48 protein-coding genes (2 of these 48 running past the window's edge) are annotated in these 57,671 nt (G+C 73.0%); 26 read left to right on the top strand and 22 right to left on the bottom strand.

The features are described from left to right. The 9 genes from AB0M93_RS31720 to AB0M93_RS31680 all read left to right on the top strand — a co-directional run. Nucleotides 1–827, top strand: partial view of a substrate-binding domain-containing protein gene (locus AB0M93_RS31720; protein WP_364280057.1) — the 3' portion only. 232 nt of this gene lie to the left of the window's left edge; the window shows 827 of its 1,059 coding nt (coding positions 233–1,059); its start codon lies beyond the left edge, outside the window; it ends in the stop codon at nucleotides 825–827. Then, nucleotides 824–1,933, top strand: a complete 1,110-nt coding sequence (locus AB0M93_RS31715) for a glycosyl hydrolase 53 family protein (protein WP_364280054.1) — start codon at nucleotides 824–826, stop codon at nucleotides 1,931–1,933. Before AB0M93_RS31720 ends, AB0M93_RS31715 begins: the two co-directional genes overlap by 4 nt. Nucleotides 1,934–2,105: 172 nt before the next feature. After that, on the top strand, nucleotides 2,106–4,379 hold the full coding sequence (locus tag AB0M93_RS31710) for a cellulase family glycosylhydrolase (protein WP_364280051.1): 2,274 nt from the start codon (nucleotides 2,106–2,108) through the stop codon (nucleotides 4,377–4,379). A 42-nt stretch (nucleotides 4,380–4,421) separates the two neighbouring features. After that, a complete protein-coding gene (locus AB0M93_RS31705) occupies nucleotides 4,422–5,477 on the top strand; it encodes a rhamnogalacturonan acetylesterase (RefSeq protein WP_364280049.1) in 1,056 nt (351 codons plus the stop codon). An 18-nt stretch (nucleotides 5,478–5,495) separates the two neighbouring features. After that, on the top strand, nucleotides 5,496–7,322 hold the full coding sequence (locus tag AB0M93_RS31700) for a rhamnogalacturonan lyase (RefSeq protein WP_364280046.1): 1,827 nt from the start codon (nucleotides 5,496–5,498) through the stop codon (nucleotides 7,320–7,322). Between the two features lie 11 nt (nucleotides 7,323–7,333). Then, the gene (locus AB0M93_RS31695; protein ID WP_364280043.1) at nucleotides 7,334–9,505 is read left to right on the top strand and encodes a glycoside hydrolase family 2 TIM barrel-domain containing protein; all 2,172 of its coding nucleotides are present in this window, start codon (nucleotides 7,334–7,336) and stop codon (nucleotides 9,503–9,505) included. A gap of 12 nt (nucleotides 9,506–9,517) precedes the next feature. Then, complete coding sequence (locus AB0M93_RS31690; RefSeq protein ID WP_364280040.1) at nucleotides 9,518–10,831, top strand: right-handed parallel beta-helix repeat-containing protein; 1,314 nt, start codon at nucleotides 9,518–9,520, stop codon at nucleotides 10,829–10,831. Between the two features lie 31 nt (nucleotides 10,832–10,862). Then, entirely contained in the window at nucleotides 10,863–11,711 is an 849-nt protein-coding gene (locus AB0M93_RS31685) for an MEDS domain-containing protein (RefSeq protein ID WP_364280038.1), read from the top strand. Beyond that, nucleotides 11,708–12,661, top strand: coding sequence for an anti-sigma factor RsbA family regulatory protein (locus AB0M93_RS31680; protein WP_364280035.1), 954 nt, complete (start codon nucleotides 11,708–11,710; stop codon nucleotides 12,659–12,661). Before AB0M93_RS31685 ends, AB0M93_RS31680 begins: the two co-directional genes overlap by 4 nt. Here the strand turns inward: AB0M93_RS31680 and AB0M93_RS31675 are convergent. Next, nucleotides 12,643–13,584, bottom strand: a complete 942-nt coding sequence (locus AB0M93_RS31675; protein WP_364280032.1) for a lysyl oxidase family protein — start codon at nucleotides 13,582–13,584, stop codon at nucleotides 12,643–12,645. The genes AB0M93_RS31680 and AB0M93_RS31675 overlap by 19 nt on opposite strands. A 162-nt stretch (nucleotides 13,585–13,746) precedes the next feature. On the opposite strand from AB0M93_RS31675, the gene wecB reads away from it, so the two are divergent. Then, nucleotides 13,747–14,913 carry a UDP-N-acetylglucosamine 2-epimerase (non-hydrolyzing) gene (gene wecB, locus AB0M93_RS31670; protein ID WP_364280029.1) on the top strand — a complete coding sequence of 389 codons (1,167 nt, stop codon included), beginning with the start codon at nucleotides 13,747–13,749 and terminating at the stop codon, nucleotides 14,911–14,913. On the opposite strand, the gene AB0M93_RS31665 is transcribed toward wecB, so the two are convergent. Next, complete coding sequence (locus AB0M93_RS31665; protein WP_364280026.1) at nucleotides 14,883–16,205, bottom strand: NAD(P)/FAD-dependent oxidoreductase; 1,323 nt, start codon at nucleotides 16,203–16,205, stop codon at nucleotides 14,883–14,885. The two genes, wecB and AB0M93_RS31665, sit on opposite strands and share 31 nt — an antisense overlap. Nucleotides 16,206–16,209: 4 nt before the next feature. Beyond that, entirely contained in the window at nucleotides 16,210–17,064 is an 855-nt protein-coding gene (locus tag AB0M93_RS31660) for a glycosyltransferase (protein WP_364280023.1), read from the bottom strand. Nucleotides 17,065–17,339: 275 nt separating this feature from the next. On the opposite strand from AB0M93_RS31660, the gene AB0M93_RS31655 reads away from it, so the two are divergent. Together AB0M93_RS31655 and AB0M93_RS31650 are read left to right on the top strand one after the other, a co-directional pair. Next, nucleotides 17,340–18,770 (top strand): exopolysaccharide biosynthesis polyprenyl glycosylphosphotransferase, encoded by a 1,431-nt coding sequence (locus AB0M93_RS31655; RefSeq protein ID WP_364280020.1) that lies wholly within the window; start codon nucleotides 17,340–17,342, stop codon nucleotides 18,768–18,770. Continuing rightward, nucleotides 18,752–20,179: a putative glycoside hydrolase family 15 protein gene (locus tag AB0M93_RS31650; RefSeq protein ID WP_364280017.1), complete on the top strand. Its 1,428-nt coding sequence runs from the start codon at nucleotides 18,752–18,754 to the stop codon at nucleotides 20,177–20,179. The genes AB0M93_RS31655 and AB0M93_RS31650 overlap by 19 nt, the downstream gene beginning before the upstream one ends. Nucleotides 20,180–20,201: 22 nt before the next feature. Here AB0M93_RS31650 and AB0M93_RS31645 read toward each other — a convergent pair whose 3' ends face one another. The 9 genes from AB0M93_RS31645 to AB0M93_RS31605 all read right to left on the bottom strand — a co-directional run bounded on the left by AB0M93_RS31645 (nucleotide 20,202) and on the right by AB0M93_RS31605 (nucleotide 30,317). Then, a complete protein-coding gene (locus AB0M93_RS31645; RefSeq protein ID WP_364280014.1) occupies nucleotides 20,202–21,332 on the bottom strand; it encodes a glycosyltransferase family 4 protein in 1,131 nt (376 codons plus the stop codon). Between the two features lie 245 nt (nucleotides 21,333–21,577). Beyond that, on the bottom strand, nucleotides 21,578–22,687 hold the full coding sequence (locus AB0M93_RS31640) for a glycosyltransferase (RefSeq protein ID WP_364280011.1): 1,110 nt from the start codon (nucleotides 22,685–22,687) through the stop codon (nucleotides 21,578–21,580). Beyond that, complete coding sequence (locus AB0M93_RS31635) at nucleotides 22,684–24,108, bottom strand: oligosaccharide flippase family protein (protein ID WP_364280008.1); 1,425 nt, start codon at nucleotides 24,106–24,108, stop codon at nucleotides 22,684–22,686. The genes AB0M93_RS31640 and AB0M93_RS31635 overlap by 4 nt, the downstream gene beginning before the upstream one ends. Further along, entirely contained in the window at nucleotides 24,105–25,403 is a 1,299-nt protein-coding gene (locus AB0M93_RS31630; RefSeq protein ID WP_364280005.1) for a glycosyltransferase 87 family protein, read from the bottom strand. Before AB0M93_RS31630 ends, AB0M93_RS31635 begins: the two co-directional genes overlap by 4 nt. Next, on the bottom strand, nucleotides 25,400–26,263 hold the full coding sequence (locus AB0M93_RS31625) for a hypothetical protein (protein ID WP_364280002.1): 864 nt from the start codon (nucleotides 26,261–26,263) through the stop codon (nucleotides 25,400–25,402). Before AB0M93_RS31625 ends, AB0M93_RS31630 begins: the two co-directional genes overlap by 4 nt. Next, entirely contained in the window at nucleotides 26,260–27,318 is a 1,059-nt protein-coding gene (locus AB0M93_RS31620) for a glycosyltransferase (RefSeq protein ID WP_364279999.1), read from the bottom strand. The genes AB0M93_RS31625 and AB0M93_RS31620 overlap by 4 nt, the downstream gene beginning before the upstream one ends. Then, a complete protein-coding gene (locus AB0M93_RS31615) occupies nucleotides 27,293–28,522 on the bottom strand; it encodes an O-antigen ligase family protein (protein WP_364279996.1) in 1,230 nt (409 codons plus the stop codon). Before AB0M93_RS31615 ends, AB0M93_RS31620 begins: the two co-directional genes overlap by 26 nt. Further along, on the bottom strand, nucleotides 28,519–29,484 hold the full coding sequence (locus AB0M93_RS31610) for a polysaccharide deacetylase family protein (protein ID WP_364279993.1): 966 nt from the start codon (nucleotides 29,482–29,484) through the stop codon (nucleotides 28,519–28,521). Before AB0M93_RS31610 ends, AB0M93_RS31615 begins: the two co-directional genes overlap by 4 nt. After that, nucleotides 29,481–30,317, bottom strand: a complete 837-nt coding sequence (locus AB0M93_RS31605) for a hypothetical protein (RefSeq protein ID WP_364279990.1) — start codon at nucleotides 30,315–30,317, stop codon at nucleotides 29,481–29,483. Before AB0M93_RS31605 ends, AB0M93_RS31610 begins: the two co-directional genes overlap by 4 nt. A 402-nt stretch (nucleotides 30,318–30,719) precedes the next feature. Between AB0M93_RS31605 and AB0M93_RS31600 the strand changes: the two genes are divergently transcribed. The 4 genes from AB0M93_RS31600 (at nucleotide 30,720) to AB0M93_RS31585 (ending at nucleotide 32,416) form a co-directional block, all read left to right on the top strand. Continuing rightward, the gene (locus AB0M93_RS31600; RefSeq protein ID WP_364279987.1) at nucleotides 30,720–31,094 is read left to right on the top strand and encodes a hypothetical protein; all 375 of its coding nucleotides are present in this window, start codon (nucleotides 30,720–30,722) and stop codon (nucleotides 31,092–31,094) included. 107 nt (nucleotides 31,095–31,201) lie between these two features. After that, the gene (locus AB0M93_RS31595; RefSeq protein WP_364279984.1) at nucleotides 31,202–31,405 is read left to right on the top strand and encodes a hypothetical protein; all 204 of its coding nucleotides are present in this window, start codon (nucleotides 31,202–31,204) and stop codon (nucleotides 31,403–31,405) included. Nucleotides 31,406–31,525: 120 nt separating this feature from the next. Next, nucleotides 31,526–31,660 (top strand): hypothetical protein, encoded by a 135-nt coding sequence (locus AB0M93_RS31590; RefSeq protein ID WP_364279981.1) that lies wholly within the window; start codon nucleotides 31,526–31,528, stop codon nucleotides 31,658–31,660. Nucleotides 31,661–32,062: 402 nt separating this feature from the next. Further along, complete coding sequence (locus tag AB0M93_RS31585; protein WP_364279978.1) at nucleotides 32,063–32,416, top strand: hypothetical protein; 354 nt, start codon at nucleotides 32,063–32,065, stop codon at nucleotides 32,414–32,416. A 246-nt stretch (nucleotides 32,417–32,662) separates the two neighbouring features. Here the strand turns inward: AB0M93_RS31585 and AB0M93_RS31580 are convergent, their stop codons facing one another. Continuing rightward, nucleotides 32,663–32,848: a hypothetical protein gene (locus AB0M93_RS31580; RefSeq protein WP_364279975.1), complete on the bottom strand. Its 186-nt coding sequence runs from the start codon at nucleotides 32,846–32,848 to the stop codon at nucleotides 32,663–32,665. Between the two features lie 134 nt (nucleotides 32,849–32,982). On the opposite strand from AB0M93_RS31580, the gene AB0M93_RS31575 reads away from it, so the two are divergent. Then, a complete protein-coding gene (locus AB0M93_RS31575) occupies nucleotides 32,983–33,549 on the top strand; it encodes a TetR/AcrR family transcriptional regulator (protein WP_364279972.1) in 567 nt (188 codons plus the stop codon). Here AB0M93_RS31575 and AB0M93_RS31570 read toward each other — a convergent pair. After that, the gene (locus AB0M93_RS31570) at nucleotides 33,546–33,980 is read right to left on the bottom strand and encodes a hypothetical protein (protein WP_364279969.1); all 435 of its coding nucleotides are present in this window, start codon (nucleotides 33,978–33,980) and stop codon (nucleotides 33,546–33,548) included. The genes AB0M93_RS31575 and AB0M93_RS31570 overlap by 4 nt on opposite strands. 237 nt (nucleotides 33,981–34,217) lie before the next feature. On the opposite strand from AB0M93_RS31570, the gene AB0M93_RS31565 reads away from it, so the two are divergent. Further along, nucleotides 34,218–35,609 (top strand): endo-1,4-beta-xylanase, encoded by a 1,392-nt coding sequence (locus AB0M93_RS31565; RefSeq protein WP_364279966.1) that lies wholly within the window; start codon nucleotides 34,218–34,220, stop codon nucleotides 35,607–35,609. Between the two features lie 60 nt (nucleotides 35,610–35,669). Here AB0M93_RS31565 and AB0M93_RS31560 read toward each other — a convergent pair whose 3' ends face one another. Beyond that, complete coding sequence (locus tag AB0M93_RS31560; RefSeq protein ID WP_364279963.1) at nucleotides 35,670–37,304, bottom strand: ricin-type beta-trefoil lectin domain protein; 1,635 nt, start codon at nucleotides 37,302–37,304, stop codon at nucleotides 35,670–35,672. Between the two features lie 179 nt (nucleotides 37,305–37,483). On the opposite strand from AB0M93_RS31560, the gene AB0M93_RS31555 reads away from it, so the two are divergent. Beyond that, nucleotides 37,484–40,360, top strand: a complete 2,877-nt coding sequence (locus AB0M93_RS31555) for a glycoside hydrolase family 9 protein (protein WP_364279960.1) — start codon at nucleotides 37,484–37,486, stop codon at nucleotides 40,358–40,360. A 132-nt stretch (nucleotides 40,361–40,492) separates the two neighbouring features. Here the strand turns inward: AB0M93_RS31555 and AB0M93_RS31550 are convergent, their stop codons facing one another. The 7 genes from AB0M93_RS31550 to AB0M93_RS31520 form a co-directional block, all read right to left on the bottom strand. Beyond that, entirely contained in the window at nucleotides 40,493–41,701 is a 1,209-nt protein-coding gene (locus AB0M93_RS31550) for a glycoside hydrolase family 5 protein (RefSeq protein ID WP_364279957.1), read from the bottom strand. Nucleotides 41,702–41,846: 145 nt separating this feature from the next. After that, a complete protein-coding gene (locus AB0M93_RS31545) occupies nucleotides 41,847–42,584 on the bottom strand; it encodes a protein phosphatase 2C domain-containing protein (RefSeq protein ID WP_364279954.1) in 738 nt (245 codons plus the stop codon). Further along, complete coding sequence (locus AB0M93_RS31540) at nucleotides 42,581–43,162, bottom strand: FHA domain-containing protein (protein WP_364279951.1); 582 nt, start codon at nucleotides 43,160–43,162, stop codon at nucleotides 42,581–42,583. The genes AB0M93_RS31545 and AB0M93_RS31540 overlap by 4 nt, the downstream gene beginning before the upstream one ends. Further along, nucleotides 43,150–43,800, bottom strand: a complete 651-nt coding sequence (locus AB0M93_RS31535) for a 4Fe-4S single cluster domain-containing protein (protein WP_364279948.1) — start codon at nucleotides 43,798–43,800, stop codon at nucleotides 43,150–43,152. Before AB0M93_RS31535 ends, AB0M93_RS31540 begins: the two co-directional genes overlap by 13 nt. After that, on the bottom strand, nucleotides 43,797–45,641 hold the full coding sequence (locus tag AB0M93_RS31530; protein WP_364279945.1) for an AAA family ATPase: 1,845 nt from the start codon (nucleotides 45,639–45,641) through the stop codon (nucleotides 43,797–43,799). The genes AB0M93_RS31535 and AB0M93_RS31530 overlap by 4 nt, the downstream gene beginning before the upstream one ends. Beyond that, nucleotides 45,638–46,912, bottom strand: coding sequence for a hypothetical protein (locus AB0M93_RS31525; protein WP_364279942.1), 1,275 nt, complete (start codon nucleotides 46,910–46,912; stop codon nucleotides 45,638–45,640). Before AB0M93_RS31525 ends, AB0M93_RS31530 begins: the two co-directional genes overlap by 4 nt. A 25-nt stretch (nucleotides 46,913–46,937) precedes the next feature. Next, nucleotides 46,938–49,238, bottom strand: a complete 2,301-nt coding sequence (locus AB0M93_RS31520) for a protein kinase (protein ID WP_364279939.1) — start codon at nucleotides 49,236–49,238, stop codon at nucleotides 46,938–46,940. A gap of 281 nt (nucleotides 49,239–49,519) precedes the next feature. Between AB0M93_RS31520 and AB0M93_RS31515 the strand changes: the two genes are divergently transcribed. The 7 genes in view from AB0M93_RS31515 to AB0M93_RS31485 are tightly spaced (at most 32 nt apart) and all read left to right on the top strand, a layout consistent with a single transcriptional unit that may run on beyond the window. Next, on the top strand, nucleotides 49,520–50,920 hold the full coding sequence (locus AB0M93_RS31515) for a hypothetical protein (RefSeq protein ID WP_364279936.1): 1,401 nt from the start codon (nucleotides 49,520–49,522) through the stop codon (nucleotides 50,918–50,920). After that, nucleotides 50,917–52,356 (top strand): hypothetical protein, encoded by a 1,440-nt coding sequence (locus tag AB0M93_RS31510; protein WP_364279933.1) that lies wholly within the window; start codon nucleotides 50,917–50,919, stop codon nucleotides 52,354–52,356. The genes AB0M93_RS31515 and AB0M93_RS31510 overlap by 4 nt, the downstream gene beginning before the upstream one ends. Beyond that, nucleotides 52,353–53,900 (top strand): DUF4407 domain-containing protein, encoded by a 1,548-nt coding sequence (locus tag AB0M93_RS31505; RefSeq protein ID WP_364279930.1) that lies wholly within the window; start codon nucleotides 52,353–52,355, stop codon nucleotides 53,898–53,900. The genes AB0M93_RS31510 and AB0M93_RS31505 overlap by 4 nt, the downstream gene beginning before the upstream one ends. Before the next feature lie 19 nt (nucleotides 53,901–53,919). Then, nucleotides 53,920–54,636 carry a VWA domain-containing protein gene (locus AB0M93_RS31500; protein WP_364279927.1) on the top strand — a complete coding sequence of 239 codons (717 nt, stop codon included), beginning with the start codon at nucleotides 53,920–53,922 and terminating at the stop codon, nucleotides 54,634–54,636. Next, nucleotides 54,636–55,628, top strand: a complete 993-nt coding sequence (locus tag AB0M93_RS31495; RefSeq protein ID WP_364279924.1) for a protein phosphatase 2C domain-containing protein — start codon at nucleotides 54,636–54,638, stop codon at nucleotides 55,626–55,628. Before AB0M93_RS31500 ends, AB0M93_RS31495 begins: the two co-directional genes overlap by 1 nt. Before the next feature lie 2 nt (nucleotides 55,629–55,630). Next, the gene (locus tag AB0M93_RS31490; RefSeq protein WP_364279922.1) at nucleotides 55,631–56,578 is read left to right on the top strand and encodes a hypothetical protein; all 948 of its coding nucleotides are present in this window, start codon (nucleotides 55,631–55,633) and stop codon (nucleotides 56,576–56,578) included. Nucleotides 56,579–56,610: 32 nt separating this feature from the next. Next, nucleotides 56,611–57,671: the start of a CHAT domain-containing protein gene (locus AB0M93_RS31485; protein ID WP_364279919.1), read on the top strand. It continues 1,627 nt past the right edge of the window; only the first 1,061 of its 2,688 coding nucleotides appear in the window; it begins with the start codon at nucleotides 56,611–56,613; the stop codon falls past the right edge of the window.

The raw sequence follows: 57,671 nt of genomic DNA, 5'->3' as shown, positions 1-57,671 counted from the left end.
CCGACGTCGCCCGCGGCGTCGAAGAGGCGGCGAGCGAAGCCGGGCACGCGGTGATCCTCTGCAACAGCGGCGAGTCGGCGGGCAAGGAACGCGGGCACGTCGAGCTGCTGGCCTCCCAGCGGGTGCACGGGGTGCTCATCACGCCGGTGCAGTCCGGTCAGGCGTCGCTGCGGTGGCTGCGGGACCGGGGGATTTCGGTGGTCCTGCTGGACCACCCGACGGCCGAGGCGGACCTGTGCTCGGTCGCCGTCGACGACCGCCACGGCGGCGAACTCGCGGTCACCCACCTGCTGGCCGAGGGCTGCGAGCGGATCGTGATGGTGACCGGCCCGCCGGGCATCCACCAGGCGGCCGAGCGCCACCGCGGCGCCCGGGACGCGATCCGGCTGGCCGGCCGGGCCCCCGACGTCCTGGAGGTGCTGCCCGCACCGGCCCTCAACGTGGCGAGCGGCCTGCGGGCCGGCGAGCAGCTGCTGGCCAGGGCGGTGCTGCCGGACGCCGTCTTCTGCGCGAACGACCTGCTGGCGCTGGGCCTGCTCCAGGCCACCGTCCGGGCCGGGGTGCGCGTCCCCGAGGACCTGGCCATCGTCGGCTACGACGACATCGAGTTCGCGGCCGCGGCGGCGGTGCCGCTGACCTCGGTCCGTCAGCCCCGCCACGAGCTCGGACGGGCGGCCGCGGCACTGGTGATCGCCGAATCGCAGGCCGCGGCCGAGCACGAGCACCGGCACGTGGTGTTCACGCCGGAGCTGGTCGTCCGCGAGTCCAGCCGACGGCCCCGCCCGCGCCGCACCACTTCGGCAACCCGATCGGAGGAGATCGCATGACTCTGTCCCGCACCGGCCGCTTCGCGACGGCGGCCCTGGCCCTGGTGGCCCTCGCCCTGCCCGTTCCCCCGGCTTCGGCCGCGAACACGCTCAGCATGCTGGGCGCCGACGTCTCGACCGCCCAGCGGGCGCTCGACCTCGGCGCGAAGTACACCGACGCCGCCGGGGTGGCCCGCGATCCCCTCGACATCCTCAAGGGCGCCGGCGTGAACTACGTCCGCCTGCGCGTGTGGAACAACCCGCGCAGCGGCTACAACGACAAGGCCAAGGTGCTGCAGTACGCCCGGGCGGTGAAGGCCAGGGGGCTCAAGCTCCTGGTCGACTTCCACTACTCCGACACGTGGGCCGATCCCGGCACGCAGACCAAACCCGCCGCCTGGGCTTCGCACTCCATCGGCCGGCTGCAGACCGACGTCCACGACTACACCTACGACGTCTGCTCCGCGCTCAAGGCCCAGGGCACGACCCCGGACAGCGTGCAGATCGGCAACGAGATCAACGTCGGAATGCTGTGGAACGACGGGAAAGTCGTGAACAACGACTTCACCAACCTCGGCCTGCTGCTCAAGGCCGGTTACAACGCCGCCAAAGCCTGCAACAGCGGCACGCAGGTGATCATCCACACCGCCGACGCCGACAGCGACGCACACGCCCGCTGGTTCTACGACGGCATCCGGGCCCAAGGCGTCCCGTGGGACGTCACCGGACTGTCCTACTACTGTTACTGGCACGGCACGATGGCGAACATGGCCGGCGTGGTGTCCGACGTGCGGTCCCGGTACGGCAAGCCGGTCGTCATCGCCGAAACGGCCTACCCGTACACGACGGCCGACTCCGACAGCACACCCAACACCATCTCGGCCGCGCAGCCGTGCGCGGGGTACCCGGCCACGCGGGCCGGGCAGGCGGCGAACTTCACCGCGGTCCAGGACACCGCCCGCGCCGCCGGCGCGATCGGGGTCTTCTACTGGGAACCCACCTGGTACGCGGTGAACGGCAACGGCTGGGACCCGGCCGACATCGCCGGGTCCGGCGACGGCTGGGACAACCAGGCCGTCTTCGACCGCACCGGCCGGGTCAACCCGGACGTCCGCTGGCGACCTTGAGCGGCGCGTTTCGAGAAAACGCTTTCTGCCGGCGGTCCGAGCACAGCTTAACGTTAAGCAGGTTGGCCGTTTTCTGTCTCGCCGCCGGTGTTCCCGCGGAGTTTCGCGTGTTACCGTGGGAGCGCTCCCAGTGTGGAACTTTCCTGTCGAGTGGTGCTCCAGGAGGTCGGTAATGAACTGGCGATTCTTCCGTGCGCTCGCGGCCGGGCTGCTGCTGGCCGCCTGCGCCGTCGTGGCGCCGGCCGGGCCCGCCGCGGCCCGGGCGGCCGCCGCGCCGCGGGTAATGGCGCTCGGCGACTCCATCACCGGGTCGCCCGGCTGCTGGCGCGCGTTGCTGTGGAAGCACCTGCAGGACACCGGCCACACCGACGTCGACTTCGTCGGGACCCTCCCGGCCCAGGGCTGCGGCTTCCCCTACGACGGCGACAACGAGGGCCACGGCGGGTTCCTGGCCACCGGCATCGTGCGCGACAACCAGCTGCCCGGCTGGCTGTCGGCGACGCACCCGGACATCGTCCTGATGCACCTCGGCACCAACGACGTGTGGAACAACATCCCGGCGAGCACGATCCTGGACGCCTACACCACGCTGCTCGGCCAGATGCGGGCCGCGAACCCGGCGACCAAGCTGATCGTCGCCAAGATCATCCCGATGAACCCGGCCAACTGCGCGGCCTGCGGCCAGCGCGTGGTCGACCTGGACAACGCCATCCCGGCCTGGGCGCAGGCGCACACGACGGCCGCGTCGCCGATCACCGTCGTCGACCAGTGGACCGGGTTCGACACCGCGGCGGACACCGGTGACGGCGTCCACCCCAACAGCACCACCGGCATCCAGAAGATGGAGAGCCGCTGGTACCCCGCCCTGGTGGCGGCGCTGGGCCCGGACACGCCGGCCGCGACCGGCCTGCACGTCGACGGCACCCGGATCGTCGAAGCCAACGGCAGCCCGTTCGTGATGCGCGGCGTCAACCACGCGTACGTCTGGTACCCGACGCAGAACCGCGCCTTCGCCGACATCAAGTCGTTCGGCACCAACACGGTCCGGGTCGTCCTCGGCAGCGGGCAGCGGTGGGGTCCGACGCCGGCCGCCGAGGTCACCAGCGTCATCGGGCAGTGCAAGCAGAACCGGCTGATCTGCGTCCTGGAGGCGCACGACACCACCGGGTACGGCGAGCAGAGCGGCGCCGCGACCCTCGACCAGGCGGCGAGCTACTGGATCAGCGTGGCCAGTGCCCTGAAGGGACAGGAGAACTACGTCGCGATCAACCTGGGCAACGAGCCGTTCGGCAACGACCAGCAGGTGAGCGCGACCTGGACGACCGCGACGAGCAACGCCGTCAAGCGGCTGCGGGCCGCCGGGCTGCAGCACCTGCTGCTGGCCGACGCGCCGATGTGGGGCCAGGACTGGCAGAACATCATGCGCGACAACGCGGCGACGGTGTTCGCCGCCGATCCGCAGCACAACACCGTCTTCTCCATCCACATGTACGGCGTCTACGACACCGCGGCCGAGATCACCGCCTACTTCGACGCGTTCCGCACCGCCGGGCTGCCGCTGGTCGTCGGCGAGTTCGGCAGCATGCACACCGACGGCAACCCCGACGAAGACACGATCATGGCCCAGGCGCAGGCCCGCGGCCTCGGGTACATCGGCTGGTCGTGGAGCGGCAACAGCAGCGACGTCGCCTACCTCGACATGACGAACAACTTCGACCCGGCCAGCCTGACGACCTGGGGCGACCGGTTCCTCAACGGCGCCAACGGGATCCGGCAGACGTCGAAGGAAGCCACGAACTACAGTGGCGGCCAGGCCGACACGCAGGCGCCGTCCGTGCCGGGCACGCCGGTCGTGTCGGGGGTGACGGCCGGCGGGGCCACGCTGAGCTGGGCCGCGTCGACCGACAACGTCGGCGTCACCGCCTACGACGTCCTTCGTGCATCGGGCGCGAGTGGCGGCACGTTCGCCGTCGTCGGGTCCAGTGCGACGCCGTCGTTCAGCGACAGCGGGCTGGCCGCGGCCACCACCTACCGGTACCAGGTGCGGGCCAGGGACGCCGCGGGGAACACCTCGGCCGCTTCCGGGACCGCGACGGCGACGACGAGCGCGGGCGGCGGCACCGGCGCGTGCAAGGTCGCCTATTCCGCGTCGAATTGGGGCGGTGGCAACGGGTTCACGGCCAACGTCACCATCACCAACACCGGCACGAGCGCGCTCGACGGCTGGACGCTGGCCTTCACCTTCGCCGGCGGCCAGCAGGTCACCCTGCCCGGCTGGGGTGCCACGTTCGCCCAGTCCGGCGGCGCCGTCACGGCCAAGAACCTGAGCTGGAACGGTTCGCTGGCGCCGAACGCCTCGACCGGCATCGGCTTCAACGGCACCGGCGGCGCCAACCCGGCCCCGGCGGCGTTCACGCTCAACGGCAGTCCCTGTTCGGCCGGCTGATCCACCAGTCACCCCAGGTCCATCCAGGACAAAGGAGTCCTCATGTCCCTCAGGCAGCAGGCGGTCATCCTCGCCGGCCTGGCCGCGGTCACCCTGGTTCCCGCACCGGCGGTGGCCGCGGCCGTCCAGAAAGCGCTTCCTGCGCAATGCTCGGGCACCGCGCCGATCAAGTGCCACTTCGCGGTCTCGCCCGGCAACTACGACGTCACGGTCGGGCTCGGCAGCACGACGAAGGCGGCCAGCACGTCGATGTCGGTGGAGGCGCGCAGGCAGGTCCTGAACGCGGTCTCGACGAGCGCGGGCCAGGTCGTCCCGACGACGGTCACGGTCAACGTGCGCACTCCGGAGGGGCAACCCACCGGCCAGGGCGGCACCGGCACGGCGGGCCTGGACATCACCTTCGGCGGCACCGCCCCCGCGATCGGCTCGCTGACCGTCACGGCGGCCGCCGCCCCGCTGGTGACGTACCTGGCCGGCGACTCGACCGTCTGCGACCAGCCGGTGGCGCCCTACACCGGCTGGGGCCAGATCCTGCCCACCGCGGTACGCGGTGGCGCGGTGATCGCCAACTACGCGGACTCCGGCGAGAGCTCGGGCAGCTTCCTGGCCAACAAAGCGCTCTTCCCGACGCTGAAGCCCCTGATCAAGAGCAAGGACCTGGTGCTCATCCAGTTCGGCCACAACGACAAGCAGACGTCGGCGACGGCCTTCCGCGACAACCTCACCAATATGGTGAACGGCGTCCGCGAGCGCGGCGGCATCCCGGTCCTGGTGACGCCACCGGTGCGGCGGCTGTTCAGCGGCACGAAGCTGACGTCGACGGCGCTGCACGTCAACGGCCTGGGCGTCGACCTGCCCGCGGTGATCCGGGCGCTCGGCAAGAGCGCGAGCGTGCCGGTGATCGATCTGACGGCCAAGAGCAAGGCCCTGGTCGAGGGCCTCGGCCCGTCGGCGTCGCAGAAGATCTACCTGACCCAGGCCGCGGACGGCGTCACGGACAACACGCACTTCTCGGCCTATGGCGCGGCGCAGATGGCGACCCTCGTCGTCCAGGGCGTCCGTGAGCTCAACCTCTCGCTCGTCGCCTACCTGCGCTGAACCAGGAAGGGAGCAACCATGCGCAACTCGAGCAGGCGGCTCGTCGTGGCCGCCGTGGGCGTGGTGGCGGTGGGCCTGGTGCCCGCCCCGGTCACCGTCGCCGCCGCCAGTGCCGCCACGCCGCAGACCGACCGGCTGAACCGCGGGGTGGTCAGCGTCCACACCGCACAGGGCAACACCGTCGGCTGGCGGCTGCTCGCCGACGACCCGGCCGGGGTGGCCTTCAACGTCTACCGCGACGGCACCCGCGTGACCACGACGCCGGCGGGCGGGCCGACGGACTTCGTCGACGCCGGTGCCCCCGCCGGCGCGCGCTACACCGTGCGGGCGGTCGTCGGCGGCGTCGAGCGGATGTCCGCCTTCGCCGCGGAGGACTCGCTGGCCCTGGCCGGCGATGCCGCCGCGGGCACCCGGGACATCCCGATCCAGCCGCCCGCCGGCGGGACCACCCCGTCCGGGGAGAGCTACACCTACACCGCGAACGACGCCAGCGCCGGTGACCTCGACGGTGACGGCCAGTACGAGATCGTGCTGAAGTGGGACCCGACGAACTCGAAGGACAACTCGCAGTCCGGCTACACCGGGAACGTCTTCGTCGACGCCTACAAGCTCGACGGCACCCGCCTGTGGCGGATCGACCTCGGCCGCAACATCCGGGCGGGCGCGCACTACACGCAGTTCCAGGTCTTCGACTACGACGGTGACGGCAAGGCCGAGGTCGCGATGAAGACCGCCGACGGCACCCGCTCCGGGACCGGCCAGGTCATCGGCAGCGCGAGCGCCGACTACCGCAACTCGAGCGGGTACGTCCTGTCCGGCCCGGAGTTCCTGACCGTGTTCAACGGGCAGACGGGTGCCGCGATGTCCACGGTGAACTACGACCCGCCGCGCGGCACGGTGTCCTCGTGGGGCGACAGTTACGGCAACCGCGTCGACCGGTTCCTGGCCGGGACGGCGTACCTGGACGGGTCGCACCCCAGCCTGATCATGAGCCGCGGCTACTACACCCGGACCGTGATCGCGGCCTGGGACTTCCGCGGTGGCGCGCTGACCGAGCGGTGGAAGTTCGACTCGAACTCGGCCGGCTCGCAGTACACCGGCCAGGGCGATCACCAGCTGGCCATCGCTGACACCGACGGCGACGGCCGCGACGAGATCGTGTTCGGCGCCATGGCGATCGACGACAACGGCAGTCCGCTGTGGAACACCCGGCTCGGCCACGGCGACGCCATGCACGTCGGCGACCTGATCCCCGGCCGTCCCGGCCTGGAGGAGTTCAAAGTGGACGAGGACAAGTCCAAGCCCGCGGCCTGGATGGCCGACGCGAAGACCGGCCAGATCATCTGGCAGAACGCGTCCTGCTCCTGCGACAACGGCCGCGGCGTCTCGGACGACATCTACGCCGGCAGCCCCGGCGCCGAGTCGTGGTCGTCCGCGGTGTCCGGGCTCATGAACACCAGCGGGCAGAACATCGGGCGCAAGCCTTCCTCGACGAACTTCGTCATCTACTGGGACGGTGACGCCCAGCGGGAGCTGCTGGACGGCACCCACATCGACAAGTACGGCACCGGCGGCGACACCCGGCTGCTGACCGGGTCGGGTGTGCACGCGAACAACGGCACCAAGAACACGCCGTCGCTGCAGGCCGACCTGTTCGGCGACTGGCGCGAAGAGGTGATCTGGCCGACGTCGGACAACCGGGCGCTGCGGATCTACTCGACCACGGACCCGACGAGCATCTCGCACGTGTCGCTGATGCAGGACCGCCAGTACCGGGAGGCCGTCGCGTGGCAGAACACCGCCTACAACCAGCCGCCGCACGCCAGCTTCGCGTTGGCCCGGTGATGGCGTTGCCCATGATCAGGAAAGTTCTTGTCGCGGTGCTGGCGCTCGTGCTCGTTCCGTTGACGGGGGTGACCGGGACCGCCGCCGCGGTCAGCCGGTACCGGACGGTCACCGACTTCGATGCCGGCTGGCTGTTCAACTACGGTGACGCGAATGGCGCCGGTGGTGTGTCCTACAACGACGGTGGCTGGCGCAAGCTGAGTGTGCCGCACGATTGGAGCATCGAGGGCAAGAACCCGCCGGCGAACCCGTTCTCGCAGTCGGCGCCGAGCACCGGCCGCGGCGGGTACCTGCCGTCGGGAATCGGGTGGTACCGCAAGCACTTCTCGCTGGCCGGGGTGTCTGCGGGCCGCCGGGTGTCGCTGGAGTTCGACGGGGTGATGGCCAACGCGAGTGTGTACGTCAACGGCACGCTCGTCGGCACGCACCCGTACGGCTACACGAGTTTCCGGTACGACATCACGGCGGCGGCGAAGCTCGGCGGCGACAACTTGGTCGCGGTCAAGACCGACACGACGTCGCAGCCGGCGTCGCGCTACTACACCGGGGCCGGGATCTACCGGGACGTCCGGCTGATCGCCACCGACCCGGTCCACATCGGACAGTGGGCCACCCGTGTCACGACGCCGAACGTCAACACCGTGCACGCCGAGACCACGGTGGTCAACGAGAGCAATGCGGCGGCGAGCGTCAGCGTCCAGGGCGTGCTCACCGACCCGGGCGGGGCCGCGCTGCCCACGGTCACGACGGCGGCCAAGACCGTCGCCGCCGGGGCGTCGGTCACCTTCGCCTACGACGTGCCGGTGAGCAACCCGCGCCTGTGGGACCTGGCGAACCCGAACCTGTACTCGCTGGCCACGAACGTCCTCGTCGGCGGCACCGCCGTCGACGACGAGGTCACGTCGGTGGGCATCCGCACGCTGACGTTCAACGCCTCGACGGGCATGAGCCTCAACGGCAAGAGCGTGAAGTTCCAGGGCGTTGCGCTGCACCAGGACTTCCACGGGCTCGGGATGGCGGCTCCGCAGCGGGCCGTGCAGCGGCGGCTCGCGCAGCTCAAGGCGCTCGGGGTGAACGCCATCCGCACCGCGCACGACCCGCCGAGCCCGGCGTTCCTGGACCTGACCGACCGGATGGGGTTCCTGGTCCTGGACGAGTTCTTCGACGTCTGGACCCAGCACAAGTACTCCGACGTGGGCGACTACGCCACGTACTTCAACCGGACGGCGGCCGCGCCGACCGGGACGCCCGCGGTGCCGGGCGCGAGTGGCTCGGTGCCCTGGTACCAGGTGGACGCGACCAGCGTGGTGATGCGTGACCGCAACCACCCGAGCGTGGCGATGTGGAGCACCGGAAACGAGATCCGCGATCCGATCGCGACGCGGACGCCGCTGCTGACCCGGATGGTGTCGATCGCGCACAGCCTGGACCCGGGCCGCCCGGTCACCCAAGCTCTGTTCCGGCCAGGCGACAGTGGCGACGTCACCGGGGCCACCCGGACCATTGTGGACGTCTTCGGTGGCAACTACCGGCCCGACGAGGTCATCCAGGCCGCCAAGGCGTCCCCCGCCCGGCCGGGACTGTTCACGGAGATGGGCACCGACACCTCGGCGTGGACGACGGTCCGGAACAACGCGAACGTCACCGGCCTGTTCCTGTGGACCGGCGCGGCGTACCTGGGGGAGGCCGACGGCCTGTGGCCCCGAGTGGAGCCGGACTTCGGCCTGATGGATGCCGTGGGCACGGTCCGGCCGATCGGGTATTCGTGGCAACGCACCTGGGGTGCACCGGCCACGTCCCCGCCGGCGACCGGGACCACGGCGAGCCGCGTGTTGCTCTCGCCCGATCACAGCACCGTGTCGACCGACATCGACGACGTCTCGTACGTGAAGGCGACCGTGGCCGATGCTTCCGGCGGCGTGGTGACCGGTTCCTCGGCCCCGATCACGTTCACCGTCAGCGGGCCGGGGGTGCTGGTGGCGGTCGACAGTGGCAGCCCGGTGCAGGAGACGTTCCGCGGCTCGGTGCGGAAGGCCTACCAGGGCGTCGCGTACGGCCTGGTCCGGGCGACGGGCGCGGGGACCATCACGGTGACCGCGAGCTCCGCCGGGCTGACGCTCGGCACGACCACGCTGACCGGCACCACGGCCCCGTTCGTGCCGTGCACCGGCAGCTGTAACTGACTGGGAGTGTGCATGAAAACCGTTGCCTTGATTATGTTGTCCGCGGCCGTGGTGGTCGCAGGCGCTCCGCAGGCCGCCGGCAGCCCGGCGGCCGGGAAGACCTACTACGTCGCTCCGGCGGGCAGTGACAGCGCCGCCGGGACGCAGGCCGCGCCTTTCGCGTCCGTCGCGAAGGCCCAGTCCGTCGCGCAGGCCGGTGACACGGTGTACCTGCGCGGCGGCACCTACGCCTACAGCCGCGCGAACAAGGCGTGCGCGAGCCAGACCGACCGGGTGGACGCGATCACCCTGAACAAGAGCGGCAGCGCGGGCAACCCGATCCGCTACTGGGCCTACCCGGGCGAAACGCCGGTGTTCGACTTCTCCCGGGTGAGCGACGACTGCCGGATCAAGGGCTTCGACGTCACCGGCAGCTACCTCCACCTCAAGGGCCTGGAAGTCAAGGGCGTGCCCCAGAACAACAACCTGAACCACGAATCGTGGGGCATCTGGGTCTCCGGCGGCAACAACACTTTCGAACTGCTGAACCTGCACAACAACATGGGCCCCGGCCTGTTCATCCAGGACGGCGGCGGCAACCTCGTCCTGAATTCGGATTCCCACGACAACTACGACCCCCGCACGTCCAACGGCGCCGGCGAAAGCGCGGACGGGTTCGGCGCGCACATCTCCGCCGGTCACCCGGGCAACGTCTTCCGTGGCTGCCGCGCGTGGTGGAACTCCGACGACGGCTTCGACCTGATCAACGCGTTCTCGTCGGTGACCATCGAGAACTCGTGGGCCTGGCGCAACGGCTACCTGCCGGAGACGACGACGTCGTCGGGCAACGGCAACGGCTTCAAGATGGGCGGCTACGGCGGCAAGTACGTCAGCAACGGCGTCAAGCACACGGTCCGGAACTCGGTGGCCTTCAACAACAAGGCCGCCGGGTTCTACGCCAACCACCACACGCTCGCCAACGACTACTTCGACAACACCGGCTACGCCAACAACCCCGACTTCAACATGCTCGGCATCACTTCGAGCGGCGCGGCCACCGGCCTGGGCAACCTGCGCAACAACCTCGCCTACAAGGGCACCTTGACGTCGAACATGTCGGGCACGAGCGCCTCGTACAACTCCTGGAACGTCGGTGTCACGCTGTCGGACGCGCAGTTCCAGAGCGTCTCGACGACCGGCTGGGACGCGCGGCGCCAGGCCGACGGCAGCCTGCCCGTGCTGCCGAACCTGCGCCTGGCGGCGGGCAGCAGCCTGATCGACAAGGGCGTCGACGTCGGCCTGCCCTACAACGGGAAGGCGCCGGACCTCGGGGCTTTCGAGTTCTGACCGGACGGAGGGGGTGGCGTAGGCTCGGCCCGTGCTGAAGCCGACCGAGCAGGATCGCGGGCCCGCGGCGCGGGCCCGCGACCACGTGTGCCGCGGTTACCGGGAACGGGCCGAGTTCGTGAGCCGTGCACAGGAGTTCCTGGCCGAGGGCCTGGCCGCCGGCGAACGCGTCCTCTACGTCGCCCCGGGTGACGAGGCCGCCCTGACCGGGCAGCTGCGCGAGGACGGCCGGTGCGGCGAGGGCCTCGAAAGCGGTGCGGTCCAGGTCGCCTCGGTCGACTCGACCTACACCACGGGCACCGTCGTCGACCCCGCCGGCCAGGTGGAGCTCTACGCCGCGGCGACGTCCGAAGCGCTGGCGGCCGGGTTCACCGGGCTGCGGGTCGCGGCCGACGCGACGTCCCTGGTGCGCACGCCGGCCCAGGTGGACGCCTTCGCCCGCTACGAGCACCTGGTGGACCACTACATGGCCGCCCACCCGATGTCGGCGATGTGCGGCTACGACGTCGGCGAGCTCGGCGGCGAAGTCGTCGCCCAGCTCGGCTGCATGCACCCCGCCGCCAGCGCGGGCGTGACCCCGTTCCACCTGCACGGGCACGCGCGGGACGGGAGCGCCGCCGCCCTGGACGGCGACCTCGACCTCGAGTCGCGCGAACTCTGGCCGCTGGCCCTGGAACGCGCCGGCCTGCGGGCTTCGGCGGGCACGGTCGCGATCGACGCCGCCGGGCTCGCCTTCGCCGACCACCGCAGCCTGTTCGCGCTGGCCGACTACGCCGAGCGGCACGCCACCACGGTCGTCCTGCGCACGCGGCTGTCCACCCCGGCCCGGCTCACCGAGCTGCTCGACCTGCCGGGCGTCCGCGTGGAGCGTGCCGCGTGAGCGCCGCCCGGGGTTACGACCACGCCGCCGTCCACTACACCTCCGACGCCGAGCTGCTCGCCGTCGCCGTGCCCTTCCTCGAAGGCGGCCTCGCCGCCGGCGAGCCGACCCTGGTGTCCCTGGAGCCGGACCGCGCCGAGCTGGTGCGCGACGCCTTGGCGCCGTCCGCGCCGGTGGAGTTCCTGGTCGCCGGCGACCTCTACGCGCGGCCCGCGGCGGCGATCCGTTCCTACCGGGAGCTGATGGCCGGGTTCGTCGCCGGCGGGGCGGCGGGGATCCGCATCTTCGGCGAGATCCCGCAGGCGGTCATCGACACCTCCTGGGACTGGTGGGCCCGGTACGAGTCGGCGGTCAACCACGCCTACGACGAGTTCCCGCTGCGCAGCATGTGCGCCTACGACACGCGCACGACGCCGCGGCACGTGCTCGCCGACGTCGCCCGCACCCACCCCTTCGTCGCCACTCCCGACGGCGGGCACCACACGAACAGCGGGTACGTCGACCCGCGCTCGTTCCTGGCCGTCCCGCGGCCGATGACGCCGCTGCCGATCGAGCTGACCGCGCCGCGGGTGGAGCTCGCCGATCCCCGGCCTTCGGACGCGCGGCGGGCCGTCGCGGCCGCCGCCCCGGCGGGCCTGGCCGAAGGCGAGCTCGACGACCTCGTGCTGGCCGTCAGCGAGATCGTCGACAACGCGCTGCGCCACGGCCGGCCGCCGGTCCGGGTGCGGATCTGGGCCGACGCCGGGCACGTGGTCGTCACCGTGCACGACACCGGCGTGGGACCCGACGACCCGTTCGCCGGGCTGCTGCCCGCCGACCGCCGCGTCGGCGGCCGGGGGCTGTGGATCGCCCACCAGGTCTGCGCCGAGGTCGCCCTGCACCACGACGACACCGGCTTCACCGTCCGCCTGACGGCGGGCCGGCTGCCGGCTCAGGCGCAGCGGGGCTGACCGGGGCAGCTCCGCAGGAACCGGACCACCGGGGCGGCCGGGATGTTCCGGCCCGCCTTGGCCGTGCCGCGCGGCCAGCTGATGGACACGGCGACGGCCGAGGAGTTGTTGCCGTAGTCCGTCTCCAGCAGCGTCCGGTCGGCGTTCACGGTGTTCACCAGGTCGTAGGTCCCCGCGGGCACGCGGGTGATGTCCAGCCACTGGAAGTCGACGGTGTACTTGTAGTCGTCGCCGGCCCCGACCGAGATCCCTTCGAGCACGTCGAGGGCGGTGGGTTCGTGGTGGCGGCACATGTTCTCGCGCAGCGTCGCCGCCAGCTCGGCGTCGGGGCCGGAGTCGCCCGGCACGTGCGCGAGCCGGCCGGCGTCGGCGACCGGGAACCGGTCACCGAGACAGAACCCGTTCTTGCGGTCGGTGACGACCGTCTTGCCCTGCGGGGAAACCAGCGCGAAGTTCTCGAAGTTCATCAGGTGCCAGTGCTGGTGCGCGGGGGCCGGCTCGTAGTACGTGAAAGCGTGGGTGGCGCGTTGCGCGGCCGGGTAGCCGTCCGGGATCGAGCCGTCGGCGCTGTTGCGCAGCGCCTGCCGGACGGTCATGTTCGCCTGTTTCGTGCTGTCGCGGCGGCCGAAGAGCAGCAGCGGCCCGTCGCCGACGTTCTCCTCCGCGCTGGTGAACCGCAGCCGGACGGCCTTCGCCACCGACGCGTCGACGCAGGGGCCGTTGGGCGCGGTGGGATCGAGCACCGGGCACACGTCCCAGGCGGTGCACGCCGCGAGCGGGCCGGCGCTGCCGCCGGGGCAGCCCGGGACCGCCTGGCGGAGATCGGGGAGCAGGAAGTCCGGGCCCTCGCCGGCCTGCGGAGCGGAGGCGGAAACGACGGCCGAAAGCACGACGATCGCCAGTACCACGAGTTTTCTGAGCAAGAGCTGGACCGTCCTGTCCGGTATTCCGACGGGGGTCATTCTAGGGCCTCCGCAATTCCCCGTGGCGACACCGCAACGTCACTCGATCGACTGAGTCACCGTCGGTTCCGCGGTTCCGGTGAGTAGCGTGCGGGCGAACTCCCCGCCCGGAAGGACCCCCGTATGCCGACGACCACGGCCGATTTCCCGGCCAGAGCCCCGGAATCCCCGTCCGACCGCGGTGGCGGGATCACGCTGGTCTGCGGCACGCGGCCGGAACTGATCAAGCTCGCCCCGCTGATGCGGCTGCTCGGTGCCGAGTGTGCGGTCGTCTACACAGGACAGCACTACGACCGGTCGCTGTACGCGCGCATCCGCGCGGATCTGCCGCCGTCGGACCGGTTCCACGAGCTCGGCGTGGGCGCCGGCCGCCGCGGCGGCCAGCTCGGCCGGACGGTGAGCGCGGTCGACGAGGTGCTGGCGGCCCGCCCCGGCCGGGTGGTGGTCGTGCAGGGCGACACGACGTCCGCGCTCGCCGGCGCGCTGGCGGCCAACGCCCACGACCTCCCGCTCGTGCACGTGGAAGCCGGGCTGCGCAGCCACGACCGGGCGATGCCCGAAGAGCACAACCGCGTGCTGATCGACCACCTGGCCGACCTCTGCTGCGCACCGACCGAGCTGAACCGCGCGAACCTGCTGGCGGAGAACGTGCCGGCCGGCCGGATCACGGTCACCGGCAACACGATCGTGGAAGCACTGCGGACGGCGTTGCCGCCGGCCGAGGACCGGCGGGCGGTGCTGGCGGCCCGCGGCCTGGCCCGTGACCGGTTCGTCCTGGCCACGATCCACCGCCCGGAGAACGTCGACGACCCGGCGCGGCTGGCGGTGATCCTGCGCGAGCTGGGCCGCCTGCCGCTGCCGGTGGTGTTCCCGCTCCACCCCCGCACGGCCAAGAGCGTCGAGGAGGCCGGCCTGCGGCCCCTGCTGGACCGGCTGGTCGAGCTGGAACCCCAGGCGTACCCGGCGTTCCTGGCCCTCGCCGCGGAGGCGGCGGTGATCGTCTCCGATTCCGGCGGCATCCAGGAGGAAGCGAGTGTCCTCAAGCGACCGGTGGTCGTGGTGCGGCGCAGCACCGAGCGGCCCGAGATAGCGGGCACGTTCGGGACGCGCGTGCTGCCGGGGCCGGGCATCGGCGCGGAGGTGGCCCGGTGGCTCGACGACGTGGCCGGCCACCGGGAGCGCCTCCGGCAGTTGCCCTCACCGTACGGCGACGGGTCGGCTTCGGCCCGGATCGTGGCTGCGCTGGGTTCGCTGGCCGGTCACCGGGCGGCTTCCGCGACCGCCGGCTGATCCTCCCGCCCGGCCGGGATCCGGCTCGTGACGTCGTTCGCGAGGGCGACGCTCGAGTTCCAGCTCGTCACGTCCGGATACACGTGGGCCGTGGTGGCCAGCAGGAGGTTCGTGTCCTCCACCGTCACCGGGGGCCGCTCGGCCAGGTAGCCGAGCGGGTACACCGGTTCCACGAACGGTGCCTTGAACACCCGCACCTCGTCGATGTCGTCCGGGCCGAGCTCGGGGTACAGGCCGCGCAGCTGGGCCGACCAGCGGGCCGCGATCGCCGCGTCGTCGTCGAGGTACAGCTGGGAGTCGCGGTCGGTGTAGTGCATCACGTACACGAGGTGGTGGTCGCCGCAGGGGCCGGCCAGCGCCGACATCGCGACGACCCCGTCGAACTCCGTGCCCGAGTGCAGCACCGGGGTCCAGTAGTGCTCGGTGAGCGGCTGCCGGAGGAAGAACACGCCGGTGACCACGCCCTGGTACGGCAGGTCGGTCTCGGGCAGCCGGGCGGCGAGCGCGTCGTCGGCGATGCGCCGCAGCAGGGGCAGCGGCACGGTGGAGATGACGTGGTCGGCGTCCAGCACCTCGCCGCCGGTGAGGGTGAGGACCGAGCGGCCGCCGGTGCTGTGCAGCCGCCGGACCGGCGCCGACGTGCGCACGGTGCCGCCGGCCCCCTCGATCGACGCCCGCAGCGCGTCGATGATCGTCTTGTAGCCGCCGTCCGGGTAGCCGCGGGTGGCGACGTTGCGCTCCCGGCCCAGCCGCTGCCACAGGTACAGCGCGGGCACGTCCCCGAAGGACGGCCCGAACTTCGAGCCGAACATCGGCGCGAACAGCCGCTCCCAGACGACGTCGCCGTAGAGCCCGCGCAGCCAGTCCTCGGTGCGGAGCGTGTCGAGGTCGCGGCCCTGGCCCAACCGGCGCAGCAGCAGCGAAACCACGCCGAAGCGCACGCGGTCGGGCAGCCGCAGCGGCGAGAACCGCAGCAGGTCGAGGGCGGAGTTGAACGCGTGCCGGCGGCCTTCGACGACCATGCCCATCGTGGTGTCCCGCCACCGCACGGAATCCCGCAGGCCCAGCTCGCCCAGCAGGGCCAGCAGGCTCACGTCGGTGGGCATGATGCAGTGGTAGAACCGCTCGACCCACCGGTCGTCGCGGGCGAAGAACGTGCCGAGGCCGCCGAGCTGGTCGCTGCTCTCGAGCAGGGTCACGCGGGTGCCGCGGCGGGCGAGGCGGTGGGCGGCGGCGAGGCCGCAGATGCCGCCGCCGATCACGGCGACGTGCGCGGGGCCGGGGTTGGTCACCGTGTCACAGCTTCCGGTAGGGCGCCGGGCTCAGCCGGTCGCGGACGAGCAGTTTCAGGTACTGCACGACGGTCCGTCGCAGCTTCAGCTTGCTGGGTCCCTGCTTGCGGTCGTACCGCAGGGCCAGCGGGACCTCGGTGATCACCGGCCGGCAGTGGCGCAGCTTCAGCAGCAGCTCCACCATGCAGGCGAAGCCCTGCTCCTCGATGAGCCGCTCGCCCCAGTGCGCCGACGCCCGCGCCAGCAGCGACGCCCGGTAGGCGCGGTAGCCGCTGGTGAAGTCGCGGACGCCGTCGACGTCGAGGGCGCGGTGGAACAGCTGGGCCGCGCCGCGGGACAGCAGCCGCCGCCCGAACGGGGCGGTCCGGTCGTCGCCGCCCGGCACGAACCGGGAGCAGATGGCGACGTCCGCGCCGGCGGTGATCTCCGCCTGCAGTTCCCGGATCAGCGCCGGGTCGTGCGTGTCGTCGGCGTCCATCACGACGACGACGTCGTCGGGGCCGGCCTCCTCCAGCGCCGCCCGGAGCCCGGACTGCACCGCGCGGCCGAGGCCCAGGTTCACCAGGTGCCGCACCACGCGGACGTCGAGCCCGCCGTAGCCCGACTCGGCCACGGCGACGGTGGCGTCGGCCGAACCGTCGTCGACCACCCAGACGGTGACCTCCTCGGTGCGGGCCACGTCGGCGAGCCGGCGCAGCAGCGGCGGCAGGGACGCTTCTTCGTTGAACGCGGGCAGCACGACGTGCGCCCGCCCGCCGGTCCGGTCCGCCGTGCGGTCCGGTTCGGACAGTGTGGCCAGGGTGGTTTCTTCGCGCGCCACGGTTCCCCTCGTCTGGTAGTGCTCGTCTGTGTTCGTCACCCGGCCGGAATCGGGTTTCGTGCGGCCGTCGAAAGCTATTCGGCTATGTTGTGTGGTTTCTTTAGTGGCCGCGGAAGTCCCCCGGAAGGATGGGCGTGTTCGGAACTACTTGCTGTTCCCGAAAATCACCGGATCGGGTGGCTCATGCTTATCGAACGGGTGGCTTTCCCGGGGTTGTCGAAGAAATTCACTCGAAAGTGCCGGTGTTGCCTCGAATGGCTGAGTCGTGAAGAAAGCGAGAATGGAACCCTCATGTCAAGCAGAGGTCGAGACCGGTGACTGAACTCAGGGACACGGTCGTCTCCGAAGCGGTGCCGATGCCGCGGCGCACCCGGCCGGGCACCCGGCCGCGCGACGCCGTCCGCACCCGCCCGCTCCTGGCCCGGGTCAACGCCGTGGCCGTGCTGCTCGCCGCCGTCGACGGCGCCGCCTGGCTGACCGCGGTGCTGCGGGCCGGGCCCGGCCCGGCGTACGCGGCGGTGACCGCGGTGGCCCTCGCCGGGGCCCGGGTGGCCGCGAGGGTCCACCGCCGCCGCCTCTGGCTCTCCTGGCTGCAGGACCTCCCGCGCTCGGTCACCGCGACCGCGCTGGCGTTCGCGCTCGTCACCGGGGCCGGCCTGCTGGCCGGGGTGGACGGCGACGACACGGCCCGGATGCAGGAGGTCGTGCTGTGCTTCGCGGTGGTCAGCGAAGCCGTCCGCCCGGCGGTGTTCGCGTTCGGCCGGTGGGGCCGCCGCCGGCTGCGCCGCTGCGACCGGGCCGTCGTGGTCGGCTCCGGCCGGATCGGCGGCGAGCTGGTGCGGACCATGCTGGAACACCCGGAGTTCGGGCTGCTCCCGGTCGGCGTCGCGGCGTCCGGCCCGGACCCGGTGCCGGCGGGCCTGCCGGTCGAGCGGATCGACGGCGACCTCACCGGGGCCATCACCCGGCTGCGCGCGGGCACGGTGATCCTCGCCCCGGCCGACGAGGGGGACGGCGCGGTCGTCGACGCCGCCATCACCGCCCACCGGCTCGGGTGCGTCACGCTGGTGCTGCCGCACCTGTTCGAGCTCTGCCCGGACGGCCCCGGCGTCGACCGGCTCCGCAGCTACCCGCTGGTGTGGCTGGGCGGCGCGCCGACCCGCCGTCCGAGCTGGTGGGTCAAGCGCGCGATCGAGACCGCGCTCGCCGCGGCCGCGCTCGTCGTGCTCGCCCCGGTGATCGCGGTCTGCGCGCTCGCGGTGGCGGCGGAAAGCGGCTTCCCGGTCTTCTTCCGGCAGGTGCGAGTCGGGATGGACGGCGGCACGTTCGTGCTCTACAAGCTGCGCAGCGTGCGGCAGGCCGCCGTCGACGATTCGCAGACGCGCTGGTCGGTCGTGGGCGACCACCGGGTCGGCCCGGTCGGCCGCTTCCTGCGCCGGTCCTCTTTGGACGAACTGCCGCAGCTGTGGAACGTCGTGCGCGGGGACATGTCCCTGGTCGGCCCGCGCCCCGAGCGGCCGGTGTTCGTGCACGAGTTCTCCGCCGTCCACGACCTGTACTGGGCGCGGCACCGGGTGCCGACCGGGCTGACCGGCCTGGCCCAGGTGCACGGGCTGCGCGGCGACACCTCCATCGCCGACCGGGCGCGCTACGACAACTACTACATCGCGAACTGGTCGCTGTGGCTGGACGTCAAGATCATCATCCTCACGGTGGGAGAACTGCTGTGCCGCAGGCAACGCTGAGGCGCCGGCGCCCGGCGGCGCGCTGGACGGCCGTGGCCGTGCTGCTGGCCGGCTGCCTGACCGGGTGCGCCTCCAGCGCGGCGCAGGAGATCTCGGCGCCGCCGCCGAAGCCGCTGGCGCCGTGCGCGTGGTGGTACGGCATCGGCAAGCCCCCGACGTCCGCGGAGATCGAGTCCGCGGCCCGGCGCTACCAGGTCGTCGTGCTCAACGCCGACCAGGGCGCGGCGATGCGGCGCCTGCACCAGCTCAACCCGCGGGTGCAGGTGCTGGTGTACAAGGACCTGTCCAGCACCCGCAACTACCCGGGCGCGGTCGACGGCGGCCAGGACGCGGTGTACCTGCCGAGCGGGATCGGCTACGTCGCCGCGCAGGAGCACCACCCGGACTGGTTCGCCCTGGACGTCAACGGACGGCGCATCGAGTGGCAGGGCTACCCGAAGCACTGGCAGATGACGGTGTGGAACCCGGACTACCAGCAGGCGTGGACCGACGCCGTCGTCACGGAGGTCAAACGCGAGGGCTGGGACGGCGTGCTCGCGGACAACGACTTCAACTCGCTGAGCCACTATTCGCAGGCGGTGCTGGCGGGCACGGCGAACGTCGAGGAGACCGACCGCAAGCTCCGCGACGGCCTGGACGCCTTCCTGTCCCGGGCGGGTGACGCCTTCACGAAGGCGAACAAGGTGCTGGTGCCCAACGTGTCCGAGACGCACCTGGTGCCGGGCCGCTGGACCGCGCACTCCCGCTTCGGTGGCGCGATGGAGGAGAACTTCGGGTTCCGCGAGAACGGCGGGAGCGGCGGGCTGCTCACCTTCCGCGGCAACGAGTTCCAGGAGCTGCGCGCGCAGGCGGCCCTCGGCGAGTCGATGCTGCTGCTGGTGACGCGGACGCACAACGCGCGGGAGGAGCGGGCGGGCTACGCGAGTGCGGCCCTGCTCGCGGGGCCCCGCACGTGCTGGACCCGCGCGACGACCGACGACTACCGCAACCCGGAGTGGTCGTCGCTGCAGGACAGCGGGCTGGGCGAAGCGGTGGACGCGGCGAGCCGCCTGTCGAACGGCGTCTGGTCCCGGACGTTCACCCACGGCTGGATAGCGGTGAACACGACGGCGTCGACGCAGACGGTCACCCCGCCGCCGGGCCTCGTCCTCCCGGGCCTCCCGCCGCCCACATCCACACCGACGCCGACGCCCACTTCGACGCCGACTTCGACTTCGCCGTCCACGCCTACTTCGACTTCGACGCCTGCTTCCACTTCGTCGTCGACCTCGGCTTCACCGACGACCGTGCCGCCGCTCACCTTGGAAGCCGCGGACGCGGCGATCCTCGTCGACCCGCCCCAGGTGATGGCCCGCGCCTGGCGGATCAGCCGCGACGAGTTCCGGATCGGCAGGCTCTGGGCCCGGTGACCGACCCTCCCGGTACGCGGCATCACGCGTGGCGGGCCGGACGGGGCACTCCGGTCAGCTGGTCGTAGAGAGCCAGGTGATGGCGGGCGCAAACGTCCGGGCGGTAACGCGCGCGGGCGCGTTCGGCGAGGAGCCGGCCCAGCCGGCCGGGGTCCGGTTCGGCGAACAGCGCGCGCAGCCGCTCGGCCAGCGCCGGGACGTCACCGGGCGGGGCCAGGAACGCCGGAGCGCCCGGGACGTCGAGCATGGCGGGGACCCCGCCGGTGGCCGTGGCCAGCACGGGCTTCCCCGCGGCCATCGCCTCGGCCACCACCAGCGGCTGCTGCTCCATGGTGGACGGCAGGACGAGCGCGTCCGCCGCGGCGAGCAGCGCGGGCACGTCCGGCCGGAACCCGAGGAACGTGACGCGCCCGGCCAGCGGCGGCGCCTGCGCGGCCCGTTCCGCCTCGGCGCGCTGCGGCCCGTCGCCGACGACGGTCAGCCGGGCCTCCGCCGGCCACACGCCCGGCCGGGCGAGCGCGGCCAGCAGGTCGAGAATCCCCTTGCGCTCCACCAGAAGCCCGGCGAAGACGAGGTGCCGCACCGGCCCGCGCGGCGGCACCGGCTCGGCGGCCGAGACGCAGTTGTCGATGTGCACCAGCCGCCGGGCCGGCACCCGCAGCCGGCGGCGCAGGAACGTCCCCATCGCCTCGGCGGGCACGACCGTGCGGTCCAGCACGCGGGCGACCAGCGCGTCCGCCGCGAGCACGGTCCGCGTGTAGGCCGACGGCCCGCCGGCGCCGCGCGCACCGCGGAACCACGGCTCGGCGACGTCATCGGGCACACCGTGGTAGGTCTGCACCAGCGCGGGCCGCGGCCCGCGCCCGAACCGCAGGCCGGCGACCACCAGCCCGGAGCGGCGGTCTTGAGCGTGGACGACATCGGGCCGCCACGCGCGGATGGCCGCCCGGGCCTGGCCTGCGGCCGCGAGGTCTTCCTTGCCGGGTACCGCGAGTTCCTCGTGCAGGCCGTCGAGCGAGGCGGCGCCGCGCGCGGGCACGGGCCCGAAGACGCGCACATCGAGACCGTCGGCGGCGAGGGTCGCGGCGAGCCGGACGGTCACGTCGACCGGGCCACCCCGGTCCTGGGTGAGGAGGAAGGCGATCCGGGTCATGGGAGGCGCTCCGACGGGGTGAGTGGTGAGCGGGCGAGGCGGGTCATGGGAGGCGGCTCGGGCGGGGTGAGTTTCCGACGAGGGCGGCGCCGTGGTCCGTCGTCCGGTGGTGGTCGTGTGCGGTTTGGGGGCGAGCGAGGCGGGTCACTTGAGCCGCTCCGGCGGGGTGAGTTCGCCGGCGTGGGTGGCGCCTTGGTCGGTCGTCCGACGGTGGTCGTGCTCGGCTGCTGAGCGGCCGGGGCAGGTCATGTGAGTCGCTCCGAGGGGGTGAGTTTGTCGACCAGGGCGGTGACCTGGTCGGTCATCCGGCCGCTGTCGAACGACAGTTCCGCCCGGCGGCGGCCGCGTTCGCCCTCGCGGTGGGCGAGGGCGGGGTCGGCCAGGCGCGTCGCGACGGCGTCGGCGAGACCTTCGAGGTCGCCGGGTGGGAGGACCGCGCCCGCGTCCGCGACGCTCTGGCGCATTCCGCCCACGTCGAACGCGACCACCGGCCGGGCGCACGCCATCGCCTCCAGCGGCACCAGGGCCATGCCCTCCGCGCGGGAGGGGAGGACCACCACGTCCGCGGCCGTGTACCAGGTCGCCGGGTCGTCGGTGTGGCCCGGCCACCGGACCGAGGCGTGGCCCGCCACCGGGTGCCGTTCGCGCCAGACGGGGCCCATCGGGCCGTCGCCGGGGAAGGCCAGCTGTGCGTCCGGCAGCCGCCGGAGGACCGCGGGCCACGCCGAGAGCAGCTGGTCCTGGCCCTTGAGCTCCGCCAGCCGGCCGAGGCAGACGGCCAGGGGCGCCCGTTCGGGCAGTCCGAGCCGCCGGCGCGCCGCGGCCCGGTCGCCCGGGACGAACCGGCCGGTGTCGACGCCGTTGCAGACCACCTCGGCCTCGGCCGTCACGCCCGCCGCCCGGCCGGCGGTCAGCTCGTCGTCGCTGACGCAGACGACCAGGTCGGTCCAGCGGGAGGCGAAGCGTTCCCACGCGGCGGCGGCGCGGCGCAGCGGGCCGTCGGCGGTCTCGAAGGACCACAGGTGCGGCTGGAAGACCGTCGGCCGGCTCCCGTGCACGGCCAGCCGCCCGGCGAGGCCCGCCTTCGAGCTGTGCAGGTGCACGACATCCGGGTCGAGGGTGTGGAGGAGCCGGCGCAGCCGGAGCGCTTCGGCGAGCGACCGGGGGCCGGGCCCGCGGCGGGCGGCCCAGCCGCGAACGTCGATCCCGAGCTCCCGGGCGCGCCCGGCGAGCCACCCCGACGGCGGGCACGCGATGGTGACCGACCACCCCCGATCCCGTTGCGCCACGGCCAGTTCCAGCACGACGACGGCCACCCCGGCGGTGACCGGCTGGGAGACGTGCACGATCTTCACCGCAGACCTCCCCGGCGCAGTTCCGCGAGCGCGTCCCGCTGCAGCAGCAACGTCGCCCCGGCATACGCGGCGACGAGCACCGCGGCTTCGGCCAGCGCGCCCGCCAACGAATCCCCGAGCCACCGCCCCGACACCACCGCCGGCACCGCACCCGCCACGCAGGCCAGCAGGACGCGAACCACCGTCCCGCCCAGCTCCGCTCCCACCGGCGCCACGCCGAGCCCGGCCAGGACCCGCCAGGCGATCGGCACCACCAGCCACGCCGCGCCGCACTGCACCCAGGCCACCGCGCCGATCCCCGCCGGGGTCAGCACCGCCAGCCCGGCCGCCAGCAGCACCAGGTGCGTCGTCTCCAACGCCAGGTACCGGCGGACGTGGCCGGTCGCCTTCACCGCCTGGTACCAGATCTGCAGCAGGCAGATCCCGGCGCCGTAGCCCGACAGCACCGCCAACGGCCCCGCCGCGCCCGCCCAGCGCCCGCCCAGCAGCACCACCCGGTCGGCCAGGACGGCGAGCGCCAGGTACAGGCCGCCCGTCACCACCAGCACCGCGCGGGTGAACCGGGTGACCGCCCCGGCCAGCGGCCGGCCTTCGCGACGCAAGCGCGTGAACACCGGGAAGGCGACCGCGCCGAGCACGACCGCCACCATGATGTACGGCACCCAGGCGAGCCGGTACGCGAGCGAGTACACGCCGACCGCGTCCGGGCCGAGCGTGTGTCCCACCGCGAGGTAGTCCAGGTTGACCAGCAGCGCGCCCACCACCGCGGCCGGCCCCACCACGGCCACCCAGCGCAGCACCTCCCGCACCGCGCCCGCGTCCCAGTGCGGCCGCACCCCGCCGCCGGCCAGCGCGCCGAGCAGCGGCTGCGCCACCGCCGTCGCCAGCAGGCCGAGCACGAGTGACACCGGCCCGGCGCCGCCGGCGGCGAGCACGACCGTCAGCACCGCGCCCAGGACCGCGCTCCCGCCGTCCGGCAGCAGCCGCCGCCGGAAGTCCAGCTCCCGGTGCATCAGGCCCATCTGCACCCCGCCGGCCGCCGAGAACGGCAGGCCGAGCGCGGCCAGCCGGACCAGGCCGGCGGCGTCCGGGGTGCCGAGCAACGCCGTGAGCGGACCGGCCGCGGCCACCAGCGCCACGGCCAGGACGGCCCCGGCGCCGACGCTCAGCGTGAGCACCGTGCCCGCCGTCCGGCGCGGATCGCGTTCGGTGCGGCCGATGACGTCGTAGACGCCGATCGACTGGACGACCTGGCCGAGGTTCACCAGCGCCACCGCGAGCGCCACGGCGCCGAGCTGGCCTTCGGTCAGCAGCGCCGCCAGCACCAGCGTGACCAGCATCTGGCTGCTCTTGCTGACGAGGTTGACCACGCCCAGCCACAGCGAGCCGCGGACCGCGCGGGTCCCGAGCGTGGGCGTCACGCGGCCCGCACCCGGGTCAGGCGGACCGCGGCGAACACCGCGAGCGCCCAGGCGAGAACCACCGCGGCTCCGTCCACTGTGACCGCCACCCGCGACCCCAGCGTCGCGACGACCGCGGAGTCCACTGTGTACAGATGGGCGAACGGGACGGCGAGCGCGAGGACGGCGAGCCCGGCCGCACCCAAGCCCGGCTCGGCGCGGTGCCGCCACCACAGCGCGGCCACCGCGGCCATCGACGGGACGGCGATCAGCACGTCGCCGGGCTGGTGCACCACGCAGACCACCACGGCCAGGCACGTCAGGAGATCGGCGAGCGGCGTCGTGAGCCGCCGGGCGAGCAGCGCGCTCGCACCCAGCACACCGGCCAGCACCACCGGTTCGAGGGCCGCGGGCACCCCGCCGGTGACGCGGAAGAACACGGCGGCGACGTCGATGCGTTGCGCCGTCGGGGAATCGACGGCGCCGTAGTCGGTGCCGCGCGCGTGGGTGAGGTTCGCGACGACGACGTCGAGGAACGGCCCGATCCCCCCGCTGCGCACCACGAGGAGCGCGACGACCGGCAGGCTGGCGGCCGCGGCGATCGCGGTGCCGGTCAGCGCGACCCGGCGTGAGCCGCGGGCGAACAGCAGGACGGCCAGCGGAAAGCCGTACTGCGGCTTCAGCCAGGCCAGGGCGAGCGCTGCCGCGGCCCAGCCCGGCCGGTCGCGCCGCGCCAGCAGGGCCCCGGCCGCGCCGACGGCGACCAGCGGATTGATCTGCCCGACGTAGAGCTGCGCCTTGCCGACCTGGCTGGTCACGAGCAGCGCGGCGGCCACGGCGGTGGTGACGGCGAACGGGACCCCGGCGATCCGGCGGACGGCGTGCGCGGCCATCGCGGCGAGGGCGACCAGCAGCAGCAGCGAAACCACCGAGAACGCGACGGCGCCGGCCCGGTAGCCCGGCAGCGCGAACGGGGCGTGCAGGAGCAGGTGGTAGGGCTGGTAGAGGTTGAAGTCCTGCCGCACCGGCCAGTGCGCGAACATCGCCGCGGGGTCGTAGGGGTTGCCGCCGGCGAAGAACTCCCGGATGGGGAAGTAGAGGGCGTCGCGGAAGTCCTGCAGCCGCTCCTCGCCGAGGTTCGCCGACGTCGGCACGGGAACCTGCCACGAGGGGGCGAGCGCGTGCCAGGCACTCACGCCTCCGGCGAGGGTGGCGACGACGAAAACGAGCCGCTGTTTCGGGGTGAGGGCCGCGAGGGTGGCCGGTCGCCGTCGCGCGGGGACGCCCGGTTCGGCGGCGTCCTGCGTCGAAGTCATGCCAGCACCACCGCCACCAGCACCGCGTCCGCGGGGAGCACACCGACCGCCGCGGTCAGCTCGGCCTGCTGCCGCCCGGCCGGCGTCACCGCCACCACCGAAGCGCCGTCGCCCGGCTCGTCCGGCAGGCCCGCCGCCAGTTTCGCCGCCGTCTCGGCCAGCTCCGGCGCCACCGGCAGCACGCGCACCGGCCGCCCGGCCGCGCGGCACAGGACCGCCAGCCGGTCGGCGGCCGCCGGGTCGTCCTCCCGCAGCACGGCCACCGGACGGCGGACCCCCGCCGCCGCCAGTGCGCGGCGGACCGGGCCCGGCCCCGCACCGCCCGGCGTCAACCGGCGCGCGGCCGCCGTCGCGAGGCCGGCCGCGACCGCGCCCACCAGCGCCAGCCCCAGCACCAGGGCCGCGTCCGGGGCCACCGTGACGACGTCGGGCCGCGGGTCCAGCGTCCGCAGCTTGGCCGCCGGGGCCAGCAGATCGGCGTCGATCATCGCCTTCCCGAGCGCCGTCGCCGCCGCGGCCGCCCGCTCCGGCGTGGCCGCGCGCACCGACAGCCGCGCGAGGCCGGACGCCGGGACCAGCTCGACCGACACGTGCCCGGCCAGCTCGTCCGGGGCGTACCCCGACACCGGGGCCGCCGCCTGCAGCACCGACGGGCTGCGGGCCAGCTCGACCAGCGCCGGCAACGCCAGCGAGACGACTTCGCCGTAGGGCGCACCGTCCGCCGCGGCGGGGGTGGCGAGCAGGCTCACCCGGCCCTGGTACTCGGCCCCGCGCGTCAGGCCGACGAGCAGGACGAGCGCACCCGCCACCAGCGCCACGGCGACGCTGAGCACGGCGGTGCGCGGAACGCGGTATCTCATCGGGCACCTCGAAGCAGTTCGTCGTAGGACTTCATCAGCGTGTGCGGGTCGTAGTCCCGCTCGACGGACCGGATTCCTTCGGTGGCAAGGGAGTTCCGGGCCGCTTCGTCGAACAGGACCGTGTTCAGCGCCGCGGCCGTCGCCGCCGGGTCGCCCGGCGGCACCACGATCCCGCCGCCGCCGGCCAGCACCCCGGCGATCCCGCCGACGTCCGTCGCGACCACCGGCCTGCCGGCCGCCAGCGACTCCAGCACCGCCAGCGGCAGGCCCTCCCAGTCGCTGGTCAGCACCGTGACGTCGGCCGCGGCGAGCAGGTCCGGGACGTCTTCGCGGGTGCCGAGGAACTCGATCCGGCGGCCCATCGCCTCGCCGCGGCGCTGGAGTTCCGCGCGCAGGCTGCCGTCGCCGGCCAGCCACAGCACCGCCTCGCCCTCGACCGCGGCCCAGGCGTCCAGCAGCACGTCGTGGCGCTTCTGCGGTTCCAGCCGGGCCAGGCAGAGCGCGACCGGCGTCCGCTCCGGGACGCCGAGGGACGCGCGGATCTCCGCGCGGCCGAACACCGGCGGCCGGGGGAACACCGCGTTGCGGATCATCACCGGCCGGTCCAGGCCCGCCGCGGTCAGCAGGTCCGCGGTGGCGGGGGAGACGGCGACGACCCGGCCGGAGGTGCGGCGCAGGATCCGCGCCGCGGCGGGGTAGTCGGCCTCGGCGACACCGTGGAAGACCGTCAGCAGCGGACGTCGCCGGCCGGGCAGGCTCGCGAGCCGCGCCACCAGGCTCGCACCGACGTTGTGGGCCAGCACGACGTCGGGCCGGAACCGCGCGATCGCCCGGCGGGTGGCCCAGGACGCCTTCAGCACGCCCGCCTTGCTCCGGCGCGCGAGCGGGACTTCGAACACCGGGGTGCCGGCCGCGGCCAGCGCGTCGGCGCGGAACCCGCCGGCGCTGGCGACCGCGGACACCCAGCCGTACTCCTCGCCGCGGTCCACCATGCCGGCGACGAGCGTCTCCGCCCCGCCCGCCCCCATCTCACTGATCACGTGCAGCACCCGCATCGGTGCCTCCCTCTCCTTCTCGGCGAGCCCGGATCTCGGTCGCGACGGCGAGCGCGGCCAGCGACCACAACGGCAGGTAGTACTGCTCCGACAGGAACGTCGAGGTGACCAGCACGGCCAGCAGCGACGCCTGGATCGCCACCGCCTCCGTCCGCCGCGGCCCGGGCCCGGCCCGCCGGACCGTCCGCTCGCTCGCCACCGCGGCGGTGCCGATCACCCCGGCGAACAGCGCGAACCCGGGCAGGCCCAGCTCCGCGGCGACCTCGAGGTACATGTTGTGCGCCACCGGGGTCTGCTCGTCGATCTCGGCGTCGTGCGACTCGGCGGCGTAGTGCTCGCGGAACCCGCCGGGGCCGACGCCGAGCAGCGGGTGGGCGGTCAGCATCCGGGCCGCCGCCTGCCAGCGCAGCTCCCGGGTGTCCACATTGGACGCGGCGATGAAGGTCTTCTCCTGCAGCGCCCGGTCCAGCTGCGGCCCGGCGAACAGCAGGGCGGCCAGGCCCAGCCCGGCGACCGCCGCGGCCACGGCGGCGACCACCCGCCACGGCAGCACGCGCCGCAGCAGCAGCCAGCCGGCGGCGGCGCCCAGGCCCAGTGCGCCGCCGCGGGAGAACGTCGCCGTCGCGCCGGCCACCAGGACGATGCCCGCGACGGCCAGGACGGCGCCCCGGCCCCGGCGGTGCAGCGCCGCCAGCAGCGGCACGGCCGCGACGAGGAAGTAGGCCAGGTCGTTCGGGTCCGGCTGCGGGCCGCTCGCCCGGGCTTCGCCGCCGACGATCAGGCTGAACAGCGCCCCGGCGCCGGCGACGGTGGCACCCGCGGCCGCCGCGAACAGCAGCCACCGGACCGGCACCTCGCGGCTCGCGACGTCCGCCAGCACCGCCGTGACCACCAGAAACGGCAGCCAGCGCACGGTGTACTCCGTGGTGAACGGCCCCGCCGCGTGCCGGGCGGCGGTCGCCGCCAGCACCACGGCGAGCAGCGCGAGGACCGCGTGCAGCGGCGTCGGGCCGGGCAGCTGCCGCCGGCGGAGCCGCACCACGAGCCAGGTCAAGATCAGCAGCGCGGGTGCGGCCTTCCCGAGCTGGCTCTGCACGGCCGTCAGGTAGCCCTCGACCGGCGCCAGCGCGACGGTCGCGCACGCGAGCACCTGCAGCGGGACCGTGCCACGGGTCCGGGGCCTGACGACCGCGAGTGCCGTCATCTCCCGGCGTCCAACCGGGTCACCGGGCGGGTGCGGCACACGGCCGTGCGCCGCACGTACTCGCCGGTGCCGACGACGTCGAAGTGCTCGCGCAGCGCGGAAAGCACCCAGCCGAGCCAAGCCACCTTCCGGGCGCCCGGGGCCGCCATGCCGGGGAAGAACTCCATCCCGGGCGCGTCGGCGGCGCCGAGGACGTCGGTGGGGTGCAGCAGCAGGGACGGCGAAACCCCGCGGGCGAGGCAGAGCCGCAGTGCCGCGCGGAAGTAGCCGCGGGCCAGCCGGGGCGAGATCGCGTGCAGCTGCAGGAGGTACGAGCCGTGGATCGGCGTGCGCAGCAGCGGCATCGTCGTCACCGGGAGCTCGACCAGGGCGCTGCCGTCGCACGTCCGCCAGCGGTACGCGTGCACCGGCGCCAGCACCCGCGAGAAGCCGCCGAACAGCTCGCCTGCGCCTTCTTCCGGCGTCTTCGCCGTGCGGTTGTGGTAGGCGCGGGCCAGCGGGCCGACCCACGTGGGCAGGGTGCTGGCGTCGTAGGCGTAGCCGCGTTCGGCGAGCAGCTCGACCAGGTCGCGCGTGACGCTGTAGCCGGGGCCGCGGAACCCGGCCGGGCGCGGGGCACCCGCGGCGACGATCGCGTCCTCGGTCCGGCTCAGCTCGGCTTCCAGCCGGTCGCGGGAGTACCGGTGCAGCCAGGGTTCGTGGCCGAAGGAGTGGTTGGCCACCTCGTGACCGGCCGCGGCGATCCCGGCGACGGCCTTGGCCCCGTCTTCGCGGACGGCGTCGGCACCGACGACGAAGACCGTCGTCGTGAGGCCCTGTTCGCCGAGGATCTCCAGCAGCCGCGGCACCGCGGACGGCAGGAAACTGGGGTGGTCGCGCCAGGCGGGATCGCCGTGCGTCTTCAGGTAGGCCCACAGGTTGTCGAGGTCGACCGAGACGCTCGCGAGCGGCCGCGGCGTCACGCGGCTTCCCCGGCGAGAGCGCCCGCGCCCGCGCGTGACTGCACGCCGAGCAGCAGCACGCCGCTCACGACCACGGCCAGCCCGAACGCCACCCACGGCCCGCGGCCGCCGACGACGTGGTCGCCGAGGACGGCGATGCCGGTGACCGACGCGAGCACGATCGTCGTCGCGTCGGCGGTGGCCACGACGGCCGCCGCCGGGCCGCGCTGCAGGGCGACCGCCATCGACGCCTGGCCGAGCACGGCCGCCGCCAGCATCAGCCAGGTCAGCGGATTCGACGGCAGGGCAAGGAGATCGAGGTGGGCCAGGGTGCGGCTGGCCACCGCCACGACGGCGAACGCGACCCCGGACAGCACCGCGGCCGGCAGGAACGTCCCCGCGCGGCCGGCGGGGATCATGGCCAGCCCCGTCCCGAGCACCACGACCGCCAGCGCGGCGATCCCGGCGAAGGGCAGGTCCGTGGCGACCGAGGCCGACGACGATCCGGCCAGCACGACGAGCCCGGAAGCCAGCAGCACCAGCGTCATCGCCTCCGCCGTGCGGATCCGCCACCCGAGCACGACGATGCCGAACACGGTGGCCAGCCCGATCGCCGACGAAGACGCGGCCTGGACCAGGTACAGCGGCAGGGAAGCGCGCGCGAAGAAGGCAAGCGCGAACCCGCCGGCCTGCCCCGCGAAACCCAGGAGGTACAGGCGGTCGCCGGCCAGCCGGGCCAGCAGGCCCAGTCCCGCGCCCGGCCGGGTCCCGGCCCGCCGGGCCGCGACGCTCTGCGCGACGATCCCGACCGCGTACAGCACCGCGGACGCCACGAGTACGGCGTAATCCACCACGAACGACTCCTCACGTCCCGCACCCCGTACCAGGTGCCCACGGCAAAGCGTAGGAACGTCGAAGCGCTTGCACTTTCGAAGGATGGGGTTCGGGAATTCGTCACGCTCCGAAACGGATTCGGCGAGCGGACGCAACCCCATAGCGTGACGGACGAGCTTAAATTGGCGAGTGGAACACGTTGGGTGATAATGGTTCGCCGGGCCGCTCGGTGCTCGACGCCGGATGCGCCGTCGCGCCGGACATCCCACCCGTTCGGGTTATACGAACCCCGGTCAGCGGTTCACTCACCCCACACGATCGGTGATCCGGGTGGAAGGGCCGCCGGGCTCTCAGTACGTTTTCGCTGCCAAGCGGAACACGCCTTGAATGCCGCCGTGGCAATTGTCTATCGAGGAGAATTCATGCTGAAGAAAATCGGCTTCGTCGCCGTCGCCATGGCGGCCGGAGCGTTGGTCACCGGCGGGATCGCGTCCGCGGGCACGCCGGCCGACGAGCACGGCCACCGCCAGGGTCACCCCGGGTACGGGTACGACTCCACCGGCCAGGTCGGCCTGCTGAACCTGGACAACACCGACGTGCTGCACAACGTCCAGGCCACCCTGGGTGTCTGCAACAACGACATCAACGTGCTCGGCGTCCAGGTTCCGCTGCACGACACGCTGAACGGCATCGGCGTGCCGATCCTGTCGCCGGGCGCGAGCGAGGCGGCCGGCGAGTCGCCGTACAACTGCGCCTCGAGCGGTCTCGCCGACGGTGGGACCAGCCAGGGCAACTGAGTTCCGCGGCGGCGGGAACGCCGCCGGGGTTTTCGAAAGCCGGCAACGGCAACCTGGTGCCACAGTTTCGCCGTTTCCCACGGTGGGCCCATGAGGAGTTCTTTCCCGTGATCAAGCAACTCGGGTTCGGTGCGACCGCGCCGGTCGCCGGGCCGGCCGCGTTCGGCGGCTCTGCCTCCGCGACCGACATCGTCGTCGACATCGTCAACGTGCTCGGGATGCAGGTCCCGGTGCACGAAGTGGCCGGCGCGTCGCCGGAGAACTGTGCCGGGAACGGCGCCTCGGCAGGCGGGACCGCTCAGGGCGGCTGACCGGAACCAGGAGGAAGCCGCCGCGTGGATGCACTTTCCACGCGGCGGCTTTTCGTTTGCGGAAAAGAAGGCCTGGACGAGTGGAGCACCACGGTGGCCGCACGGGGGAGGCCGACCCGGTTGCCGAAACCGCGCAGCTGTGCCGGGGAAGCGTTCGCCGTGCTGGTCGCCGTTTCCCAGCAGAGCAACGTGAAGCTCCGCGACCCGGACGCTGAACGCGCGGTGCGCGCGGCGTTCTGCGAGCACATGCGATGAGACCGGGGAACCGGCGAGGCGAGGCGTCGCCCGGCTGCGGGGTCGGCTGGAGGTTCGTACCTCGCCGGTTCTCCGGCCGGATATCCGCTCCGGGGGTCAGCGGAACGAAATCCTTGACCAGAGAATACGGCCCGCGCCCCGGTTCCGTCGCTTTTCTCCGGGTGGTTGTGCGGTGAACGGGTGTGCGAATCGGGCCGCCGGCATCGGGTCGATTTTCCGGTCGGCAAACCCCGCTGACCCGATCGGGCCATCAATTCGCGGTCAGAGACCCGCGGCGCCCACCCGATGGTGGATCGAAGTGGAATTCACCCACTTGTCCCAGTACCTTTCCCTCACGCGGGACGGAGAAACACACACCTCGCCGCCGTCCTGTCCGATGCACCGTCAATTCTAGGAGAACTCATGCTGAAGAAGGTTGGTTTCGTCACGGCGGCCATGGCGGCCGGCGCTTTCCTCGCCGGTGGCGTCGCGGCCGCCGGTACGCTGGACGGTCACGACCACCACCCCGGTGGTCACACCGGCCAGCTCGGCCTGCTCAACCTGAACGACACCGACGTGCTGCACAACGTCAACGCCACGCTTGGCCTGTGCGACAACGACATCAACGTCCTCGGCGTTCAGGTGCCGCTCCACGACACGCTCAACGGCATCGGCATCCCGATCCTGTCGCCGGGTGAGCACGAGGCCGAGGGCGAGTCCCCGTACAACTGCGCGTCGAGCGGCCTCGCCGACGGCGGCACGGACCAGGGCCACTGAGCCTCCGCGCCGCGGCCGCCCGTTGTGTGTGCGGAAGCCGGCCGGGGCGCGGAATCCGGCGCCGCGCGTGACGTCGTGGGGCGTGCCCGGAACAGGGAGCGAGCTGCACACTCCGGTTCCGTGTCCCAGGCGCGCAGCGACGCAGTGTGACGCCGGCACGGGTGGGACCGGACCACCGGAGTGGACCGGTCCCACCCGGCGCTGAGATCGCCGCACCGTTTCCGACGGTGCGGCGATTTTGTTTTGTCAGCGTCTCGGGGTGGTGCCCACCTCGAGCACGATGTCGAGCAGGGCGGCCTGTTGCGCGGCACCGGCGCGGGTGTAGCCAGGCGACGCGGTCACGGCGCGGCGAAGGTCGTCAGGGTCGGCGGTGCCGGTGTCGAACCCGGCGACCCGGGTCACGTCGATCGGGCCTCGGCACTGTGTTTCCACGCGAAAGTTCTCCTGCTGTCGGGCGTGCGGTCCGTACCCTCGTTATCGCTCCGTTACCGGCGGTGTTACCGGATCCGTGTCGCTCGGTCAGGTGAGAGCCGGGCAATGAGGCAGCTGTCTCGTAAGCTGTCCCGGTGAGTCATTCGACGGACCCGCGGGCCGCGCGGAGCCGGGAGGCGATGCTGGCCGCGGCGCGGCGGCTGCTGGCCGGGGAAGGGCTCGACGCCGTCACGCACCGGCGGGTCGCGCTCGAGGCCGGAGTCGGGCGGGCCACCGTCTACCGGCACTGGGCGAGGGCCGACCAGCTCCTGCTCGACGCCATGGGAGGCGCCGACCTCCCGCTGTTCCGCGATCCCGCTGTGCCGGTGCGGCCGTGGCTGGTCCGGCAGCTGCGGCGGATGGCCGACGAGCTCGCCGTCCCGGCCGTCGCCGCCGTGGCGCTCTCCCTGGCGCAGTCCGCGCTGGGTGATCCGGTGGCGGCCGCGCGGCAGGACGAGTCCGTCCGCACCATCACCGACCGCATCGACACCGCCGTCCGGCTGGCCGTGGCCGCCGGGGAGCTCGAGACCGACGCCGAGCCGGCGGATCTGTGCGCCCTGCTCGTCGGGCCGCTCGTCTACCGGGCCGCGATGCAGCGGCGGCCTGCCTCCGACGAGTTCATCGCGCGGCTCGTCGACAGCGCCGGGACCTGGCGGAGCTAGCTCGCCGCGATCGCCGTGACGGCGAACCCGAAGTGGGCCACCATCGCGCCCACGCGGAGCCAGTCCGTGCGTACCAAGCGGGCGATCGCCGCGCCGTCGGCGGTTTCGCGGATGTGCAGCTGGATCGGCAGCTGGATCACCGCGAACGAAAGCCAAGACGCGCTCAGGGCCGCCAAGCCCGCCCAGAGCGGCCACGACGGAACGGTGTCCGGTGCCGCCGCGAGCATGACGACCACCAGCGCCGTCAACAGCGTCTTCGGGACCACGTAGACGATGCCGCTGCCGTGGCCCTGGCTCGTCTGGACGCGCCGGAACTCCCCGGGACCGACGGCCGCCCAGCCGGAAAAGACCGCGAAATGCTCCATCAGGCAGCCCGCCAGGCAGTACGCGGACAGCATTCCGTAGCCGAGCAACCAGGACGCAGCAGACAACGAAGATCTCCTCGGTGCGATTCTGTGAGACGCCTGTCTCGTAGAACGGCATCGTGGCACGCGGGGCACTATGAGTCAACTGTCTCACTGTGCGAAAGTTTCGCGGCCGGCCGGCCCGTTGACGTCGCCGGGCTCGCATGGTTACCGTGGTAGCTCGCCTGGGAGCGCTCTCAGGATTGGGCCGGCACCACGGCCGATCGAGCACAGCGCGGAACGACTGAATCCCGAGGTCCGAAAATGAAACTTCCGTCGAGAACGGCCCTTCGCGCCGCACTCGGGGCCACCTTCTCCGTCCTCACCGTGGGCGCCGCGGTCCTCACCGCGAGCCCGGCGAGCGCGGCGGCCACGCTGGGCGCGTCCGCCGCGCAGAGCGGGCGCTACTTCGGCACCGCCGTCGCCGCCGCCAAGCTGTCCGACAGTACCTACACGTCCATTTTGGACCGTGAGTTCAACATGGTGACACCGGAAAACGAAATGAAGATGGACGCCACCGAGCCGGCGCAGGGGCAGTTCAGCTACGGCAACGCCGACCGGATCGTCGACCACGCGCTGAGCCACGGCATGCGGGTGCGCGGCCACAACCTCGCCTGGCACCAGCAGCAACCGGGCTGGATGCAGGGGATGGAGGGCGCGCCGCTGCGCCAGGCCCTGCTCAACCACGTCACCCAGGTCGCCACCCACTACCGCGGGAAGATCTACGCCTGGGACGTCGTCAACGAGGCGTTCGCCGACGACGGGTCGGGTGGCCGCCGCGACTCCAACCTGCAGCGGACCGGGAACGACTGGATCGAGGCGGCCTTCCGCGCCGCGCGCGCCGCCGACCCGGACGCCAAGCTCTGCTACAACGACTACAACATCGAAGACTGGTCGGCGGCCAAGACGCAGGGCGTCTACCGGATGGTGCAGGACTTCCGCTCCCGCGGGGTGCCGATCGACTGCGTCGGCTTCCAGTCCCACTTCGGCAACGGCGGCCCGCCGGGCAGCTTCCGGACGACGCTGGCCGGGTTCGCCGCTCTCGGCGTCGACGTGCAGCTGACGGAACTCGACATCGCCCAGGCGCCGCCGGCCGCCTACGCCGCCACCACCACCGCGTGCCTGAACGTGCCGCGCTGCACCGGCATCACCACCTGGGGCATCCGCGACTCCGATTCCTGGCGCTCGGGCGAGAACCCGCTGCTCTTCGACGGCGGCGGCAACAAGAAGGCGGCGTACACCAGCGTCTTGGACGCGCTCAACGCGGCACCGCCGGTCACGACGACCCCGAGCACGCCCACCACGACCCCGACCACCACGACGACGACGCCGACCCCGACCACCACCACGACGCCGACCACCACGACCACCGCGCCGCCGCCCGGCGGGTGTTCCGCGACGGTCTCGCTGAACGCCTGGAACGGCGGGTTCGTCGCGACCGTGCGGGTCACCGCCGGTTCGGCGGACCTCGCGGCCTGGACGGTGACGCTCACCGTGCCCGCCGGCGCCCAGGTGACCAACGCCTGGAACGTCCAGCACAGCGGCGACAGCTGGTCGAACGTGAGCTACAACGGCCACGTCCCGGCCGGGCAGTACACCGAGTTCGGCTTCCAGGCCAGTGGGTCCGGGACGCCGGTGGTGACGGGCTGCGCCTGAGGCGCGGCCGGCGAGCGGGTCCGCCGCCTCCGGGAGGGAGGGCGGCGGACCCGGTGTCGCTCAGGTGCGGGCCCACTTCTGGTTCGCCTGTCCGTTGCAGGTCCAGAGGATCGCGTGCGTCCCGTTGGCCGTCGCCGCGCCTTCGACGTCCAGGCACAGTCCGGAGTGGACATTGCGCACGGAACCGTCCTGGCCGAACGTCCACTTCTGGTTGTCCTGCCCGCCGCACGGCCAGCTGAGCACGCGGGTGCCGTTGGTGGTTCCCGCGCGGTCGGCGTCGAGGCACATGTCGCCGAAGACCCGGACTTCGCCGTTCGGCCAGCTGGTCCACAGCTGGTTCGCGGCGGTCTGGCAGTCCCAGATCAGCGTGCCCGCGCCCGCGGCCGTCGACGCGTTGTCGACGTCGAGGCACCGGCCCGATCCCGCGTCCCGCAGCCGCGAAGTCGTGCTCGCCACCGGTGAACCGCCGGACACCCGGTAGGCGGCGACGCCGTGCGCCGGCACGCTCGCGGTGATCGTGCCCGCCGTCGCCGACGTGCCGGCGGTCCACAGGTCGGTCAGCGTGAACGACGAGCCGGCGAGCCCGATCTGCGCCGCCGTCGTGCTGATGGTGGCGGTGGCGCCGCCGCGGTTGAGCAGCCCGATCGCGACCGACCCGTCGGCCAGCGGTTTCGCGAAGACCTCGGCGTTGCCGTCGTCGCGCACCCGGCGGCCGCCCGCGCCGAGCCGGTCCTGGTCGACCGCCAGCAGCCGCGGGTTCCGCAGGATCGCGCTGACGTCGGCGGACATCGTGCGGATGTCGTTGCCCGCCATCAGCGGTGCGGCCATCAGCGCCCACAGGGCGAAGTGCGCGCGGGATTCGGTCAGCGACAGGCCGGGCCGGCCGACCACCAGCATGTCCGGGTCGTTCCAGTGCCCGGGACCGGCCTGCGCGGCCAGCGGCGCGGTGACGTCGAGGACGTTGCCCACGCCCATCGGGTAGCTGTTGGTGTTGCCGTTCTGCCAGATGTCGAGCAGGTCCTCGGTGGTGCGCCAGAGGTCGGCGACCTGGCCCCAGTCGTACTTGTCGCCGGTGATGGCGTGGTAGCTGTTGGGGTTGATGCTGTAGACGATCGGGCGGCCGGTGGCCCGCAGCGCGTCCCGCATCAGGCCGAACCGCGCGACCTGCTCGTCGCGGGTGCCGGCGGGGGAGCACCAGTCGTACTTGAGGTAGTCGACGCCCCACGACGCGAACGTGCGGGCGTCCTGGGTCTCGTGGCCCTGGCTGCCGGTGGACCCGGGGTAGGTGCCGGTCCGCTGGGCGCACGTGCGGTCGGTGGGCACCTGGTAGATGCCGAACTTCAGGCCGCGGGCGTGGATGTAGTCGCCGAGCGCCTGCATGCCGCTGGGGAACTTCGACGAGTTGCCCCGCAACGCGCCTTGGGCGTCGCGCTGCGGGTCGAACCAGCAGTCGTCGACCACGACGTACTGGTAGCCCGCGTCGCGCATGCCGGAGGAGACCATCGCGTCGGCGGCTTGGTGGACGGTGGTTTCGCTGACGTTGCAGCCGAAGCTGTTCCAGCTGTTCCAGCCGAGCGGCGGGGTGAGCGCCGGGCTGCCGGGTGCGGCGACGGCGGCGGGCGTGGCCGGCGCCGCGGCGGACAACGCCAGTGCGGCGGCGATCGCGGCGAGCAGGTGGCGGGTGCGAGCGGGCATCGGTGCCCCTTCCGAGGTGTTAGCGTTAACACGACGTCCGGGTATGTATAGAGGAAGCGCCTGGCCCGCGTCCAGTCTCCGCCCGCCGGGCGGCGATTGCCAAACGTGTGCCCGGATGATTACAGTTCCGGTTCTGGGAGCGCTCCCACCCACGTCTGGCTCGACGACGAGGAGATGGAATGCGGGCAAGAAGAATCCGGACCGGTCTGGTGTTGCTGGCGGCGATGTCGCTCGGGGTGGCGGCGGGTTCCGTGCCCGCGTCCGCCGCGGACTACGAGCGGCTGCTCAACGGCACGTTCGCCGGCGGCACCATCGACCCGTGGTGGGCCGGGGCCGGGACCACCGGCCACGTCACCGGCGGCGAGTTCTGCACCGACGTCGCCGGCGGCACGGCCAACGGCTACGACGCGCTGGTCGGCCAGAACGGCGTCCCCTACGAGACGGGCCGCCAGTACACCCTGACGTTCGACGCGCACGCGACGACCACCCAGCAGATCTCCGCCGTCGCGGGCGAGGCCGTCTCGCCGTACCGGCAGATTTCGCGCACCGACCTGACGGTCACCCCGGCGACGCAGCACTTCACCGTCACCTTCACGTCCACTTTGGACTTTCCGAACGCGGGCAACGGGCAGCTGGCCTTCTGGTTCGGCGGCCAGGCCGCGGCCAACACGATCTGCCTGGACAACATCTCGCTGATCGGCGGCGTCATCCCGCCCGGCGGCCTGCCGCCGACGAGCGGCATCCGGGTGAACCAGGAAAGTTACCTGCCCGGCCTGCCCAAGCGCGCCACCGTGATCAGCGACTCGGCCACGCCGCTGACGTGGACGCTGAAGAGCTCCGCCGGCACCGCCGTGGCCACCGGCCAGACCCGGCCGCGCGGCGCGGACGCCCCCTCCGGCGAGAACGTGCACGAGATCGACTTCTCCGCCTACGACACGGCGGGCACCGGCTACACGCTGACCGTCGGCTCGGAGACGAGTTTCCCGTTCGACATCTCCGCGGACGGGCTGAAGAAGCTCCGCTACGACTCGCTGGCGTTCTTCTACCACCAGCGCAGCGGGATCCCGATCGACGCGCAGTACGTCGGAGCCGCTTACGCGCGTCCCGCCGGCCACCTCAACGTCGCGCCGAACCAGGGTGACAACAACGTGCCCTGCCGCTCGGACCTGAACTGCGGCTACACCCTCGACGTCCGCGGCGGCTGGTACGACGCCGGCGACCAGGGCAAGTACGTCGTCAACGGGGGCATCGCCGCCTGGGAACTGCTCGACGAGTACGAGCGCGCGCTGCGGGTGGGCGACGCGAGCGCGCTGGGCGACGGCAAGCTGGCGATCCCGGAGCGGGCCAACGGCGTCCCCGACATCCTGGACGAAGCCCGCTGGGAGGTCGACTTCCTGCTCGAGATGCAGGTGCCGGACGGCAAGCCGAACGCGGGCATGGTGCACCACAAGATCCACGACGCGCAGTGGACCGCCCTGCCCACCCGGCCCGACCAGGACAGCCAGCCCCGGCGGCTGTCGCCGCCGAGCACCGCGGCCACGCTGAACATGGCGGCGGTCGCCGCGCAGGCGTCGCGGCTGTGGCAGACCATCGACCCGGCGTACTCCGCGAAGCTGCTTGCCGCGGCCGAAAAGGCGTACGCCGCGGCCAAGGCCAACCCGAACGTGCTGGCCGACCCGAACGACGGCACCGGCGGCGGCACGTACAGCGACAACACCGTCAGCGACGAGTTCTACTGGGCGGCAGCGGAGCTGTACGCGACGACCGCGAAGAGCGCGTACCGCACCGACGTCACCGGCTCCCCGCTCTACCGCGGCGTCAGCTTCAACACCCACGGCTTCGACTGGGGCTCGACGGGCGCGCTCGGGGACATCACGCTCGCCCTGGTGCCCACCGACCTGCCGGCCGCCGACCTCGCGGCCATCAAGTCGGCGATCACCGCGACGGCCGACAGCCACCTGACGCAGATGGCGGGCATGGGTTACCCGGCGCCCTACCGGACGGCCGACGGCACGTACGAGTGGGGTTCCAACGGCCTGGTGGCCAACAACGGGGTGGTGCTCGCCCTCGCGTACGACTTCACCAAGCAGGCCAAGTACCGCGACGGCGCGTTCCAGGCCATGGACTACCTGCTGGGCCGCAACCCGGCGAACTACTCGTACGTCGCCGGCCACGGTGACCAGGCCGTGCAGAACGTCCACCACCGGTTCTGGGCGCACGAACTCGACGCGTCGCTGCCGACCGCCCCGCCCGGCGCGCTGTCCGGCGGGCCGAACAGCGGCCTGCAGGACCCGACCGCGGCCCGGCTGCTGACCGGCTGCGCACCCCAGCGCTGCTACGTCGACGACATCCAGGCGTACTCGGTGAACGAGGTCGCGATCAACTGGAACTCGGCGCTGGCCTGGCTGGCGAACTGGACGGCGGAGAAGTCGCCGTCGGCGGTGGACACCACCGCCCCGACCGCGGCGGGCACGCCGGCCGTCTCCGCCGTCTCCAGCACGGGAGCGACCGTGACCTGGGCGGCGGCATCGGACCCGGAGAGCGGCGTCAAGAACTACGACGTCGTCAGCGTGACCGGCTCCGCCCGCAAGGTGCTAGCCACCGTCACCGGGACGGCCGCGACGTTGACCGGGCTCACGCCGTCGACCGCGTACACCCTGGTCGTGGTGGCCCGCAACGGCGCGGGCCTCACCGGCACGGACTCCCCGGCCGCGCAGTTCACGACGCTGCCGGGCACCCCACCCGGCGGCTGCGCGGTGACGTACACGGCGAACACGTGGGGCGGCGGCTTCACGGCCGCGGTGACCCTCACCAACACCGGGGCCGCGGCCTGGTCCACCTGGACGCTGAAGTTCCCCTTCCCGGGCAGCCAGAAGGTGACCCAGGGCTGGTCGGCGACGTGGTCGCAGTCGGGCGCGGACGTCACGGCGGCGGCGATGCCGTGGAACGCGTCGGTGGCGCCCGGCAAGTCCGTTTCGATCGGCTTCAACGGCAGCTACACGGGCAGCAACCCGTCGCCGACGGCCTTCGCGGTGAACGGCAAGGCTTGCGGGTGACGGCCGGACGGGTGGTTCGCCCGGCGGACCGCCCGTCCATCCGCTAGCGTCATGCAGTGCGGGCAGGCGCGCCTCCTCCCCCTCGGCGCGTCTGCCCGCACTCTGCCGTCCGCGTGTCCGGTTTGGACCCGATCACCGGCCGGCGGCGCCGGTCATGATGGCGTCGATGATGCCCTGGTGGGTGACGGCGTAGGAACGCCGGTCGAAGAGGCCGAAGCCGTACTGGCCGTTGGCGCCGTTGTCCCAGTAGACGGTCGAGGCCCCGTACTTCTTGGCGGTGGCCACGACGGCGTGCGCGAAGTCGGCGCGGTACCGGTTGTTCGCCGGATCGGCCGCCGACTTGTCGATCGAGCCGTACTCGCCGACGACGGCCGGATAACCCTTGGCGACGAACGCGTCGTGCACCAGTTTCAGCTGGGCGTCCAGATAGTCTTCCTGACCCCAGGTCGACTTCTTCGCGGGATTGGTGGCGCCCCGGCCCCACTGCGTGATGGTCCCGTTTTCTTCGCCGGCGAAGTCCCACGGGCTGTAATAGTGCACGGAAATCATGAGCCGCTTCTCGGCGGCGGGGATCGAAGAAGAGCGGAACTGGTCGGTCGGCAGCACGAAACCGTAGTTCCCGGTGGTGTAGTCGATGTTCGTGTTCCAGCCGGGGACGAGCAGCCACCGCGAGCTGTTGTTCCCGCCGGTCTTGCGCACGGTGTCGACGAAGATCTGGTTGTAGGCGTTGATGTTCGAATAGCACGGCTGGGTCGGGGTGCCGTACTGCCCGTCGAACTCCTCGTTCATGGATTCGAGGATCAGGTGCTGGTCGTAGCCGGCGAACCGGGCGGCGACCTGCTGCCAGACCTTCTGGTACTTGGCCTTGATGGCCGGCTGCGCGGCGGAGTCGCAGATCAGCCAGGAGCCGGTGACGGTCTTGTAGCCGTCACCGTGCATGTTGACCAGCACGTAGAGGCCGCGGCGGTAGGCGTAGTCGACGACCTGCTGGATCCGGTTCAGCCAGGCGGCATCGACGGTGTAGCCCGGTCCGGCACCGATGGAGCCGAGGTAGGAGACGGGAATCCGGATCGTCCGGAACCCGGCGGCCTTCACTTTGTCGATCAGCGCCTGCGTCACGGCAGGCAGCCCCCAAGCGGTTTCGCTCGGAATCCCGTTGGCGTTGGCTTCCAGCTGGTTCCCCAGGTTCCATCCGGCACCCATGTCGGCCACCACCTGCGCGGCACCGGCCGAAGTGGCGGCCTCGGCCGGAGACTGGCCCCCCACCCCGGAAACGGCGGCGGCCGCCGCCAGCGCGGCGGCGAGGAAAACGGACCTGAGCTTCGTTGCTCTGGAAGTCATGGTGGTGGCCTCTCCTGGCATTGGTGGAGATATTCCAACATGACGGATACGGGCCGTCAATGCTCGTTGTGCGACAAGCAATCGCGATTGTCGAATGGATGGTCGAAGGAATCGAATAATCGAAAGAATCGACAAAAAGAGCTGTTCAGGAATCGTCGCCGGGCAGCTCGACGAGCACGACGGTGATGTTGTCGCGCCCGGACGCGTTCATCGCGGCGGCCCACAGCGACTTGACCACCCTGGCCGGTCCGCCGGGCCCGGCGAGCAGTTCTTCGATGGTCTCGTGGCCGACCAGGTCGCTCAGCCCGTCCGAACACAGGAGCAGCCGGTCGGCGACGGCGAGCCGCCCGGCGCGCGTCCGCAGCGGCGTGCCGTCGGTGCGTCCGCCGAGGCACCGGGACAGCCCGCCGAGCGGCCCGCGGTCGTCCGTGGACACCTGGCCCAGGTAACCGCCGCTCTCCACGTACACGCGCGAATCCCCGACGCCGAAGTGCGTGCCGCCGTCCGCGGTCAGCAGCACACCGGCGACCGTGGTCCCGAGCCCGGCGGTGGCCGGCTCGGACCGCCCCATGGCCAGCAGGTCCGTGTCGATCTGCACCAGCGCCGCCTCGACGCCGGTTTCGTCCCGGGGCGCGGCGGAGGCGAGCGTGCGGACGGCGTGCGCGGACGCGACGTCCCCGGCGGCGTGGCCGCCCATCCCGTCGGCGACCGCGACGAGAACCGGCGACGACAGCGGGACTTCGTGCGTGACGGGATCGGGAAGGCTGACCCCGCAGGCGGTGAAGGAGCCGACGACCACGGCGTCCTCGTTGGCTTCGCGCACGGCCCCGCGGTGCGTCAGCGTGGTGACCCGGACCCGCGCGGCGGCGCCCGCCGGCGTCACGACGGCCCGCCCGGGCCGAACTCCACCACGGCGACGACGTCGGAGGCGATGCGGAGCCGGTCGCCGTGCGCCAGCGCCGCGGTCTGGCCGCCCGGCACCGGGGTGTTGTTGACGAACGTGCCGTTCGTCGAGTGCTCGTCCCGCACCCAGCCGCGGCCGTCGGTGCCGACTCCGACGCTCGCGTGCCGCCGGGAGACGTTGTCGTGCCGGGCGAACAGCGCCGCCACCGGGGAATGCCCCGGGTCCCGGCCCAGCAGGACCGAACCGGGCTGCGGCACGTCGACCGCCTGTCCGGCGAACACCAGGCGCAGTGCCCCGTCCCCGCGCCGGGTCCGCGCCGCCGGCCGCCGGGTCAGCGGTTCGAGGCACTCGACGCAGACGAGGTTCGCCGGATCGGGGACGTCGGCGCCGCACGCCGGGCACCGGACCGCAGCGGGTTCCTCCGGCGCGGGCGCGGGCTCGCGAATCTCCGCGGGCCGGGATTCGTCCGCCTCGGCGAGCAGCATGCCGCACTTCTTGCAGAGGGTTTCGTCGTCGGTGTTTTCGGTGCGGCACGCCGGGCAGATCACGCCAGCCATGTGACGGCCTCCGCGGTGATCCCGCGCGCGGCCAGCCCGGCGCGCAGCCGGTCCAGGTCGCCGCGGCGGGGGATGCCGATCAGCCGGACGGCGTCCGCGTCCGCGGACAGCTGCATCGCGGGTGCCGGCGCCGCCGCCGACCGGCCGTAGCGCTCGGCGCCGAGCGGGGTGAGGGTGACGATCTCCTGGTTGTCCGAACCACGCAGTTCCGTGCCGCGGTTGCGGCGTTCGACGTACGGCCCGGCCACCACCGCGTCACAGCGGCGCAACGCGTCGGCGCAGTCCGCCCGGGCCGACAGGCGGGCGTGCGGATAGCCGGAGAAGACGAGCAGGTCGGCCGGCCGGTCGCGGCCGCGGCGCCACTCGTCCAGCTCGGCGAGGAGCGCGGCCAAGGCGAGCGGCTGCTGGAACGGTTCGCCGCCCGACACCGTGATCCCGTCGAGGGGACCGCCGAGCGAGCCGAGCCAGCGCACGACGGCCGCGGGCTCGACGTCCTCGCCCGCCGCGGGGTCCCAGGTGTCGCGGGACGCGCAGCCGGCGCAGCCGATCGTGCAGCCCTGCAGCCAGATCCCGGCCCGGACGCCGTGTCCGAGGACGGTGAGGGGGTGGTGCATCCGGTTGATGCGGACCGCGGTCATACCAGCTCCAGTTCCACGTCCGGGCCGTGCCGGGAGACGCCGGCGATCGTGACCCGCGTGCCGGCCGGGTAGTTGCGGTCGAACAGCTCCCGGGCGAGCGGGTTGATGAGGAACGATTCCAACGCGGTGCCGATGCCGCGGCCACCGTTGGCCAGGTTCGCCGTGCACCACTCGCGCAGCCGGTCGCGGGCCGGGCCGGCGACCTCGACGGTCACGTCCTGCTCTTCCAGCACCCGCCGGAGGATGTTGTCGAGCTGCTGGCCGAAGATCTCCGCCGCGGCGGCGGCCGAGACGAACCCGAACACGACGATGTTGTCCCCGAACCGGTTGAGCAGCTCGGGGCGCGAGAGCGCGGTGGTGAAGTGGTCGGCGATGGCCGCGCGGACCTTGACCTCCAGCACCTCGTAGGGCTCCTCCGGCGAGATGTTGGGTTCCCGCCGGCCCGTCGCGGGGTCGACCGTGCTCACCCCGAGGTTCGAGGTGAAGATCAGCACGCACTCGGAGAAGTACGTCGTGGCGCCGCGGCCGTCGCTGAGCCTGCCGTCCTCCAGGATCTGCAGGAACTTGTCGAGGATCCGCGGGTGCGCCTTCTCGATCTCGTCGAACAGGATGACCCGGAACGGCTGGCGGCGCACGGCGTTGGTCAGCTCGCCGCCCACCTCGTACCCGACGTAGCCCGGCGGCGCGCCGATCAGCCGGTCACCGGAGTGTTCCGCGGAAAACTCGCTCATGTCGAACCGCAGGTAGGCGCTCTCGTCGCCGAACACGAGGGAGGCCACGGCCTTCGCCAGCTCGGTCTTGCCGACGCCGGTCGGGCCGGCGAAGAACAGCACCCCGCGCGGCCGGTTCGAGGACACCCTCGCCTGGGCCCCGGACAGGCCGAGCGCGGCGCGCTTGAGGATGTCCAGCGTCTTGCGGACCGGGTGCTCCTGGCCGACGACCCTCTCCGACACGCTCTTCTCGCCGTCGGCGATCCGCTTGTGCAGGAAGCTCCGCCGCCAGGGGTTGTCCAGGACGCCGAGCTTGTACACCCGCACGGCGTCGGGCAGGTCCGACAGCTGCAGCCCGCGGTCGCGGGCCAGCCGCGTCACCCCGGACATGTCCCGCAGCGTCAGCCCTTCCGAACGTTCGGCGAACGCGTGGTACCGCTCGGCCGCGTCCGGGTCGCCGGTGCCGCCCAGCGACGGGCCGAGCAGCCGCGCGGTGTCCTCGCGGTCGCCGAGGTCGGGGCGGGGAAGCCCGATGACCCGGAACCGCTCGTTGTCCGCGGTGAGCCAGACCGGCAGGTCCAGCTCGCGGTCGACCAGCCACAGGATCGGGTTGTACAACGGGCTCGGCCGGTGCTCCGGCCCGGGCCCGGGCGCGGCGGTCCGCGAAAGCTTGAGGCAGAACAGGAAGAAGTCACGCTCGGCGGCGTCCAGCCGGGACACGTCGACGGCGAGCCGCGAGCCGTAGTCGATGAGGCACGCGGCCCGGCCCTTGCGGGGATCGGTGACGGCGGTGAGGTACCGCGGCAGCCGTTCCAGCGACGGCGGCTGACCCTTGGCGACGTCTTCCCCGAACACCCGCCGGGCGGCCTCGGCAGCCCGGCGGCCCCGGTCGTCGTCGGTCGACGGGTACACGGACAGGCCGTCGACCTGGTCGTACACCAGGAGGAACTCGTAGCCGCTGCGCTCGAACACCTGCCACAGCAGCTGCCGCAGCGGCACCAGCTGGGGCGCTCGCCCGGGCGAGCGCCGCAGGAAGACGTCCCGGATGTTGTCGTGCAGGACGTACTGGGCGTGGACGGCGAGCGTCGAGTCGATCTCGCGGATGAAGGCGGGCAGCTCCGGGCCGGTCACCGGTCACGCTCCCGGCGGCGCTGTTCGCGGGCGGGCACCGGCCGGCCGGCGCGCTTGGCCACCGGGACCACCCGTTCGCCGGGCGGGACCAGGTGCCGTTCGACGACGTGCATGCCGGAGCCGTCGAGGGCGGTGCGGAGCTTGGCGAGGTCGTCGCACCACTCCTCTTCCCGTTCGGCGTCTTCGCGGCGGGCATCGGCCCCGGGCCGGTCTTCGAGCCGGATGACCGCGGCGCGCACCTCGTCCTGGTTGATCACGAGCTGCACGGCGTGCTGCTGCCAGTCCGGGCGGACCAGCCGCAGCCGGTCCGGGTTGCCGGTCACGGTCGAGAAGCCCTCGTCGACGGTGTACCCCAAGTCGGCCAGCGTGTCCGCCACGGAGGCCCGCACGTAGCTGTGTTCGAGTTCGCGGCGGACGTGTTCGGCGGCCTGCGCGGCCCGGGCCCGCAGCCCGGCGTCCAGCGGCCGCTGCGCCGCCACCACCGACTCCAGCTCGGCGCGCACCGGGCCGGCGGGGATCGCCTGCAGCAGCCGGGCCGCCGAAATCGCGTCGGCCCGGCGGGTGCGGGCCCGCGCGTCGGCCCGCTGTACCCGCAGCCGCAGTTCTTCCAGCAGGGTGTCCGGATCGACGTCCGGCCGCGGCACGGCGACCTGCGCGGCGGCCGCGAGCACCTTCGCGCGTTCTTCGGCGGTGGCGTCGGGCGTGAGCCGGCCGAGGATGCGGGTCACGGCGGCGAGCGCGGCCGGCGGCGTGGCGCGCTGCCGTGCCGCCTTGCGGGCCATCGCTTCGTGGTACTTGTCGAACGCTTCCTGCGCGGTGACCGGCCGTTCGAGGTCGATCGTGTGCCGCAGCACCGAAAGCACGGCAGCCTCGGTGCGCTGCCGCAGGTCCCGCTCGAACCGGTCGAGCTGCGCGCGGGTCGCCGAGCACCAGGCCGCCAGCTCCGCGGGCGACTGCGCGCACGGGGTGAGCGGACGCGGCAGCCCGGCCGCCAGGTCGGCGGGGGCGTGGCGGCGCAGGACTTCGATCCGCGCGTTGAGGTCGATCACGCCGCGGGCGGCGGACTCCCACGCCAGCAGCGCGGCGTGCCCGGCCTCCCACTCGGCCCGGTTCCGCTCGGCCCGGTCCCCGATCCGGGTGAGGCCGGCGCCGAGCAGGTCGACCGAGCGGGCCGCGACGAGCGCGCCGGCCTGGACGCCGCGGGCGGCCAGCCAGACCGATCCGCCGACCACCGCCACCACCGCGACGCCGATCATGCCTTCGCCACTCATCGCGCACCTCTGTCCGTTCGCGTCGTCATCGGGTCATCGCCTCGTGGTGTTCCGCCTGGTGGGCCGCCGACCAGCGGCGGTGCCGGACCGCCGCCCAGGCGACGTGCGCGATCGCGGCGGCGACAGCCGCGATCGGGGTGAGCCAGGGCAGGAACGCGAGCGCCACCAGCGTCAGGGCGATCACCACGGCCCAGAAGCCCGGCGACCGGCGCAGCCTGCCGCCGGTCCGGCCCATGGCCACCTGAAACGCCTGCCACAGCGAATACCGCGGGTGGTAGTCGGCGGCCATCAGGTAGGCGAGGACCCACTCGGCCGCGAAGTGGGTCATCACCGGCACCGACACCAGCCCGAGCGCCGGGGTCTTCGCGGACAGCGCCACGACGAGCAACCAGAGCCCGCCCAGCACCGCGGCCCCGGCGGCGGCGCGGCCCACGGCCCCGGCGCGGCCGGCTTCGCGCTGCCGCTCGTGGTCGGCCCACGCCGCCCGGCGGCCTTGCTCGATGCGTCTGACCCGCTCCTCCTCGAGCACGATCTGCTGCGCTTCGGCCTGCGCGACGCCGGAAGCGAACAAGGCGGCGTAGGAGCGGACCGGGTCGTCACCGGCCCAGCGGAGCAGGTCGGTGAACCAGCCGACGGGCACCGGGAGCCGGTTCGCCCGGCGGGCGAGTTCACGCCGCCAGTCGTCCCCGCACGGCGCCCCGGCCGCCCGTTCGAGCATCGCGGCGCGCGCGACGGACCGGTGCTGCGTCCGGTAGGCGTTCGCCAGCCGGGGATTGCGTTTCAGCGTCGCGACGGCCGTGCGGAGCTCGCCCACGGCGGCGGTCCACCGGGCGGCCACCGGTGCCAGTTCGGCGCCGCCCTCGAAGCCGGCGAGCACGTCCAGCAGGCGGCCGTCCCAGAGCTCGTCGACGATCTCGCGGTTCCGCTCGGTGCGGGCGTCCCCGTCCGGCCCGTCCTGCGCCCGTCTCGCCAGCTGACGCAGCTTCGCCGGGTCGACGACGGCCTGGCGGTAGACCGGCGGCTGCTGGGGGTTGAGCCCGCCCAGCAGCCGGAGCAGCTTCACGTTCGGCGTCTCGGCGCTCCGCTCGAGCCGGTCGAGCAGTTCGAGCCGCTCCTCGACCACGCCGACCGGGTACTGGTCCGGGTTGTCGAACTGGTGCAGCCACTGCGTCAGCGCGGTCCACGACGGACTGGGCGAGATCCCGTACCGGCGGGCTGCGAGTTCCCAGTCCAGGGCCATCGCGACCGCGAGGCTTTCCGGGTCGCGGAACCGGCGGCCGCCGAACTCGAACTCGGTCGCGTCGACGGGCACCCGCCGGTCGGGCACCTTCGGCGAATCGCCCGCCAGCCACAGCCGGACCTGCTCGCCGCCCCAGCGCTTGGTGTCGTCGGAGACGAGCAGGCCGGCGCACAGGCGGTTGAGCCGGGCGTCGGCGATCGCGTCGACCGGCACCGGCTTCGTCGAGACGAACTTCTGGATCACGAGGTCGTCGAGCCCGTGGAACGGCTGCTGCCCGGTCACCAGCTCGAGGACCACGACACCGAGCGACCACCAGTCCAGCGCGGGCGAGACGTGCCCGGTCCAGGCTTCGGGCGCGGCGTAGGCGGCGGTCCGGGCCACGCCGGTGAAGTGCGTGGTGCTGTTGAGCCGGCGGCTGAGGCCGAAGTCGGCCAGCACCAGCTCGACCGCCGGGCTGCGGCCCCGGACGAGGACGTTCTCCGGTTTCAGGTCGCGGTGGGTGATCCGCCGCCGGTGCAGGGCCGTCAGGCCGTCGGCGAGCTGCCGCACGATCTCGGTGACGCTCTTGGTGTCGAACGCGTGCTTTCCGGCGCCGGCTTCGCGCAGGCTCCCGCCGGGCAGGTACTCCATCAGCTCGAAGACCCGGCCGTCGGCCAGCGTCCCGGTTTCCACGATGCGCACGACGTGCTTCGAGCGGATCGAGGCGAGCTGGGCCCACACGTCGGCGTCCGGCCGGATGTGCCGGTGGTAGACCTTGAGCACCAGGTCGGTGCCGCGGTGCGCGGAGTCGGTGACCTTGACCAGCTGCGCCTCACCGCCGGCGGAAGGCAGCGCCTGGAACGCGCTCAGCCGGGCGGCCAGCGCGGCCGGCAGCACGTCGGGGGACAAGGCGGGCCAGGACGAAGACGCCGTCGGCGGATCGGCTTCCCGCCGGGTCGCGTCGGGCTCGTCCTCGCGGCGGGTGGCACCGGGGCCGGGGGTTCCCTCGCGGCGGGTGACGCCGGGCTCGCGCCGGGTCTCGCCGGAGCCGGCCGGGACCGGGCCGCCGTCGGCGGGGTCGCCGTCATGCGCGTTCGGCTCGGCCATCCGATCCTTCCTCCGCCTCTCGCAGTCGATCCGGCAGCTACCTGACGGACCACCGCCGGGCCCGCGCCGGGCCCGCCGGGAATTGTCACCTTTCTGTCCGATAACGACTGTCCTCTGTCGATTGCAGTGCGTCAGAAAAGCCCGCATGACACGAATCGGCAATATCGTGAGCCGACCGGTAACGGTAATAGCGGCCGGAGCGAATGAACGGACGCGTTGCCCGCCGTGCAGTCGCCCGGCCGGTGCGTGAAATCGCTTCAACGGTTCCGGAGGACACACTGATGGCGAGCACCGAAAGGGTCACGACCGTGGTGGCGCAGGCGCTGTTCCAGGTCGCGGCCGACGGCGCGGTCTCGGTGGCGGCGTCGTCGCTCGACGGTGCCTCGGCGGAGGACGCCTGGCTCGGCCTGGTGCGTCCGCACCTGCGCTTCGCGGAGACGAACGGGGCACTGACCTACGTCGTCTTCCCCGACGGGGCCGCCGCGGTGCTGCGCCGGACCTGGGACCTGCAACGGCCCGGTGTCGTGGAAATGCACGCCCTGCTGGGCGCGGACGAAACGGTGACGGCGGAACTGGCTCTGTCCACAGCGGACTGGAAGGGCCGTCCGGTGCAGCCGCCCGCCGACCGGCGGCTGCCGTCGCTGTCGGCCGGCGAGCTGTGGGACCCGGACGCGGCGGAGCGGTTCCGGGGCCGGGCGCTGGCGCAGGCCGACCTGCTCGCCCACTCGCTCGCCTGGCTGCTGCAGTCGCCGGCCACGCCGATCGGTTTCGTCGGGTGCCCGGGCGCCGACCGGACCGCGATCCTCTGGGCCTTGCGCGAAATCGCCGCACCCGAACTGCCGGAACGCACGTGGACTTTTGCCACGCACGACGGCGCGGCCGGCAGCGGGCTCGATATCGTCTTTTTCGACTCGCCGCCCCAGCGGGTCGCCACCGCGGAAATGATCGTCATCGATCTGGCCCGCGGACAGGGCGCGAGCCCGCAGAACGAATACCGCGCGAATGCGCTGGTCTACCGCTACGAGTACGGCGTCGACCCACCGGCGGTCGGCACGCCCGTGCCGGTCCCGGCCCCGGCCGCGCTGGTGCCCGCCGTGGCGGCCATGGTGCCGGCCCAGCCGGCGCCGGTCCGCTCTTCCCTGACCTTCGCGCGGTGGACCGAACTCGTCCGCGGGCTTTCCGGCGCGCGTGACGACCGGGCGGTCGACGGCGCGCTGGCGGAGCTGGAGTACTGGGTCTCCACGATCGACGACCGCGACGACGTCCGGCGGGCGCTCGAGAACGAAGGCTGGGCGGCCGCGACCATCCGGCGGCACATCCCCGGCCCGCTGCACGACGCGATCTTCGACCGGGTCGTCCAGGTGGCGTTCGGCGCCACCGGGCCCGGCCGGGTGACCGCGTCCGCCCGTGATGCCGCGCGCCGCATCGCGCGGACTTCGCGCGCCACTGACGTCGTCCGTGCCGTCGCCCGCGCGGATTCCGGCGGCGAGCTGGCGGACGTGCTGGCCCAGCGGTGGCTGACCGAGCAGGGGACGGCCGAGTCCCCGGAAGGGGCCGAGGCCGGCCGCTTCACCCGGCTCGTCCGGCGCACCGGCCCGGTGCTGGTGCGGCGCATCGTCCTGGCCACCGTGCTGCTGCTGGTCCTGACCCTCGGTTTCGTCACGCGCGGTGTCCTGTGGTGACGGGCACCGACCTGGCCGCCGACCGGCTCGGCCGCCTGGGCGCCAAGCTGGGCTCCGGCGGGCAGGCGCACATCTACGAGCTGCCGGAGCTCGGCCTGCCGGACGTGCCGGGCCCGTTGGTGTACAAGCAGTACAAGCCGGGCAAGGCGCCGAAGCACGGCATGGGCGCCATCATCAACCTGCGCTCCCGGCTCGTGCCGGAGCCCGCCAAGCTCGACCGCCTCGACGCCGTGACGACCTGGCCGGTGCGGCAGGTGGTCGACGGTGACGGCGCCGCACTGGGCCTGATCCTGCGCCGGATCCCGGAGTCCTTCATGCAGGACGTCCGGCTGCCGAACGGCGGTACCCGGGCCAAGCCGCGGGAAGCCCAGTTCCTCTTCATCCCGCCGGACCGCGCACTGCGCCTCGGCACGCCGGCCCCGACGCCGGCCGAACGGCTGACCGTCTGCCGGGATTTCGCCGCCACGCTCGCCTTCCTGCACGGGGAGCTGGATGTGGCGTTCGGGGACGTCAACGCGCGCAACGCGGTGTTCCGCCTCGGTGCCGATCCGACGGTGATGTTCGTCGACTGCGACGCCGTGCGGAAGGTCAGCGAGATCGCGCCGCAGCTCAACGCGCCGGACTGGGAGCCGCCCGAAGGCCCCGACGTGCTGAACCGGGCGACCGACCTCTACAAGCTCGGCCTGTTCGTCCTGCGGTGCCTGACCCCGGACCGCTTCAGCTCGGTCAACCGGGACCCCGGCGAAGCCGGCGCCGTGCTCGATCCGGCCGGCCGGACGCTGCTCGCGGCGGCGCTCCAGGACGACCCCGCCGGGCGGCCGCCCGCCGAGGAGTGGGCACGCTACCTGCGCCACGCGCTCGGTGAGCCGCTCGGCCCGCCGGTGCTCGAGCGGGTCGTCCCGGACCGCACGATCGTCGCGGCCGGCGAGCCGCTCACGCTCAGCTGGACGGCCCAGGAGGCGACCACGGTCGAAGCGGCAGGCGCGGGGATCGCGGCCGTTTCGGTGCCGGGCACGGCCGGGACGGGCACGATCGTGCTCCATCCCGCCCGGACCGGCCGGATCACCGTGACCGCCCGCAACCCGCTGGGGAAAGCCGCGGTGCTGACCGAGCCGGTCGCCGTCTTCGACGTCCCGTCGTTCCACGACCTGCCGGTGCCGATGCCGCAGCTGGACCTGCCCCGGCTCGTCCCGGCGCAGCTGCCTGCCGTGGGCCGGGTGCTCCCGGCGTTCCCCCGCGGCGCACCCGTGCCGCTGCCGCCGATGGCGAACGCCGTCGCCGCGTGGACCGAGCCGGGCCCCGGGGTGTCCCCCGCGCCGGTGGCCCTGCCCGCCCCGCCGCCGGTGCTCGTGCCCGTCCCGGTGGACCTGACGACGTTCTTCGCCGCGCCCGCCGCCGTCGAAGACCCTGCTGCCGACCAGGAAGTGCACCCATGACCAGTCCAGTGCGGCGCCATCATCACCCGCTGGCCCGCCTCGCGGGGGCACAGCCGGACGTGCTCGCCCAGGCGAGGACCGACCGGGTCAAGTACACCGCGATGGGCGGGGTGCTGCTCACGACCGCCGCCGTCGCCGGCGTGTCCGCCGCGTTCGCCCTCGCGAGCACCCTCAAGCTGCCCACCCCGGCCGCCGTGGTGATCGGCGGGCTCTGGGCGGTGGTCATCCTGAACCTCGACCGGATGCTGATCGTCAACATCCGGCGCCAGACCGGCTGGATGCGCAACCTCGCCGCCGCCGTGCCGCGGCTCCTGCTCGCCGTCGTGATCGGGTCGGTCGTCTCGATGCCCCTCGTGCTGCGGATCTTCGAACCGGAGATCACCAACGAGATGCAGGTGATGCACTCGGACAACCTGATCGCTTCGCAAAAGAAGTTGAACGAGCAGTTCGCCGACATCGACCTGCTGCAGAAGAAGGCCGACGAGCTCCAGGCGGTCGCTTCCGGGCGCAGCCAGCCCAGCGTCAGCGAGGATGCCGACGTCGTGGCCGCGCAGAAGCGGGTCACCGACGCGCAGGCGGCGTACGACAAGGCCGCGGCCGACGCCCAATGCGAGCTGGTGGGCAGCTGCGGCACGCACCGGGCCGGGGTCGGCGAGGCCTACCTGCAGGCGAAGGCCAAGGCCGACCAGGCCAAGGCCGATCTGGACGCGGCCAAGACCCAGCTCAACGACGCGACGGCGAAGGCGCAGAACCGGATCGCCGGCGGGTCGGCGTCCAACGCGGACGCGGCCAAGGCCGAGCTGACCACCCTCGTCCCCCGGCTCGAGGAGCGCAAGAAGGAGCGCACCGAAGCCCAGGGCCGGCTCGACCGCGGCGAGCTCGGCAGCGAGGGCCTGCTGGCCCGGCTGGAAGCGCTCGACCGGCTGACCGCGGGCAACTCGCAGATGGAACTGGCCAGCCTGGCGCTCACCCTGCTGTTCCTGCTGATCGAGGTGCTGCCGGTGGTGGTCAAGCTGCTGACGCTGGTTGGCGAGCCGACGTTGTACGACAAGCTGCTCGCCAAGGAGGAGAACACCCTCGAGCGGCGCGCCGGCGGCCGCACCGATCTGCTGCTGAAGATCGAGGAAGACCTCGAGGACCAGCAGATCGAGCAGGCGAAGGCGGCCAACCGGCTGCTGGTCGAGCAGCAGGCCGCGATCGCGCGGGCGGCGATCGAAACGTGGGGCGTGATCGCGAAGAGCCGCAGCGACGCGGAACTGGAGCGGTGGTACCGGGAGCACACCGGGCAACCGGAACCGGCCGATCCGCCGCCGATGCTGCCGATGAGCATGACCGTGCCCGTCCGGCCCGTGGCGGCGTCGCCGGCCGAGCCCGTGACGACCCCGCTGCCCGCGCCCGCGGAGCCGGTGACGGCTCCGCTCGCCACCGCCGGTCCCGGGCGGCACCCGGTGGGCGCGGGGCAGACCTACCGGCAGTTCAAGGCGAGCGCGGGCGTGCCGGTGAACGCCGTGCCGCACAACGGGACCGCCGTCCGGCATCCCTGACCGTGAAAGGAAGGCCTCCGTGGAAGCCAAGGGTACGAAGCTGCTCCCGTTCTACATCGTCATCGACGCGTCCTACTCGATGTCGGGCCGGAAGATCGATTCCGCCAACCGGATCATCCGCCAGGTCCAGGACGCGCTGGCCACGGACCCGATCCTGGCGGACAAGGTCCGGATCGGGCTGCTGGACTTCGCCGACGACGCCCAGGTGCAGCTGCCGCTGTGCGACATCCTGGAGCCGAGCCTGGCGATGCCGGTCCTCAAGCCGCGCGGCGGCACGTCCTACGTCGCCGCGTTCCGGCTGCTGCGGTCGACGATCGCGGCGAACATCAAGCTGCTCAAGACCGATGGCTTCAAGGTGCACCGGCCGGCGGTGTTCTTCCTGTCCGACGGCGCACCCACCGACCCGGTGCCGGAGTGGAAGGCGGCGTTCGCCGACCTCGCCGGGGACGAGGCCTACCCGAATGTCATCCCGTTCGGTGTCGACGACGCCGACGCGCACGTCCTGCAGTCGCTGATCCACCCGTCGACCGGCGGCAAGCAGATGCGGATGTACCTGATGGACAACGGGGAGGACGCCGCCAAGGCGATCACCGCCATGGCCGAGATCATGATCTCGAGCGTGCTGCAGTCCGGGCACAGCCTGTCCCAGGGCGAATCCGGGATCGTGCTGCCCGAGGAGTCGGAGCTGCCCGCGGGCATCAGCTCGCACACCGCCGACGACGACGACTTCGTGTGATGACCGGACCGGACGGGACGGCCGCGGTGACGCCGGACGCGGCCCCGGGAGACGACGAGGGGCCGGCGAACCCGGTGTGGCGCGGCGAGTTCCGGATCACGCCGTTCGAGGTGGGCGACCCGGGCCGGGCGGCCACCGCACCGTCCTATCCGGACCGGAGCCACTGGGACCGCCCCGACACGGTCCTCGACGGCGTGCTGCTGAACGGCGACGGCGGGCGGCCGCCGATGGTGCTCCGGGCGGCCAGCGCCCGCGGCCGTTCCCACCGGTTCCACGGCAAGGTGCGCCAGGACGCCTACGCCTTCCGGTGCGACGGCCGGTTCGTGGTCGCGGCGGTGGCCGACGGGCTCTCCAGCCGTCCGCTGTCGCACGTGGCCGCGGACGTCGTCACCCGGCACGGGTGTCACCTGGTCGCCAAACAGCTCGAGAAGGCCGGACCCGGCGACCTGGACTGGGCGCACGTCCTGCGGGTGCTCGCCGCGAAGGTGATCAGGGCGGGCCGGCGCGAGCTGGAGGGCGCGTCGCCGCCGTGCTTCGTCGAACAGGACGCGGAGGTGGCCGGGGAACTCGCGACCACCGTGCTGTTCGCGGTCGCCGACATGCGGCCCGCCGCCGGCGGCCACCCGGTGTCCGTGTTCGCCTACGGTGACTCGTCGGCCTGGGTGCTGCGTTCGGGGAAGGTCTGGGAGCCGCTGAACCCGGTCAAGAACGAGGGCGCCACCGTGGCGTGTTCGGCCACCGACGCGCTTCCGTACCTGCCCGCGCGGCCGCCCGAGGTCGTCCGGACGCACCTCGGCCCCGCCGACGTGCTGGTGCTGCTCAGCGACGGGGTCACGGACCCGCTCGACGACGGGACCGGCACGGTGGGCGAATTCCTCGCCGAGAACTGGCGGTGCCCGCCGGAGCCGCTGGCGTTCGCCGCGCACGTCGACTTCGCCCGGCGCTCGCACGACGACGACCGCACCGCCGTGGCGATCTGGCCGGGAGCGTGACCATGGCCGAGCGGCCGTCCGCGCGGGAGCTGGCGCGGCAGGGGAAACTGGCGGGCTTCGCCGCGCTGGCGTCCGCCGGGGAACGCAAGCTGCTGCGCGCCGAGCTGTACGAGATCGTGCAGCCGGTGGTCTTCGGGCAGCTGACGAAGAAGCTCGAGCTGAACCGCGGCCACTTGCGGTGCGCGACGGCGGTTTCCGCGCTCGCGGACGACTGCCTCGACCGGTTCCACGACGACATGGACGCCGTCCTCGGCGACCTGTTCCGCAACGCCCGCGTGCCGGTGCGCAACCTCGAAGGCTGGGTCCGGAAACGGCTCACCGCGGTCACCGTCGACGCCTATCGCCGTCGTCGTGGCGCGCGCGGGGCGTTGCAGCGGCCGCGGGTACCCGCCTGGCTGGCGCTGCGGCTCGGGGGCCGGGAAAGCCTGCTGGAGCTGGCCGTCGACATGCTGGAGTTCGCCGGCCACGAGGTGACCGCGGGCGCCGGGATCTGGCCGGTCGACACGTGGGCGGCGCGCCGGGCGATGCGCGCCGGCGGGGACTTCGAGGCCGCCCGCCGGGCGGTGGTGCGCGAGGTGGACGCCGTGGTCGCGGCCATGCGCACGCGGCCGCGGTGGTTCGACGACTACGTCGAACGACCGTTGGGGCGCAAGCGCATCCCGCTGCTGCCGGTGGTGCCGGCGGAGCTCGACGAGCCGGCCGACCCCGCCCGCCACCGGCTGGCGGACGCGCTGCTCACCGAACTGGCCGGGGTCGCGGTCACCGCGATCGAGCGCCGGCTGGCGCGCGGCGAGGACGCCAGGACCGTGGTGGTGGAGGTCGTGCGCGCGGTGTTCGAAGAGCCGGTGGACGCGCTGGCGGACCGGGCGTCGACCGACCGGCTCGTCGCGGCGGTCCTGGCGATCCTCGCCGACCGGGGGACCGCGCACGGCAGGCGAACCGCGTCCTGACAGCCGCGGCACGGAGGAGCAGGAGGAGCGCAGTGACCGGGACGCTCGAAGAGGACGCCGTGGTGCTGCGGTGCCAGGCGGCGGTGATCCGGGCGATCACCGGCGACGGCACCGAGGACGAGATCGCCGGCGTGGTCGCCGGCCTGTCCCGGCTGCCCGCGGACCACCCGGAACGGCCCCGGATCGCGGCGGCGATGCTCCTGGCGCTGTTCCGCGGGAACCCGGGGGCGGTCACCGAGTACGCCGCCCACACCGGGGAGCTGCTGCGGTTCGCGGAGGCCCGCCCGCCTGCCCACCCGGACTGGGTGCGGGTGCGGACCTTCGCCCGGATGGGCGCCATGATGCACACCGGGCTCCAGGGGCAGCTGACCGATCTGGCGCCCCTCGAAGCGGAGCTGGGCACGCTCGGCGAGCTCGCCGGGGACAACCCGGCGGTGGCGCCGGCCCTCGGCTTCCTGCGGACGATGTCCGGGTTCCTGCGGGCGCTGAACGAGGGCAACGAGAGCGTGCTGCAGCGCGCGCCCGCCGAAGTGGCGGAGCACCTCCACGGGCTCCGGGACCGGCCGGAGTTCGCGCCGCTCGTGGCCGCGTTCGAACCCGTGGCCCGTGGTTTCGCCGCGAACCAGCGCGGCGACCACGCCGAGATGCTCAGGTGGTACGACACCGCCGAGCGGGCGGTCCGGGAGCTGCCGGGCCACGACGCGCTCCGGCAGCTGATGGCCGACACCTCGACCCGGATCGAACCGATGCGGGCCGTGCTGGACGGCGGCGCCGAGCCCACCGAAGAACGGCTAGCCGAGCTGCGGGCGCTGGCCGAGCGTCCCGACGCCGGCCCCTTCGACCGGGCGTTGAGCCACCTCGCGCTCGGTGGCGCCTACCTGCGGGGCCACCGGGAAACCGACCCGGCCCGGATCGAACTCGCGCTCCGCCACCACCGGACGGCGCTGGCCCTGCTGCCGCCCGGGCACCCGCACCACGCGTTCTGCCTGTTTTCGGTTGCCTTCTGCCTGGTCCGGCGCGCCGAGGCGGCCGGCAACACCGACGGTCTCGACGAGGCCGACGAACTGCTGCAGCGCGCACGTGCCGGACTCGA

Origin of the sequence: Amycolatopsis sp. NPDC051102 (assembly GCF_040682815.1) — a bacterium.
Taxonomy (GTDB): Bacteria; Actinomycetota; Actinomycetes; order Mycobacteriales; family Pseudonocardiaceae; genus Amycolatopsis.
Note: the sequence above shows the minus strand (reverse complement) of the source record. Positions and strands in the feature narration are given on the sequence as shown.

Bases quoted from the DNA above. Each gene is read 5' to 3' on its own strand.
- AB0M93_RS31715 (WP_364280054.1), top strand. From the start codon at position 824: ATGACTCTGTCCCGCACCGGCCGCTTCGCGACGGCGGCCCTGGCCCTG.
- AB0M93_RS31710 (WP_364280051.1), top strand. From the start codon at position 2,106: ATGAACTGGCGATTCTTCCGTGCGCTCGCGGCCGGGCTGCTGCTGGCC.
- AB0M93_RS31705 (WP_364280049.1), top strand. From the start codon at position 4,422: ATGTCCCTCAGGCAGCAGGCGGTCATCCTCGCCGGCCTGGCCGCGGTC.
- AB0M93_RS31700 (WP_364280046.1), top strand. From the start codon at position 5,496: ATGCGCAACTCGAGCAGGCGGCTCGTCGTGGCCGCCGTGGGCGTGGTG.
- AB0M93_RS31695 (WP_364280043.1), top strand. From the start codon at position 7,334: ATGATCAGGAAAGTTCTTGTCGCGGTGCTGGCGCTCGTGCTCGTTCCG.
- AB0M93_RS31690 (WP_364280040.1), top strand. From the start codon at position 9,518: ATGAAAACCGTTGCCTTGATTATGTTGTCCGCGGCCGTGGTGGTCGCA.
- wecB (WP_364280029.1), top strand. From the start codon at position 13,747: ATGCCGACGACCACGGCCGATTTCCCGGCCAGAGCCCCGGAATCCCCG.
- AB0M93_RS31645 (WP_364280014.1), bottom strand. From the start codon at position 21,332: ATGACCCGGATCGCCTTCCTCCTCACCCAGGACCGGGGTGGCCCGGTC.
- AB0M93_RS31630 (WP_364280005.1), bottom strand. From the start codon at position 25,403: ATGACTTCGACGCAGGACGCCGCCGAACCGGGCGTCCCCGCGCGACGG.
- AB0M93_RS31625 (WP_364280002.1), bottom strand. From the start codon at position 26,263: ATGAGATACCGCGTTCCGCGCACCGCCGTGCTCAGCGTCGCCGTGGCG.
- AB0M93_RS31620 (WP_364279999.1), bottom strand. From the start codon at position 27,318: ATGCGGGTGCTGCACGTGATCAGTGAGATGGGGGCGGGCGGGGCGGAG.
- AB0M93_RS31615 (WP_364279996.1), bottom strand. From the start codon at position 28,522: ATGACGGCACTCGCGGTCGTCAGGCCCCGGACCCGTGGCACGGTCCCG.
- AB0M93_RS31600 (WP_364279987.1), top strand. From the start codon at position 30,720: ATGCTGAAGAAAATCGGCTTCGTCGCCGTCGCCATGGCGGCCGGAGCG.
- AB0M93_RS31585 (WP_364279978.1), top strand. From the start codon at position 32,063: ATGCTGAAGAAGGTTGGTTTCGTCACGGCGGCCATGGCGGCCGGCGCT.
- AB0M93_RS31565 (WP_364279966.1), top strand. From the start codon at position 34,218: ATGAAACTTCCGTCGAGAACGGCCCTTCGCGCCGCACTCGGGGCCACC.
- AB0M93_RS31560 (WP_364279963.1), bottom strand. From the start codon at position 37,304: ATGCCCGCTCGCACCCGCCACCTGCTCGCCGCGATCGCCGCCGCACTG.
- AB0M93_RS31555 (WP_364279960.1), top strand. From the start codon at position 37,484: ATGCGGGCAAGAAGAATCCGGACCGGTCTGGTGTTGCTGGCGGCGATG.
- AB0M93_RS31550 (WP_364279957.1), bottom strand. From the start codon at position 41,701: ATGACTTCCAGAGCAACGAAGCTCAGGTCCGTTTTCCTCGCCGCCGCG.
- AB0M93_RS31540 (WP_364279951.1), bottom strand. From the start codon at position 43,162: ATGGCTGGCGTGATCTGCCCGGCGTGCCGCACCGAAAACACCGACGAC.
- AB0M93_RS31535 (WP_364279948.1), bottom strand. From the start codon at position 43,800: ATGACCGCGGTCCGCATCAACCGGATGCACCACCCCCTCACCGTCCTC.
- AB0M93_RS31525 (WP_364279942.1), bottom strand. From the start codon at position 46,912: ATGAGTGGCGAAGGCATGATCGGCGTCGCGGTGGTGGCGGTGGTCGGC.
- AB0M93_RS31520 (WP_364279939.1), bottom strand. From the start codon at position 49,238: ATGGCCGAGCCGAACGCGCATGACGGCGACCCCGCCGACGGCGGCCCG.
- AB0M93_RS31515 (WP_364279936.1), top strand. From the start codon at position 49,520: ATGGCGAGCACCGAAAGGGTCACGACCGTGGTGGCGCAGGCGCTGTTC.
- AB0M93_RS31505 (WP_364279930.1), top strand. From the start codon at position 52,353: ATGACCAGTCCAGTGCGGCGCCATCATCACCCGCTGGCCCGCCTCGCG.
- AB0M93_RS31495 (WP_364279924.1), top strand. From the start codon at position 54,636: ATGACCGGACCGGACGGGACGGCCGCGGTGACGCCGGACGCGGCCCCG.
- AB0M93_RS31490 (WP_364279922.1), top strand. From the start codon at position 55,631: ATGGCCGAGCGGCCGTCCGCGCGGGAGCTGGCGCGGCAGGGGAAACTG.